Annotated in this window: 49 protein-coding genes and 4 pseudogenes (1 of these 53 cut by a window edge); 21 read left to right on the top strand and 32 right to left on the bottom strand. The window is 71.0% G+C overall.

Features of this window, described 5'->3' with window-relative positions:
* Positions 1-446: the 5' portion of a hypothetical protein gene (locus tag ACFYTE_RS28490; protein ID WP_388716240.1), read on the bottom strand. It extends 280 nt beyond the left edge of the window; the window shows 446 of its 726 coding nt (coding positions 1-446); it begins with the start codon at positions 444-446; the stop codon falls past the left edge of the window.
* Between the two features lie 1,023 nt (positions 447-1,469).
* On the opposite strand from ACFYTE_RS28490, the gene ACFYTE_RS28485 reads away from it, so the two are divergent.
* From ACFYTE_RS28485 to ACFYTE_RS28450, 8 genes are all read left to right on the top strand, one after another.
* Complete coding sequence (locus tag ACFYTE_RS28485; protein WP_388716237.1) at positions 1,470-2,249, top strand: hypothetical protein; 780 nt, start codon at positions 1,470-1,472, stop codon at positions 2,247-2,249.
* A gap of 39 nt (positions 2,250-2,288) precedes the next feature.
* The gene (locus ACFYTE_RS28480) at positions 2,289-2,942 is read left to right on the top strand and encodes a hypothetical protein (protein ID WP_388716235.1); all 654 of its coding nucleotides are present in this window, start codon (positions 2,289-2,291) and stop codon (positions 2,940-2,942) included.
* Positions 2,939-3,979, top strand: coding sequence for a hypothetical protein (locus ACFYTE_RS28475; protein ID WP_388716232.1), 1,041 nt, complete (start codon positions 2,939-2,941; stop codon positions 3,977-3,979). Before ACFYTE_RS28480 ends, ACFYTE_RS28475 begins: the two co-directional genes overlap by 4 nt.
* Before the next feature lie 228 nt (positions 3,980-4,207).
* Complete coding sequence (locus tag ACFYTE_RS28470; RefSeq protein WP_388716229.1) at positions 4,208-4,519, top strand: hypothetical protein; 312 nt, start codon at positions 4,208-4,210, stop codon at positions 4,517-4,519.
* Positions 4,509-5,759: an enoyl-CoA hydratase/isomerase family protein gene (locus tag ACFYTE_RS28465; RefSeq protein WP_388716226.1), complete on the top strand. Its 1,251-nt coding sequence runs from the start codon at positions 4,509-4,511 to the stop codon at positions 5,757-5,759. The genes ACFYTE_RS28470 and ACFYTE_RS28465 overlap by 11 nt, the downstream gene beginning before the upstream one ends.
* A gap of 45 nt (positions 5,760-5,804) precedes the next feature.
* Entirely contained in the window at positions 5,805-6,716 is a 912-nt protein-coding gene (locus tag ACFYTE_RS28460) for a hypothetical protein (protein WP_388716223.1), read from the top strand.
* A gap of 38 nt (positions 6,717-6,754) precedes the next feature.
* Positions 6,755-7,498 carry a hypothetical protein gene (locus tag ACFYTE_RS28455; RefSeq protein ID WP_388716220.1) on the top strand — a complete coding sequence of 248 codons (744 nt, stop codon included), beginning with the start codon at positions 6,755-6,757 and terminating at the stop codon, positions 7,496-7,498.
* A gap of 117 nt (positions 7,499-7,615) precedes the next feature.
* Positions 7,616-8,002 carry a hypothetical protein gene (locus ACFYTE_RS28450; protein WP_388716218.1) on the top strand — a complete coding sequence of 129 codons (387 nt, stop codon included), beginning with the start codon at positions 7,616-7,618 and terminating at the stop codon, positions 8,000-8,002.
* 480 nt (positions 8,003-8,482) lie between these two features.
* On the opposite strand, the gene ACFYTE_RS28445 is transcribed toward ACFYTE_RS28450, so the two are convergent.
* Positions 8,483-8,785 carry a WXG100 family type VII secretion target gene (locus ACFYTE_RS28445; protein WP_388716216.1) on the bottom strand — a complete coding sequence of 101 codons (303 nt, stop codon included), beginning with the start codon at positions 8,783-8,785 and terminating at the stop codon, positions 8,483-8,485.
* Positions 8,786-9,142: 357 nt separating this feature from the next.
* On the opposite strand from ACFYTE_RS28445, the gene ACFYTE_RS28440 reads away from it, so the two are divergent.
* Positions 9,143-13,729 carry an FtsK/SpoIIIE domain-containing protein gene (locus tag ACFYTE_RS28440; protein WP_388716213.1) on the top strand — a complete coding sequence of 1,529 codons (4,587 nt, stop codon included), beginning with the start codon at positions 9,143-9,145 and terminating at the stop codon, positions 13,727-13,729.
* A 481-nt stretch (positions 13,730-14,210) separates the two neighbouring features.
* On the opposite strand, the gene ACFYTE_RS28435 is transcribed toward ACFYTE_RS28440, so the two are convergent.
* A complete protein-coding gene (locus ACFYTE_RS28435; protein WP_388716210.1) occupies positions 14,211-15,956 on the bottom strand; it encodes a serine/threonine-protein kinase in 1,746 nt (581 codons plus the stop codon).
* Between the two features lie 91 nt (positions 15,957-16,047).
* Positions 16,048-16,893, bottom strand: a complete 846-nt coding sequence (locus ACFYTE_RS28430; RefSeq protein ID WP_388716207.1) for a menaquinone biosynthetic enzyme MqnA/MqnD family protein — start codon at positions 16,891-16,893, stop codon at positions 16,048-16,050.
* A gap of 287 nt (positions 16,894-17,180) precedes the next feature.
* Between ACFYTE_RS28430 and ACFYTE_RS28425 the strand changes: the two genes are divergently transcribed.
* The gene (locus ACFYTE_RS28425; protein WP_003974443.1) at positions 17,181-17,384 is read left to right on the top strand and encodes a cold-shock protein; all 204 of its coding nucleotides are present in this window, start codon (positions 17,181-17,183) and stop codon (positions 17,382-17,384) included.
* Positions 17,385-17,704: 320 nt separating this feature from the next.
* Positions 17,705-18,162: pseudogene (locus ACFYTE_RS28420) on the top strand (AzlC family ABC transporter permease); the annotation flags it as partial.
* A gap of 397 nt (positions 18,163-18,559) precedes the next feature.
* Here the strand turns inward: ACFYTE_RS28420 and ACFYTE_RS28415 are convergent.
* Together ACFYTE_RS28415 and ACFYTE_RS28410 are read right to left on the bottom strand one after the other, a co-directional pair.
* Positions 18,560-20,467, bottom strand: a complete 1,908-nt coding sequence (locus ACFYTE_RS28415; RefSeq protein WP_388716498.1) for an AMP-dependent synthetase/ligase — start codon at positions 20,465-20,467, stop codon at positions 18,560-18,562.
* Between the two features lie 256 nt (positions 20,468-20,723).
* Positions 20,724-22,010 (bottom strand): acetyl-CoA C-acetyltransferase, encoded by a 1,287-nt coding sequence (locus tag ACFYTE_RS28410; RefSeq protein ID WP_388716495.1) that lies wholly within the window; start codon positions 22,008-22,010, stop codon positions 20,724-20,726.
* A 122-nt stretch (positions 22,011-22,132) separates the two neighbouring features.
* Here ACFYTE_RS28410 and ACFYTE_RS28405 point away from each other — a divergent pair, with 122 nt between their 5' ends.
* Together ACFYTE_RS28405 and ACFYTE_RS28400 are read left to right on the top strand one after the other, a co-directional pair.
* The gene (locus ACFYTE_RS28405; protein WP_388716204.1) at positions 22,133-23,434 is read left to right on the top strand and encodes a 3-oxoacyl-ACP reductase; all 1,302 of its coding nucleotides are present in this window, start codon (positions 22,133-22,135) and stop codon (positions 23,432-23,434) included.
* On the top strand, positions 23,434-24,273 hold the full coding sequence (locus tag ACFYTE_RS28400; RefSeq protein ID WP_388716201.1) for a MaoC family dehydratase: 840 nt from the start codon (positions 23,434-23,436) through the stop codon (positions 24,271-24,273). The genes ACFYTE_RS28405 and ACFYTE_RS28400 overlap by 1 nt, the downstream gene beginning before the upstream one ends.
* Here the strand turns inward: ACFYTE_RS28400 and ACFYTE_RS28395 are convergent.
* From ACFYTE_RS28395 to ACFYTE_RS28355, 9 genes are all read right to left on the bottom strand, one after another.
* Complete coding sequence (locus ACFYTE_RS28395; protein WP_388716198.1) at positions 24,261-24,971, bottom strand: TetR/AcrR family transcriptional regulator; 711 nt, start codon at positions 24,969-24,971, stop codon at positions 24,261-24,263. The two genes, ACFYTE_RS28400 and ACFYTE_RS28395, sit on opposite strands and share 13 nt — an antisense overlap.
* 38 nt (positions 24,972-25,009) lie before the next feature.
* The gene (locus ACFYTE_RS28390) at positions 25,010-25,309 is read right to left on the bottom strand and encodes a DUF4229 domain-containing protein (RefSeq protein WP_388716196.1); all 300 of its coding nucleotides are present in this window, start codon (positions 25,307-25,309) and stop codon (positions 25,010-25,012) included.
* A gap of 120 nt (positions 25,310-25,429) precedes the next feature.
* Positions 25,430-25,954 (bottom strand): GNAT family N-acetyltransferase, encoded by a 525-nt coding sequence (locus ACFYTE_RS28385; RefSeq protein WP_388716193.1) that lies wholly within the window; start codon positions 25,952-25,954, stop codon positions 25,430-25,432.
* A gap of 38 nt (positions 25,955-25,992) precedes the next feature.
* On the bottom strand, positions 25,993-26,652 hold the full coding sequence (locus ACFYTE_RS28380) for a UdgX family uracil-DNA binding protein (protein ID WP_388716190.1): 660 nt from the start codon (positions 26,650-26,652) through the stop codon (positions 25,993-25,995).
* Positions 26,653-26,942: 290 nt separating this feature from the next.
* Entirely contained in the window at positions 26,943-28,106 is a 1,164-nt protein-coding gene (gene mqnE, locus ACFYTE_RS28375) for an aminofutalosine synthase MqnE (RefSeq protein ID WP_388716186.1), read from the bottom strand.
* A gap of 48 nt (positions 28,107-28,154) precedes the next feature.
* Entirely contained in the window at positions 28,155-28,610 is a 456-nt protein-coding gene (locus ACFYTE_RS28370; RefSeq protein WP_351737298.1) for an Lrp/AsnC family transcriptional regulator, read from the bottom strand.
* 95 nt (positions 28,611-28,705) lie between these two features.
* A complete protein-coding gene (locus tag ACFYTE_RS28365) occupies positions 28,706-29,356 on the bottom strand; it encodes a UbiX family flavin prenyltransferase (protein WP_388716183.1) in 651 nt (216 codons plus the stop codon).
* A 102-nt stretch (positions 29,357-29,458) separates the two neighbouring features.
* A complete protein-coding gene (gene mqnP, locus ACFYTE_RS28360; protein ID WP_388716180.1) occupies positions 29,459-30,361 on the bottom strand; it encodes a menaquinone biosynthesis prenyltransferase MqnP in 903 nt (300 codons plus the stop codon).
* Between the two features lie 79 nt (positions 30,362-30,440).
* Positions 30,441-31,898: a menaquinone biosynthesis decarboxylase gene (locus ACFYTE_RS28355; RefSeq protein WP_388716177.1), complete on the bottom strand. Its 1,458-nt coding sequence runs from the start codon at positions 31,896-31,898 to the stop codon at positions 30,441-30,443.
* Positions 31,899-31,987: 89 nt separating this feature from the next.
* Here ACFYTE_RS28355 and ACFYTE_RS28350 point away from each other — a divergent pair, with 89 nt between their 5' ends.
* Positions 31,988-32,377 (top strand): PLD nuclease N-terminal domain-containing protein, encoded by a 390-nt coding sequence (locus ACFYTE_RS28350; protein WP_388716174.1) that lies wholly within the window; start codon positions 31,988-31,990, stop codon positions 32,375-32,377.
* A gap of 564 nt (positions 32,378-32,941) precedes the next feature.
* Here ACFYTE_RS28350 and ACFYTE_RS28345 read toward each other — a convergent pair.
* A complete protein-coding gene (locus ACFYTE_RS28345) occupies positions 32,942-33,709 on the bottom strand; it encodes a CDP-alcohol phosphatidyltransferase family protein (RefSeq protein WP_388716171.1) in 768 nt (255 codons plus the stop codon).
* A gap of 240 nt (positions 33,710-33,949) precedes the next feature.
* Here ACFYTE_RS28345 and ACFYTE_RS28340 point away from each other — a divergent pair.
* Together ACFYTE_RS28340 and ACFYTE_RS28335 are read left to right on the top strand one after the other, a co-directional pair.
* Positions 33,950-34,177: pseudogene (locus ACFYTE_RS28340) on the top strand (nucleoside deaminase); the annotation flags it as partial.
* A 6-nt stretch (positions 34,178-34,183) separates the two neighbouring features.
* Positions 34,184-34,451: pseudogene (locus ACFYTE_RS28335) on the top strand (isopenicillin N synthase family oxygenase); the annotation flags it as partial.
* Between the two features lie 62 nt (positions 34,452-34,513).
* Here the strand turns inward: ACFYTE_RS28335 and ACFYTE_RS28330 are convergent.
* The 8 genes from ACFYTE_RS28330 to hemL form a co-directional block, all read right to left on the bottom strand.
* Positions 34,514-34,918, bottom strand: a complete 405-nt coding sequence (locus ACFYTE_RS28330) for an SRPBCC domain-containing protein (RefSeq protein ID WP_388716169.1) — start codon at positions 34,916-34,918, stop codon at positions 34,514-34,516.
* 40 nt (positions 34,919-34,958) lie between these two features.
* Positions 34,959-36,059, bottom strand: coding sequence for a c-type cytochrome biogenesis protein CcsB (gene ccsB / locus ACFYTE_RS28325; RefSeq protein ID WP_388716166.1), 1,101 nt, complete (start codon positions 36,057-36,059; stop codon positions 34,959-34,961).
* Positions 36,056-37,786, bottom strand: a complete 1,731-nt coding sequence (locus tag ACFYTE_RS28320) for a cytochrome c biogenesis protein ResB (RefSeq protein WP_388716163.1) — start codon at positions 37,784-37,786, stop codon at positions 36,056-36,058. The genes ccsB and ACFYTE_RS28320 overlap by 4 nt, the downstream gene beginning before the upstream one ends.
* 3 nt (positions 37,787-37,789) lie before the next feature.
* Complete coding sequence (locus ACFYTE_RS28315; protein ID WP_388716160.1) at positions 37,790-38,563, bottom strand: cytochrome c biogenesis CcdA family protein; 774 nt, start codon at positions 38,561-38,563, stop codon at positions 37,790-37,792.
* Between the two features lies 1 nt (position 38,564).
* The gene (locus ACFYTE_RS28310) at positions 38,565-39,155 is read right to left on the bottom strand and encodes a TlpA family protein disulfide reductase (RefSeq protein ID WP_388716158.1); all 591 of its coding nucleotides are present in this window, start codon (positions 39,153-39,155) and stop codon (positions 38,565-38,567) included.
* Positions 39,156-39,221: 66 nt separating this feature from the next.
* Entirely contained in the window at positions 39,222-40,523 is a 1,302-nt protein-coding gene (locus tag ACFYTE_RS28305; RefSeq protein WP_388716157.1) for a hypothetical protein, read from the bottom strand.
* A gap of 942 nt (positions 40,524-41,465) precedes the next feature.
* Complete coding sequence (locus ACFYTE_RS28300; RefSeq protein WP_388716154.1) at positions 41,466-42,149, bottom strand: histidine phosphatase family protein; 684 nt, start codon at positions 42,147-42,149, stop codon at positions 41,466-41,468.
* Positions 42,146-43,477, bottom strand: coding sequence for a glutamate-1-semialdehyde 2,1-aminomutase (gene hemL, locus ACFYTE_RS28295; RefSeq protein ID WP_388716151.1), 1,332 nt, complete (start codon positions 43,475-43,477; stop codon positions 42,146-42,148). Before hemL ends, ACFYTE_RS28300 begins: the two co-directional genes overlap by 4 nt.
* Positions 43,478-44,036: 559 nt before the next feature.
* On the opposite strand from hemL, the gene ACFYTE_RS28290 reads away from it, so the two are divergent.
* On the top strand, positions 44,037-44,474 hold the full coding sequence (locus ACFYTE_RS28290; protein ID WP_003974483.1) for a hypothetical protein: 438 nt from the start codon (positions 44,037-44,039) through the stop codon (positions 44,472-44,474).
* A 120-nt stretch (positions 44,475-44,594) separates the two neighbouring features.
* Here the strand turns inward: ACFYTE_RS28290 and ACFYTE_RS28285 are convergent, their stop codons facing one another.
* Positions 44,595-45,425 carry a M55 family metallopeptidase gene (locus ACFYTE_RS28285; RefSeq protein ID WP_388716147.1) on the bottom strand — a complete coding sequence of 277 codons (831 nt, stop codon included), beginning with the start codon at positions 45,423-45,425 and terminating at the stop codon, positions 44,595-44,597.
* Between the two features lie 82 nt (positions 45,426-45,507).
* Here ACFYTE_RS28285 and ACFYTE_RS28280 point away from each other — a divergent pair, with 82 nt between their 5' ends.
* Together ACFYTE_RS28280 and ACFYTE_RS28275 are read left to right on the top strand one after the other, a co-directional pair.
* Positions 45,508-45,819, top strand: coding sequence for a hypothetical protein (locus tag ACFYTE_RS28280; RefSeq protein ID WP_388716144.1), 312 nt, complete (start codon positions 45,508-45,510; stop codon positions 45,817-45,819).
* A 110-nt stretch (positions 45,820-45,929) separates the two neighbouring features.
* The gene (locus ACFYTE_RS28275; protein WP_388716141.1) at positions 45,930-47,708 is read left to right on the top strand and encodes a phosphatidylglycerol lysyltransferase domain-containing protein; all 1,779 of its coding nucleotides are present in this window, start codon (positions 45,930-45,932) and stop codon (positions 47,706-47,708) included.
* Positions 47,709-48,127: 419 nt separating this feature from the next.
* Here the strand turns inward: ACFYTE_RS28275 and ACFYTE_RS28270 are convergent, their stop codons facing one another.
* The 4 genes from ACFYTE_RS28270 to ACFYTE_RS28255 form a co-directional block, all read right to left on the bottom strand.
* Entirely contained in the window at positions 48,128-49,606 is a 1,479-nt protein-coding gene (locus ACFYTE_RS28270) for an ATP-binding protein (protein ID WP_388716138.1), read from the bottom strand.
* Positions 49,607-50,347 carry a response regulator transcription factor gene (locus ACFYTE_RS28265; RefSeq protein WP_388716135.1) on the bottom strand — a complete coding sequence of 247 codons (741 nt, stop codon included), beginning with the start codon at positions 50,345-50,347 and terminating at the stop codon, positions 49,607-49,609.
* Positions 50,348-50,498: 151 nt separating this feature from the next.
* Positions 50,499-51,209 carry an FMN reductase gene (locus ACFYTE_RS28260; protein ID WP_388716133.1) on the bottom strand — a complete coding sequence of 237 codons (711 nt, stop codon included), beginning with the start codon at positions 51,207-51,209 and terminating at the stop codon, positions 50,499-50,501.
* Positions 51,206-52,291, bottom strand: a complete 1,086-nt coding sequence (locus ACFYTE_RS28255; RefSeq protein WP_388716130.1) for an LLM class flavin-dependent oxidoreductase — start codon at positions 52,289-52,291, stop codon at positions 51,206-51,208. Before ACFYTE_RS28255 ends, ACFYTE_RS28260 begins: the two co-directional genes overlap by 4 nt.
* 105 nt (positions 52,292-52,396) lie before the next feature.
* Between ACFYTE_RS28255 and ACFYTE_RS28250 the strand changes: the two genes are divergently transcribed.
* Positions 52,397-53,200, top strand: a complete 804-nt coding sequence (locus ACFYTE_RS28250; RefSeq protein WP_388716127.1) for a DUF6597 domain-containing transcriptional factor — start codon at positions 52,397-52,399, stop codon at positions 53,198-53,200.
* Positions 53,201-53,368: 168 nt separating this feature from the next.
* Positions 53,369-53,620 (top strand): hypothetical protein, encoded by a 252-nt coding sequence (locus ACFYTE_RS28245; RefSeq protein ID WP_388716124.1) that lies wholly within the window; start codon positions 53,369-53,371, stop codon positions 53,618-53,620.
* Positions 53,621-53,636: 16 nt separating this feature from the next.
* Here ACFYTE_RS28245 and ACFYTE_RS28240 read toward each other — a convergent pair whose 3' ends face one another.
* The 3 genes and pseudogenes from ACFYTE_RS28240 to ACFYTE_RS28230 form a co-directional block, all read right to left on the bottom strand.
* A complete protein-coding gene (locus ACFYTE_RS28240) occupies positions 53,637-55,253 on the bottom strand; it encodes a protein kinase (RefSeq protein ID WP_388716492.1) in 1,617 nt (538 codons plus the stop codon).
* Between the two features lie 81 nt (positions 55,254-55,334).
* The gene (locus ACFYTE_RS28235) at positions 55,335-55,526 is read right to left on the bottom strand and encodes a hypothetical protein (RefSeq protein ID WP_388716121.1); all 192 of its coding nucleotides are present in this window, start codon (positions 55,524-55,526) and stop codon (positions 55,335-55,337) included.
* Positions 55,527-55,535: 9 nt separating this feature from the next.
* A pseudogene (locus ACFYTE_RS28230) lies at positions 55,536-56,385 on the bottom strand (helix-turn-helix domain-containing protein).
* Between the last annotated feature and the right edge of the window lie 379 nt (positions 56,386-56,764).

The raw sequence follows: 56,764 nt of genomic DNA, 5'->3' as shown, positions 1-56,764 counted from the left end.
GCCGGGTACTGACCCTCCTTGAGGGCCAGGCCGACGATGGCCTTGCCGGACGCCGGGCCGCTATCCGCCGCGAACATCTCGCCGACCGCGACCACCCCGCCCGGGATGGTGCTCTTGGCCTTGAGCTTCTTCAGGCCGTCGACCTGTGCCCACGGGACGTAGTGGATGCCGCTGTCCTCGGCCACCATCACGGAGGTCACGTTGCGGCCGGTGACGGACCCGCCCGCCGGGATCTCCTGCGTGATCTTGACGACCTCGATCCGGTCCCCGGCGCGCAGCACGAGCGTCGTCGCGCCCAGCGCACCGAGCAGGATCAGCAGCACGGCGAGCGCGGCCAGCGCCGGTTTGCGCTCGCGAGGCGGGGTGGGCAGCCGGTCACCGACCGACGGCTGAGCCGGAGCGGCGGCACGATTCGCGCCCGCCCCCGTACGCTCCTGGATCTTCACGCAACCGCTCCCCGTACGCCCAAGAAATGTCTGCCAAGTTCCGTGCACAAGCGGACACTTCACCCCCGTACGCTCGCATGTGAGGTGCGAGACGCGCTGGACGCACCGCTCGACCTGGGTCGGATACCCAGCGCCAGAGTGAGTGTCAAGCGATCGCACCGTATCAGCCGCACATAAGCCCCTCAAGGCACGTTCCAGGTCCCCGACCGGGCCCGGTTGGTCGTTACGCTCTGCAACTTCGGGCGTATGGGGACCAGTTGAACCAAGGGGGGTTGCCGGGCCCGCCGCCTGTGCACCGGCGAACCCCCGCCGGACATGGTTCCCGCACGATTCGCTCACATGGATTCGGGGCGCCCATGCCACGATCCTCGCCGCCTCGGGTCCGCTCCCGGTGATCGCCGTGGCGGCGCCCGTGCGGGTACGGGACCGCTGGAAGCAGGAGTTGCGGCATCCGGCACTCGCCGGGTACCGCGAGGTGCTGGGTGTTGCCCCGGCGCACGGACTGGCGTCGGCGTCTGCGCGGGCCGGCTTGTCGTCGTATGCGCGGGCCGGCTTGAGGGCCGCCGCAAGGACTCGGCCGGGGCGTGGTCCCAGGAGGCGGTGGCGCCGATCCCGTCCGTCGTACGCGTCCGTGGAGCCGCAGGCGGCACGGCCGGCGGAGAGACCGTGCCGCACCCGGCCGAAGGCCCGTCGGCGGCCGGCCGGGGGAAGACCCGCGGCGGTAGGCGGGACCTCGTAGTTGCCGTCATGGTCGTACGACGACAACGGCCCTGCCCTGCCCCGCCCCGCCCCGAACGGGACCGCAAAGCCGTGACCGCTCCGCAAACACGCCGAATCGGCAACCGGCACGCCGTGCCGAACCCGCCGGACACGGGGCTGCACACGACCCGCCCCGGCCCGCCGTAAGACCTTCACAGTCCCCCGGCCGCCCCCGCACGTCCGGCCTGGCGAAACCACCTGCCGCACCGCTACCTTCATCGTCTTGACGCGAACCTTTCGATCCTGGGCCGCACGGGGGCAGGCATGGCTGACAGGACGCGGGCAGACCTGGACACCATCAGGGACTGCTCCGACTCGTTGTTCCGGATTCACCGCGAATTCAAGGAGCACGGAAGTCCGGCGGCCGCCGAATTCCGCTTCCGCGACGATCTCGGAGAAAACCCCGCGAAACACACCAAGACCGCGGCGGACACGTACGACGACGTCGACCGCAAGCCGGCCCAGACCCCTCCGCGACGCCCACACGAAGGCAGGGAAGCGACCCGCCCGCGCGACTGTGAGCCCCTGCACGTCGGCGCTCCCCTACCCGGAGCCCCGTACGAGGTCACCAGGCTCGGCAAAAAGCCGCGAGGCATGACCGGCACCATCAGGACGCTCGGCACCAAGGTCGTGGACGGTGGCGAATCCAAGGAGTACGCCGACGAACCGGGGGGCCGTTGCGGTGGGTGTGACGGAGTCACGCGTGCTTCCGCCCACGCCGAGATCCCCGCCGTCATCGGCAAGGTCCCGATATCGTTCCCGCCTTCTCAACCGACCTGTTTCCCATGGGGAGTCCCGGGTGAGACGCCGCTCCGTGCCCGCCACCCGCGCACTGTTCACGGCCGCGTAAAGCGACCTCAAGGACACGTTCCGGATGCCGACCTGGCCCTCTCCCTCTACTGCGGCGGCGGTGCCTCGGCCAACCCCCGCTTCTACGACACCAGAATCGAGGTTGACGACGCCACACTCCATGCCATTCCCGAAGTGCCGTTGTTCTCAGCGCAGTCCGTGCTGGCTGGCCCGAGAAGCTCACCGGTAGCGTGAGTGCCCTTGAATGAACTGCTGTCTCACGGGGAGTCCACTGTGAAGCGCCACACCGTGCCCATTGCCGTAGCGTGCGCCGCCACGGCAGCTCTTCTGCTCACGGCCTGCAGCGACGGGGGTGACAGTGCCAAGTCCAGCGACAAGATCGCGGGTGCCGACAACGGCAAGCCCACGCCGTCCGCATCGGCGAACGGGTCCGAGGAAGCCGTCCAGCGCCCTGCCGTGTCGCTGCCCCCGGATGTGAAGCACGTCTACGAGAGCTGGACCTCGTCCGACGCGGCCGAGGCCGCGGCGCTCGACGACGCCAAGCGGCGGATCGAGGCCACCGACGCCGCCATCACGGGCAAGGACGTGAACTCGAAGGCGATCCCGTTCTACTACACGGGTGACGCGCTTCTCGGTGCCGCCGACTGGATCAAGGGCTACACCGACGACGACTACACGATCACCGGCACGTCGCGCTACTACGACCCGAAGCTCACCAAGTTCGCCAAGGACTCCGTGGGCCTCACGTACTGCGTCGACGAGAGCAAGGCGTACGACAAGGACCGCAAGACCGGCAAGGTCGACAAGACCGCGGTCACCAGCAAGTCCTACGTCCTCTACAACACCCGCATGGACCGCAATGCGGACGGTGTCTGGCAGACCAGCAAGCTGGCGTCCGAGAGGGGTAACGCGAAGTGCACTCCGTGAACGCGAAAGCCACATGGCTCCTCGTGACGGCCACCGCCACCTCCCTGGCTCTGCTCCCCGCCACGGCGTTCGCCGACCGGCGTCACGGGGGCTCCTCCCAGGGCAGTTACGAGACCAGCGGCAGCCAGTCGGGCGGATCCCTGGAGTCGCGGATCACGTTCTCCGGCGCGGTCCGTGGCAGCGGCGGCACCTCGACGGGAGGCGTCACACCGGTCGGCAACTGGACGCCGCCCGCCTGCTGGTACGAGCCGATGGCCGCGGAGGATTTCGCCAAGCGGACCGAGGACGGCTACGACACGGTGGTGAACGACCCCGCCCAGCCCAACTACGCGAAGCGGGCGACGGGGGAGTTCCGGAACATGTACAAGGACGGCGAGTACAAGAACTACAACCTCGACAAGAAGGACGAGGGAAACTTCTGGGTAGTGGCCCAGGACGACTCCCGCCTGGACGAACTCGCCGCCTGGAACTGCAGCGAGCTTCCCTTCTGGGTCGAGAACGGCGAGACACCGCAGGTCGAGAACGCGGTCACACCGCAGATCCTCGCCGAACTCGCCTACAACCGCATACAGTTGCCGACCACCGAGGTGACGCTGGCGCCTGAGGGCACGACCAAGGTCAACCTCCCCACCTGGGCGTGGCTGGACAAGGCGAAGTTCAAAGAGGTGTCCGTCACCGCCGCGCTCAACGTGAACGGCGTCAACATGCAGGCCACCACGACCGCCCGACCGGTCTCCCTGAAGATCGAGCCCGGTACTTCCGACGCCACCACCTACCCGGCGTCCGGCGCGTGCGCGATCAACGGCGACGACTCGATCGGCGAACCGTACGCGAAGGGAAAGGCCGACCGGACGCCGCCCTGTGGTGTCACGTATCTGCGGTCCTCGGGCAACGGCACCTTCAATCTTCGGGCCACCGTCACATGGAAGATCACCTGGACGGGCACGGGCACCCCCGAACCGCAGGCTCTCCCCGACGGCACGTTCGGCAACGACCAGGCGGTCACGGTGCAGGAGATCCAGTCGGTCAACCGCTGACGCCCCACCGACCGGCCCGGCGACGCCACCGCCGCCGGGCCTGCGACGGGCCCGCCTCGGCGGAGCCAACCGGCCATGCTCGACGTGCTCTTCAGACCGTCGAGGTCTCTGCCCAGGAGCGGCTCGCTGGCGAACCCACGCAGCCCGTCGATACCGTCAAGACTCTCGACCACCATCCGCCTCACGGGAAGTCCCACTGTGCGGCCGTGACGGAGACCGGAACAGGACATGAGCGATCTGCGCCTCGAAGACACCGTCTTCGAACACCTGAAGAAGACCTTCTCCTCGATCAGCGACCGCATGGAGGACGCCCGCCGCGATCTGCGCAGCGCCGACGCCTCCGCCGTCGGCGAGAGCAAACTCATTGAGGACGTCCAGGATTTCGCCGACGACTGGGGCTACGGCATCAAGCAACTCGGCAAACACACGCACGGTGCGGTGAAGATGATCAACACCATCGGCGATACATTCGACAAGCTCGACCAGGAACTCGCCGAATCGCTCAAGGTGAAGAAGAAGGGCAAGCGACGTGACCGGTAAGCGGCCGGCCTTCCCGCACATCGGGTGGGACCCCACCCCGGGAGACGTGACGGACACCCGGGAACTCGCCAAGCGGCTCGGCGGCCTGGCCGGCGAGCTGGGTACGGCGGTGCGCGAGCTGGAGCGGATAGAGTGCGGCGCCTGGAAGGGCAAGACCGCGATCGCGTTCACCGAGTACATCGGCGAGGACGTCACTCCGCTCATCCGCAAGAGTCACGAATCCTTCGACAAGGCCTCGCGTGCGCTGCACCGGTGGACGGGCGAACTCCAGGAATTCCAGGACGAAGCGGATCGGCTGGAGAAGCTGGCCGGGGAGAAGCTCAGCGCCCAGGACAAGGCCAAGGCGGAGGCCGGCAGCGAGGGCAGCGACGAACTCGGCGAGGCCTCCAGCGCCGTCAACGAGGTCATCAACAAGGTCCACGACCTTGAGGAACGGTACAAGCGGGCCGCGCGCGAGATAGGCAAGGAACTCGACAAGGCCGCGGACATCGCCCCGGATGAGCCCGGTTTCTGGGACAAGCTGGGCAAGGGCATAGCGGACGCCTGGAACGCCACCGGCGACTGGCTCAAGGAGCACGCCGACCTCATCAAGATGGTGGGCGACGTACTCAGCAACGTGACCGCAGTACTGGGCCTGCTGGCCATCGCCACGCTCCCGTTCCCGCCCCTCGCGGCCATCTTCGGCACGGCCGCGCTCATCGGCAGCGGCCTGTCCCTGGCAGCCCACGGCATCGCCATGGCCGCGGGAGCGGACGTGAGTTGGCTGACTCTGGGCACCGACGCGCTCGGGCTGCTGCCGGGCATCGGGATGTTCGGCAAGGGGATCAAGGTTGCCGGTGCGACGGCCAGGGGGGCCAGGGCCGCGGCGACGGCGAAGGCTGGCCTGCTGGGCAAGGGGTTCCAGGCCACGGAGCTTGGTCAATCACGCATCCTGATGTCCATGGGCGCGGCGTCGAAAGACCTCGACGGGGGCCTCGGTCTGGCCGGCTTGGTGAAGATCGGTGGAAAGTCTGAGTTCGTCTACGAGGTCTCACACGCGGGTAGCGGGTTGGCATCGCGCATGGGCGGCCTGGTCAGTGCCGGCTACCACGAAGGGCAATGGCTCGGCACAAAGGGGATCAACACCCTCACGAAGTGGAACGTGGACCCGATAAGCGACATGGGCCGGGTCATCGACGGCAGCCTCAAGATCGCCCCCAAGGCCATCACCAACATCAAGGATGCCGTGTCCGGCGATTAGCCCGACGACGGCCAGCGGGGCAGAGCACAGGGAGTGCGTACCGACATGAACATCTGGCAGCCCGAACCGGGGGAAATGCTTCTGGGTCGCGCTCCCGTCACCTTCGCGACGGGCGCCGCGATGCGCGTCAGGGGTATGCGCTGGTTCCGTGACACCGAGCGCAACGACATTCAACACGAGTTGCCGGGCTGGCCCGAAGGCCCCTCCTTCACGGCACGTTCGACGGGCAGCACGGTCGGCTTGAAGACTCTCAAGGGTGCCGCCATAGTGGTCGGCGCGACCTTCATGGCCGTTCTCAGCGCTGCGGGCGGCAATATCGCCACTGCCTCGGGCGACTCGGGCTCCGACAGGCCGGACGAACCGGCCAACGAGGTCGAGGACTTCCCGGTCATGTGGGCCGCACCGGGCACCATCGCCCGCACCCTGCCCTGGCAACTGGACCCGGGGCGCGCCGACCAGAAGCACCGGCGCACGCACGCGATCGTCACCGACCGCCGACTCGTCATCGTCAGTCTGCCCTATGACAAGAAGAACTACGAGGCAATCGATGACGAGGTTCTGTGGCAGTGCCCGCGCACCGACATCAGCGGCATCGAACTCAAGGATTTCAAGGACGGCAGCGACTTCAAAGTCACCTTCGTAGACGGCTCTTGGTGCAGGATTCGAACCTTCGGGCGCAGAAAGCTGACGCGATACCTGGAGCACACCCCCAACCTGCTCCCCCTCGATTCCCTCACCCCTCAACAGCGGGCGACAGTCCTGGAATTCGCCGCGAAAGTCAAGATGCCGGATTCCGTCTCCCCCATCGTCACCCGCAATACGTGCGGCCACTACAACGTCGACATTCTGCTGCCGCGTCGGTTCACCTCCGCTTTCGGAGCCTCGGAGGAGAGTCTGGTCATGGACGACGAGGGCCAGGAAGTCGATCCCAGGGAATATCACCCCGAAGACCTCTGAAACCACCGGCACTTCACACCCGAAACGGCCACACTTCCATGCGCCCCTCAGCCGAGCCCACCGGCCCCCTTCAGCCACTCCTCACGCCGACGGAGCCCCCACCGGTCTGGTTCCTGGCCCCTGAGGGTTTCTTCGCGCTGCCCCTCGCCGACAGCCCCGAGGAACGTGCGGCTCGCGCGCGCTCCTTCGTGCGGGAGCTCTACTCCCGTGGGGACGAGACGGTCTGGGGTCCCGCCGCTCCGTACTACACGGCGATTGCCGAACTCATGCAGGGCACCGGGGTCTCCTACGCCGCGATGGGTCTGTTCTCCACGGCGAAGGAGGAGGAACACACTCCTGAGGGTGACATCGCCCGGCACGATCCCTCTGACGGCGTGGCCCAGTGCGCCTTCACCTTGGCCGCGATCCCCACGGACCAGGCCGACACGGACACCGATGTCGTAGCTCAGGGAATTCTCGCGGCCCTTTCCGCGGACCCGTACAACGAGGTCGAATGGCTCGATCTCCCGTGCGGTCCTGCGGTGTCATGCGCCACCTGGCGTGAGCTGAAACTCAATCCCGCGGTGACGGCGAGCGGCGAGGCGACGGATCTCGTCACCGCCCGGATTCAGGTCCACGTGCCGTTCCCGACCGGCCCGTTCACGGCCGTCTTCACGCTCTTCACGGCTTTCGTGGATCAGTGGGCCCAGTTCGTCGACATGATGGGAGCCATTCTTCAGACGGTCTCCTTCACCGCCCTGTCGAACGACGACCCGCTCGTCACGGCCGCTGAGGGCATCTGAGCGACCTCCAGAAGCGGAAGGTCATGCAGCGCGGGACACTGCGCGTCCGCGGCACGGACGGGTCCGTACTCGACCTGCACGGCGTACCCGCTGGGCGGGCTCGGTGCGGTACTCGCCGTGCCGTTCATGCCCCTCCTCATGCTGCTGACCCTGTTGTCCAACGTGGAGGAAGCGGTCAAGCGGGCCCTCGCCGGCAAGGAGGAGAAGGAACGGCTGCGGGTCAAGAACGCGGATGACCGGCGCCGGGACGCCGCCATCGCCGAGCAGGGGCTCGACCGGGTCTTCGACGGGAACTGGCACGGCTCGGCGGGCAGTTCCTCCTGCGTTGGTATGGCCACTCCACCCACCACCAGCGGCCGGTCCTCGCGACCCGAGACGGGATCGTCCTGGCGGCCCCACCGCGGCACGTCACCGTGGGGAGGGAGAAGCAATCTCCACCTACCTGCTCCGGCAGCCGCTCCCCGACCGCTGACGGGTCCCGGCGCCGGGGGTCCCGGTCGCTGACCGGCGCCGGCGGTTCCGGTCACTGACCGGCCCCGGCCGCCCCAGAGACCCAGCGCCCCGGCGCCCCCGCTGCCCCGGCACCCCAGAGACCCGGCGCCCCCGCTACCCCAGAGACCCAGCGCCCCAGAGACCCAGCAGCCCAGCGACCCAGCGACCCGCTGCCCCAGAAACCCAGCGCCCTGGCCGCCCCATCGACCCGGCAGCCCAGCGGCCCGGCAGCCCGGCGACCCCCGGGCACCGACACCCACCCGGCGCGCTCGGCAACCGCCGGCGCACCGGGCAGGCATCCCCTCCGACGGGCTCCCGGTCACCCTCGCCCTACCGGACTCCAGGCCACCTTCGCTCACCGGCCCTCGACCGCCGACGCCCTACCTGTTCCAGGCCCGCCCTCGCCCACCGGCCCCAGGCGCCCTCGCCCACCGGCCCCAGGCGCCTTCGCCCACCGGCCCCAGGCCGCCGTCGCCACCGGCCGCCGACGCCCTACCGGCTCTTGGCCGCCTTCGCCAGTTCCTCGTCGATCTGCTCGAACTTGTCGGCCGCGTTGGTCAGGTAGTCACCCATGCCGTCCAGACCGTCGAGTGTGTCCTTGGTGCCGCGGGTGAACTCTTCGAAGTTCTCGTCGAACGCCTTCGAGGAACTCTTGGTAACGTAGCCGGACTCGACCAGGTTGGCGATGTACTTGCGCAGGCCGTCGAGCTTTTCCTGGAGCCTTTCCTTCTCCTTCACGACATGCTTGGCTGCGTCGCGCATGTCCTGGTATGTGACGTCAAGGTCCTTGGCCATGAGACCGCTCCTCTTCACCATGCCGCAGGGCCAACCCCCGTGGCTCCCTGTGCGCGGACGCGACGGGTGGGCCGCGTGGTTGCACCCATGTGATCGTCCGCTCTTGCGGCAGCAGCTTACGGGGGTGAACTGACGTGCCACATCCCCGAATCCGGAACAGGAACGGTGAACAGGACGTCGTGAGCGCGTGCACAGCGCGTTGCCATCGGAAAGGGCATCCGGAAGCGCACAGGACGTGCACCGGACGTGCACCGGACCCCGCCTCCCCATTGCCCTGTCCCGGCGCCGAGCGGATATCGTCGCTTCCACTGTGACCTGCGGGAGGGAGCGGTCACGGGGGGCTTGGGGAGGACGAGCGTGCGCCTGACTCTGACCGTCGTCGACCCGTTCGGCGGGGGCTCCGCCGATGTCGTACTCGATGCCGACCCCGAGTCCAGCGTCGGGGACATCGCCCAGGAGCTGGCCAAGCACGTCGGCGTCGGCGGTGCGCAGGTCATTCCGATCGGGCAGCACCAGGCGGCCCCGTCGGGCGGCGCGCCCCTCGTGTACGTGGACGGGTACGCCGTCGATCCGAGTGCCACCGTCGTCGGTTCGCCGCTGCGCGAGGGCGCCGTCGTCAGTCTCCAGGACCCGGCCGGCTGTCTGCCGGGCGAGCCCACGGGGCTGGTCGAGCTGCGGGTCGTGGGCGGGCCGGCCGCCGGTCATGTGCACCGGCTCGGCGTCGGCCGCTACGACATCGGCAGCGGCCCGGCCGCGTATCTGCGCATCGACGATCCCGAACTCGACGCCCGCGCCCTCACCTTGTCAGTTGCAACCGATGGCACCTGCCAAGTCACCGTGCACGCCGAGACGGACGACAAGGGCGACAAGGGCGACAAGGACACAGTCACCCTCGACGGGACGACGATCTCCGAGGCCGACGGCGGCGCCTGGCCCCTCGGCGCGCAGATCGCCGTCGGCAACACCCTTCTCGAACTCGGCCGTTACAGCCCGCCCAACGCGGCCCTGAAGTGGTCGGACGACGGTGTCGGGCTCGACTACAACCGGCCGCCCCGGCTGCGCCCGCCCGAGCGGCAGACCAAGTTCCGGCTGCCGTCGCCGCCACGCGAGTACGAGGCCCGGCCGCTGCCCTGGCTGATGGCGCTGACCCCGCTGGTCGGCGCGGTGGTGGCCGTGCTCATCTTCCAGCGCTGGTACTACCTGATCATGGCGGGCCTCAGCCCCATTCTGCTGTTCGCCAACTACTTCATGGACAAGAAGCACGGGCGCAAGTCCCATGCGAAGCAGGTCAAGGAGTACAAGGAGCAGAAGGAGCGGATCGAGAAGGACGCGCAGGACGCGCTCGTCGCGGAGCGGCAGGACCGGCGGGGCGCCGTGCCCGACCCGGCCGCCGTCCTCTCCCTGGGCACCGGCCCGCGCACCCGGCTGTGGGAGCGGCGGCGCACCGACCGTGACCATCTGCTGGTGCGGGTCGGAACGGGTCGGCTGCCCTCCGAGGTGGTGCTCGACGACCCGGAGCAGGACGAGCACCGCCGCCAGGTCACCTGGACCATCGAGGACGCGCCGGTGGCGCTCTCGCTGCGTTCCCTCGGCGTGCTCGGCATGGCGGGGCCGGGTGACTCCGCCCGCGCCCTCGGACGGTGGGCGGTCGCCCAGACCGCCGCGCTGCACAGCCCGATGGACGTCCAGTTCTACGTCCTGAGCGAGAACAGCGCGCAGAGCAGCTGGGACTGGGTGCGCTGGCTGCCGCACGCCCGGCCGACCGGCGGGCAGGACGCCAACGTCCTCATCGGCACCGACGCCGAGACGGTCGGCGCCCGTATCGGCGAGCTGACCCAGATCCTCGACGCCCGCAAGAAGGCCGCCGAGCAGAACCGCGGGCAGCGCACCGACTTCTCCGACCCGGACATCGTGGTCGTCTGGGACGGCTCGCGGCAGCTGCGGTCCCTGCCGGGCGTCGTACGGCTGCTGCGCGAGGGCCCCGCGGTGTCCATCTACGCACTGTGCCTGGACGCCGAGGAACGATTCCTGCCGGGCGAGTGCCAGGCGTTCGTGGTCGCCGAGCCCAAGGCACAGGAGTACGACAGCCCGGCGCGGCAGGCGGTGCAGCAGCAGGCGCCCGGCGGCTTCCCGTCCTTCCACGCCTGGCACGCCACGAGCGACCAGGAGAGCGAACCGGCCCAGCAGACAAGGGAGTTGCGGCTGCGGGTCGAGGAGGCGGACGCCGAGCGCATCAAGGACGTACGGCCCGACTTCGTCTCCGCCCCCTGGTGCCTGCGCCTGGCCCGCTCGCTGTCCCCGCTACGCGACATCAGCGGCGAGACCGAGGACTCGGCGCTGCCCGCCGCGAGCCGGCTGCTGGACGTGCTGCAACTGGAGCCGCCGACCGGTGACGCGATCACCGCCCGCTGGCGGATGGGCGGGCAGTCGACGCTCGCGGTCATCGGCGAGTCCTACGACGGCCCGTTCGGCATCGACATGCGCAAGGACGGCCCGCACGGGCTGATCGCCGGTACCACCGGTTCCGGCAAGTCCGAGCTGCTGCAGACCATCGTCGCCTCGCTTGCCGTGGCCAACACGCCGGAGAACATGACGTTCGTCCTCGTCGACTACAAGGGCGGCTCGGCGTTCAAGGACTGTGTGAAGCTGCCGCACACCGTCGGCATGGTCACCGACCTCGACGCCCATCTCGTCGAGCGCGCCCTGGAATCGCTGGGCGCCGAACTGAAGCGGCGCGAGCACATCCTGGCCGCCGCCGACGCCAAGGACATCGAGGACTACCAGGATCTGGTGCGCCGCGACCCCTCGCACCCGCCGGTGCCCCGGCTCCTCATCGTCATCGACGAGTTCGCCTCGATGGTGCGCGACCTGCCCGACTTCGTGACCGGCCTGGTCAACATCGCGCAGCGGGGACGTTCGCTCGGCATCCATCTGCTGCTGGCCACGCAGCGGCCGAGCGGTGTGGTCTCCCCCGAGATCCGCGCCAACACCAACCTGCGGATCGCGCTGCGCGTGACCGACGGCGGCGAGTCCAGCGACGTCATCGACTCGCCGGAGGCCGGGCACATCTCCAAGAACACGCCGGGCCGGGCGTACGTCCGTCTCGGGCACGCGTCCCTGGTGCCGTTCCAGTCGGGCCGGGTCGGTGGACGCCGGCCCGGTGCCGCGGACCCCACCGCCCTCGCGCCCTGGGTGGGCGAACTGGCCTGGGCGGACCTGGGACGGGCCGCGCTGGTGAAACCGAAGGCCGAGGCACGCGAGGACGAGGAGATCACCGATCTGAAGGTGCTGGTCGACGCGGTCCGCGACGCCAACACCGCGCTGGGCATTCCCGCGCAGCACAGCCCGTGGCTGCCCGCGCTCGCCGAGACGCTGCTGCTGGACGACGTCGAGACGCCGGTCGCGGCGCTCGCTCCCGGTCGGCTGCCGCCCGCGCCGTACGGTGTGGAGGATCTGCCCGCCGACCAGGCGCGCCGCCCGGTGGTCGTGGACTTCGCCGCCTTCGGCCATCTGATGATCGGCGGCGCGCCGCGCAGCGGCCGGTCCCAGGTGCTGCGCACCATCGCGGGCTCCCTCGCCCGCACCCACTCCTGCGCCGACGTCCATCTGTACGGCATCGACTGCGGCAACGGCGCCCTCAACGCGCTGACCCGGCTGCCGCACTGCGGGGCGGTCGTCGGCCGCAACCAGACCGAGCGGGTGGTCCGGCTCGTCAACCGGCTCAAGGTCGAACTCTCCCACCGTCAGGACCTGTTGGCGGACAAGGGCTTCGCCGACATCGGCGAGCAGCGGGCCGCGGCGTCCGAGGACCAGCGGCTGCCGCACATCGTCGTACTCCTCGACCGCTGGGAGGGCTGGGTGCCCACGCTCGGCGAGATCGACCACGGTTCGCTGACCGACGAGTTGACGACGATGATGCGGGAGGGTGCGAGCGTCGGCATCCATCTGGTGCTGACCGGTGACCGCACGCTGCTCGTGGGGCGGATCGCGACGCTCACCGAGGACAAGTACGGTCTGCGGCTCGCCGACCGCAGCGACTTCTCCATGCTCGGCATCCCCGCCCGCAAGGTGCCCGAGGAGATCCCGCCGGGGCGCGCGTTCCGCAACGAGTCAGGTACGGAGACGCAGTTCGCGCTGCTCGCCGCGGACACGACGGGGCGGGGGCAGGCGGCGGCGATCGCGGCGATCGGCGAGGCGGCGGCGGTCCGGGACGCGGGCGTGCCGCGCTCGCGCCGGCCGTTCCGGGTGGACAGCCTGCCGAGCCGGATCTCCTTCGAGGACGCGTGGGAGATGCGCGACCCGGAGGGCTCTCGTTCGCGGCTATGGGCACTCGCGGGCATCGGCGGTGACGAGATCGTCGGCTTCGGTCCCGATCTCGCGGACGGGGTCCCGGCGTTCGTGGTCGCTGGACCGGCGAAGTCCGGCCGCTCCACGGTGCTGATGAACTTCGCCCACTCCTTTCTCGACCAGGGCATACGTCTGGTCGTCGCGGCCCCGCGCCAGTCGCCGCTGCGGCAACTCGACGGCAGGGACGGGGTGTTGAAGGTCTTCACCGGCGATGACATCGACGAGGACGAGTTCGAGGAGGTCATCGACTCGGCGTCCCCGGAGGAGCCGATCGTGGTGCTCGTCGACGACGGGGAGATCCTTGAGGACTGCGACGCCGAGTCCCATATGAAGCGCATCGTCTCCCGCGGCGCGGAGCGCGGCCTCGCCCTCGTCATCGCCGGTGACGAGGAGGACGTGTGCAGCGGCTTCTCGGGCTGGCAGGTCGACGCGAAGAAGGCCCGGCGCGGTGTCCTGCTGTCTCCCCAGGAGTCCTCCAGCGGCGACCTCATCGGCGTACGCCTCTCCCGCAGCCTGGTGGGCGGCCAGATCACCCCCGGCAAGGGCATGCTCCACCTGGGCGACGGCGAACTACGCACGGTGGTGATCCCGGGCTGACCCCCACACAGCCCTGCGGCACGGCCCCGAAATGCTCCAGGCAGCGGGCCCTGGACATGCGGCCGGATTGCCGTCCGCCGTGGGGGGGGCCGGGGCCCGAGAGGGATCGAGGCGCCGGCAGGCGGGGACCGGTGGGAGCCGGCCCCGACCAGGGCCAGCGGCCGACCGCACCCCCCACCCGCCTGCCGGCCACGGCGCACCCGCGACGGCGACCCGACCCACCAGGACGGCACCCGTCCACAACTCCCCGGACGGAGCGACTAGTCGGTCCTGGACATGCGGGCGGTCGGGTTGCCGTCCGCCGTGGACGGCCGGGGCCAGAGAAGGATCGAGGCACCGGAGTGCAGGGACCGGTGGGAGCCGGCCCCGACCAGGGGCCAGCGGCCACCCCGCAACCGCCCCCGGCCTCGGCGGAACCCGCGACGGCAACCGAGCCCGCCAGGACGGTCCGCCACCCGCCCACAACCTCCCCGCTGAACGGCTAGTCGGTCCTGGACATGCGGGCGGTCGGGTTGCCCTCTGGCTTGCTGTCCGATGTGTAGGTGAGGTCGTCGCCCTCCGGGGTGAGCCGGATCGTGTGCGGGGCGGGGTTGCAGCCGTCGTGGTTGTCCTTGGCCCCGACCGACGTGGCGACGAGTGCCGTCCTGGTCACCTTCTTCAGGGTGAGCACGTCCGTGCAGACGCCGCCGAGCTGGTCGGTCTGGCGCAGGCGGCCCAACTCCTCGCCCACGTCCGCCTGCCCCACGGTGAGCCGGAAGGTGCCGATGGGCAACTGGCCGTCGAGGGCGGTGGCCTGGCCCTGCCAGGTGCCGAGATAGCGCGCGGGGACGTCGGACCCGGAACCGGTCGGCAACTCGTCGGTGGCGCTCGAACTGGGCGATGCCGCCGGCGGCTTGGTGCTGCCCCCGGCGCTGTCGTGGGCGCCGTCGTCGCCGATGAGCGGGCGCAGCAGGAAGCCCAGCCCGACGGTGACCGCTGCGAGCGCCCCGGCGACGGCGAGCGCCACCGTGCAGCTCATACGGCGCCCCCGGCCGCCCTCGCCCGGAGCGGAAGTGGCCGCCATGGTGACGGAGACCCTGCCCGGCCGCTGCTCCCCGGGCACCGCGTCCCGCGGCCCCGGAATCCCGCCGCCCCCGAGCCCGGCACCGCCCGCAGCGGCGGCGTCGACGCCCCCGACCGCGACGCCGGGCCCTGCCCCGCTACCGGCCCCCGCTCCGGTTCCGCTCGCCCCTGGCATCACCGGCGGCGGTCCGAACTCCCCCGCCGGCACCACCGCCCTGCCGGTCACCGCCGGGCTGCTGAACCCTACCGGGCCCGACGGCGCCGGATCCGTCGTCTCCAGGCCGAGGAGCCGCACCGCGTCCCGGCTGACCTGTTCCACCAGCGGTCCCGGCAGCCAGCCGCCCGCCACCAGGCGCGCGGCACCCTCGGGGGCGAGCCGGGCGGCCACCGCGCCGGGGGCCGGCCGCGCGCCCGGTTCCTTCGCCAGGCATGCCTCGGCCACCTCCCGCAGTTCGCCCTGCAGCGCGCCGAGTTCGGGCTCCTCGTGGACGACCTTGTAAAGCAGCGCGGCCGAGGAGTCCCCGGGGAAGGGCGGTTCGCCGGTCGCCGCGTACGCCAGCAGCGCGCCCAGGGAGAAGACGTCCGCGGCCCCCGTGACGCCCTTGCCCAGGATCTGCTCGGGGGACATGTAGCCGGGCGAGCCGATCGAGACGCCGGACGAGGTCAGGGATGCCGTGCCGTCGGTGGCTCGGGCGATCCCGAAGTCGATCAGCAGCGGGCCGTCGAGGGTGAGCAGGACGTTGGACGGTTTGACGTCGCGGTGCACGAGGCCCAGCTCGTGCACGGCGGCGAGCGCCTCGGCGAGGCCCGCGCCGAGCGCCCGTACGGAGTGCGGGGGCAGCGGCCCGTGGGTGGCGACGGCCGCCGCCAGGGAGGGTCCGGCCGCATACCCGGTGGCGACCCAGGGCACCGGGGCGTCGGGGTCGGCGTCCAGGACCGGCGCGGTCCAGGCGCCGCCCACCCGCCGCGCGGCCTCGACCTCGCGCCGGAACCGCGCCCGGAACTCCTCGTCGAGCGCGAAGTGCGGATGCACGATCTTCACGGCGACCGTGCGGCCGCCGGCGCTGCGCCCCAGATAGACCCGGCCCATCCCGCCGGAGCCGAGCCGGCCGAGGAGCCGGTAGGGCCCCACGGCGGTGGGCTCATCGGCCGCGAGCGGCTGCATCGGCGTCCCCCCTCTTCCCCGTCACGCCTCGGTCAGCAGGGTAGTGCCGCGGACCCGTACCGCGGAGTGCGCCGGGGGCACGGCCGCGGGTCTATGCCAGCAGTTCCACCTTCACGTCCGCGGGGAAGCCGGTCGTCGGGCCGACCCGGCGGGCGAACTCGGCGACCGCCTCCAGCTGCGGGGCGCCGAAGCGGAAGTCGAGGGTCGTGAAGTACCGCTCCAGGACCTCCTCGTCGAAGGCTTCCCAGCGGGCCGCCTGCTCGGCGACCTTGGCGACCTCCTCCAGGGAGAGGTTGCGGGAGGACAGGAACGCCTCGTGCACCTGACGGGTGATCACCGGCTCGCGCTCCAGGTAGTCGCGGCGGGCCGCCCAGACCGCGAAGACGAACGGCAGGCCCGTCCACTCCTTCCACAGCGTGCCCAGGTCGTGCACGGCGAGCCCGAAGCGCGGGCCGTCGAGGAGGTTGGCCCGCAGTGCGGCGTCCCCGATGAGCACGGCCGCGTCCGCCTCCTGCATCATCAGGCTGAGGTCGGGCGGGCAGCTGTAGTAGTCGGGCCGTACGCCGTACCGCTCGGCGAGCAGCAGCTGGGCCAGGCGGACGGAGGTGCGGGAGGTCGAGCCGAGGGCGACCCGGGCGCCGTCGAGCCGGTCGAGCGGGACCTGCGAGACGATCACACAGGACATCACGGGGCCGTCGCAGCCGACGGCGATGTCCGGGAAGGCGACCAGGTCGTCGGCGTTCTTGAGGAACTCGACCAGGGTGATGGGCCCGATGTCGAGGTCACCCCGCACCAGCCGCTCGCTGAGTTTTTCCGGGGTGTCCTTGGTCAGCTCGAAGTCGAGGAGGGTGCCGGTTCTCGCGAGCCCCCAGTAGAGGGGCAGGCAGTTCAGGAACTGGATGTGGCCGACGCGCGGCCGGGTGCGAGAATTGTCCACATCGCGAGACTAGACCTCATGGGGTACGGTGCGGACAACCGCCCCCTACGTCAACCGGCCTAGTGGTGTTCAAACTTCCGAGTGACGTGATCTTGACCCCTATTGCTTCCGGCTGCCCGCGTGCTAGGCTCGCCGCAAGTTGCAGTTTGGTTTCCCTTGCAGTACAGAGCCTGCGGAGCATGTAACCGCGGGCTCTCGTCGTTTTCAGACATATGCACTTGTGCGGCACTGTTTCACACTTGCAGGTTCTGGAGCAGGGCAACCCTTTGTGAGCCCAAGGAGGGCTTATGGCTACCGGAACCGTGAAGTGGTTCAACGCCGAAAAGGGCTTTGGCTTCATCGCCCAAGAAGGCGGCGGCCCCGACGTCTTCGTTCACTACTCCGCGATCAACGCTCAGGGTTTCCGTTCCCTCGAAGAGAACCAGCAGGTGAGCTTCGACGTGACCCAGGGTCCGAAGGGCCCGCAGGCGGAGAACGTCACCCCCGTCTGAGCAGCGATCCGATCGCACCCTGAGAGAAGTACCCAAGGAGCCCCGCGCCTTTCGGCGACGGGGCTCCTGCCCTTTCCCGCCCTCGGCGGCCGACCGCCGGCCGTCGCCATGCGTACTGCATGATCAGTACGAAGGTCGTCCCGGGCGCCAGGACCTCGTAGACGTGCGGCACGTCTCCCGGGTACGTCAGGTAGTCCCCGGCGCCTTCGGCCCCGCACCCGCGCGAATCACCCGGACGGTGGACGCGGGCGGCTCGACCAGCGTGCCGAACGGCATGCCAGCGCCACGCCCAGCGTTCATGAACGCACGGTCCGTGTTCATCCTTCGGCGCCGTGTCCAAGACCGGTGGGCTCCCCCGCTGGGTGCCGGTGGCGATGTCGCTGCCGGTGTACGCGGGCTCGGCCCAGTTCAGCGCGGTCGGAGTGCTGCTCGGCGCCCGTCTGGTCACCGACGGGAGCGTCGCCTTCGCCCTCGCCCAGCGGGATCCGGCGCGGCGCCGGGCGGCGTTCTGGATCTCCGGGCTCGGCCTGTTCGCCGCCTGGAACGCGGGCGCGCTGATCGGTGCGCTCGGGGACACGGCGACGTACGGCCTGGACGCCGCCTTCCCCGCCGTCCTCGTCGCCCTGGCGCCGCCCGCCCTGCGCACGGACCGTTCCGTACGTCGCTCGGCGCGGCGCTGGCCCTCGCAGTGACGCTCGTGGTGCCGGTCGGGGTGTCCGTGGTGCCGGCGCTGGGCTGGCTGGTGCTGCACCGGCGGGGCGGGGAGGCCGCCCGATGACCGCGCCGCTCGCCGTACCCCGGGGCGGCGAACGCCACGACGCCCCGGGCGGCGAGCCAACGCCGAGGCGGCAGCCCAGGCGAAGGGACCCGGCACAACCGACGCCGCCAGCCGCACGGCCGGCTGACCGGCGAGGACGTGCCCCGTAGGGCCGCTCCGGGCGAAGACGGCCGCGGGCGTCGATACGATCAGGGGCCGGGAGTCGGCGAACGCCGCGACGCCACGGGCGGTGGGCGAAGCCGAGGTGGCAGCGGAGGCGGAGGGTCTCGGCACAACCCGCGCGTGGACCACCCGGCTGCCTGACCCGGCAAGGGCATGTCCCCAGGCCCGCCCCCGGGTGAAGACAGCTGCGGACGCGAGGCGATCAGGGCCCGGGGTCGGTCGGTTCGTGGGGTGGTTATCCCGTGTACAGGCCCTCCACCGCCTCGGTGAAGTCCCGCATGATCTGGGCGCGGCGCAGCTTCATCGAGGGGGTGAGGTGGCCCGCCTGCTCGGTGAAGTCCGTAGGGAGGATGGTGAACCTCTTGATGGACTCGGGGCGGGACACCAGCCGGTTCGCCTCGTCCACCGCGCGTTGCAGGATCGCGGTCAGGTCCGGGTCGTCCACGAGGAGTTCCGGCGGCACCGGGTGCTTGCCGTTCATCTGCCGCCAGTGGGTGATGCCGTCGAGGTCGAGGGTGATGAGCGCGCTGACGTAGGGGCGGCCGTCGCCGACCAGCATGACCTGGGAGATCAGGGGGTGCGAGCGCAGCCAGTTCTCCAGCGGTGCGGGCGCCACCGACTTGCCGCCCGCGGTGATCAGCAGTTCCTTCTTGCGGCCGGTGATCGTCAGATAGCCCTCGTCGTCCAGTTGCCCGATGTCACCCGTCGCGAGCCAGCCGTCCCGGGTCGCCGGGACCACCCCGCCGGCCTGCGGGTCCCAGTAGCCGCGCAGCACGTGCTCGCCCGCGACCAGGATCTCCCCGTCCGCGGCGATGCGGATCCGTGTGCCCGGCATGGGCCAGCCGACCGTCCCCAGACGGGGCTTGAGCGGCGGGGTCACGGTGGAGGCGGCGGTCGTCTCGGTCAGCCCGTAGCCCTCGAAGATCTCGATGCCGGCGCCGGCGTAGAAGGCGGCCAGGGGACGGCCGAGCGGGGAGCCGCCGCAGATCGCGTACCGGACCCGGCCGCCCATGGCGTTGCGGATGCGCCGGTAGACGAGGGGGTCGTAGAAGGCGCGGGCTGTGCGCAGGGCACGGCTCGGACCGTTGCCGGTGCCGGTCTGCCGGGCCTCCAGTGCCTCGCCGTAGCGCCTGGCGACGCTCGCGGCCCGGTCGAAGGAGGAGGCCCGGCCGCCCTTCTCCGCCTTGGCGCGCGCGGTGTTGAAGACCTTCTCCAGCATGTACGGGATGGTCAGCAGGCAGGTCGGCCGGAAGGCCGCGAGGTCCGGCAGCAGGTGTTCCGGTTTGAGGCTCGGCGCGTGGCCCAGCCGCACCCGCGCCCGGATGCAGGCGATCGCCACCATGCGGCCGAAGACGTGGGACATCGGCAGGAACAGCAGGACGGACGCCTCTTCGGAGGTCTTCGCCTTGAAGATCGGGTAGAGCAGTTCGATGGCGTTGTCCACCTCGGCGAAGAAGTTGCCGTGGGAGAGCGCGCAGCCCTTGGGGCGGCCGGTGGTGCCGGAGGTGTAGACGAGGGTGGCGAGGGTGTCCGGGCCGAGCATGCCCCGGCGGACCGCGACCTCGGCCTCCGGTACCTGGGCGTCGCCGAGTTCCGCGAGCCGTTCAAGGTGGTCCTTCTCGATCACCCACAGGTGGCGCAGATCGGGCACCCGGTCGAGTTCGGGTCCGAGGGCGGCGGCCTGGCCCGCGGTCTCCGTGACCAGGGCCACGGCACCGGAGTCCTGGAGGATCCAGCGGGTCTGGAAGACGGAGGAGGTGGGGTAGACGGGGACCGTGACCAGTCCGGCGGCCCAGGCGGCGAAGTCGAGAAGGGTCCACTCGTAGCGGGTGCGGGCCATGACGGCGATCCGGTCGCCCGGTGCCAGCCCTTCCGCGAGCAGCCCCTTGGCCAGCGCGAGCACCTGTTCGGCGAAGGCCGCCGCCGTCACGTCCGTCCAATCGCCGTCCGCCGCCCGGCGGCTGAGGATGACGGCCGCGGGGTCCGCCGCCGCGTTGTCGAAGGGCAGGTCGGCGAGTGAACCGTGGCGCATCGGCGGGGCGAACGGCGGGACGGACACCTCGCGCACGGCGCCGTCCAGCCGGCGGGTCTCGGGCTCGACGAGGATCGGCGCGCCGTCGTAGTCGGTGGCGGAGACCGTCATGCCGGAGGAGACGGGAACGTTCGGGTACGGGGTGGGCACGGGGCGGCTCCTCGGGCGTGCAGCGGTGCACTGCTTGCTGCATGACGTACGTGCCTCGCACACCGAGGCGTTCACCGTCGGCGGGCCGAACGGCCGCATATGAGGGGTTACCGACGGTTAGCTGATCATCGTACGGCCCGGCTGTGGCGGCATGGTGCGGTTTCGGGGCGGGTCCGGAGCCGGGGCTGTGCAACCTCGGAGGTTATGTGAGGGGCCCTCATGTTCGCTCCAGGACCGCCGTGACACCCTGGCCGCCCGCGGCGCACACCGAGATCAGCCCGCGGGCCGGTCCCTCCCGTTCCGACAGCAGCTTGGCCAGCGTCGCCACGATGCGGGCGCCGGTCGCCGCGAAGGGGTGGCCGGTGGCCAGGGAGGATCCCGCCGCGTTCAGCCGGGCCCGGTCCACCGGCGCCGGCCCCCGCTTCTCCCAGGCCGCGAGCGTCGCCAGCACCTGCGAGGCGAACGCCTCGTGGATCTCCACGAGCGCGAAGTCCGCCAGGCCCAGGCCGGCCCGCTCCAGCATGCGCGGCACGGCGTGCGCGGGCGCCATCAGCAGGCCGTCCGCACCGCCCGCCACGTCGCCGTGGACGAAGTCCACGGCCGCCGTCTCGTACGCCGTCAGATAGGCCAGCGGCTCAAGGCCCCGCTGCCGCGCCCACTCCTCGGAGGCCAGCAGGACCAGGGCCGCGCCGTCGGTCAGCGGTGTCGAGTTGCCCGCGGTCATGGTCGGCTCGGGGTCGGCGAGCCCGAACACCGGCTTCAGGGCGGCCAGTTGCTCGACCGTGCAGCCGGGGCGCAGGTTCTGGTCGCGGGTCAGGCCCCGGAAGGGGACCACCAGGTCCTGGAAGAAGCCCCGTTCGTAGGCCGCAGCGAGCCGCTGGTGACTGCTCGCGGCGAGTTCGTCCTGTGCCTCGCGGCCGATCCCCCAGGCGCGGGCCGTCACGGCCGCGTGCTCGCCCATCGACAGGCCGGTACGGGGCTCGGCGTTGCGCGGAATGTCGGGGACGAGGTGTCCGGGCCGCAGCTTCGCGAGTGCCTTCAGCCGGCCGCCGGCCGTCTTCGCCCGCCGGGTCTCCAACAGGATGCGGCGCAGCTGGTCGTTGACGCCAAGCGGCGCATCGCTCGCGGTGTCCGCGCCACCGGCCACGGCCGCCTCCGTCTGGCCGAGGGCGATCTTGTTGGCGGCGGCGATGACGACCTGGAGGCCGGTGCCGCAGGCCTGCTGGATGTCGTAGGCCGGGGTGCGGGCGTCCAGTCCCGAGCCGAGGACCGTCTCACGGGCGAGGTTGACATCCCGGCTGTGCTTGAGGACCGCGCCCGCCACGAACTCGCCGACCGCGCCGGGGCCGTCGAGCCCGTACCGCCCGACCAGGCCGTCCAGGGCGGCGGTGAGCATCTCCTGGTTCGAGGCGGTGGCGTAGGGGCCGTCGGCGCGGGCGAACGGGACGCGACTGCCGCCGATCACCGCGACCCGGCGGGCCCGCGGCGGCTCAAGGGGACTCATCTCGATCTGCTCCTCCACCCCGACGGGCTCACCTCGACTTACCTCCGGTAACCTTACTCCAGAGTAAGTCACCCGAGTACCGCGCCCAGTGGCATCGCACCGAACCCGTGGGAGTTGCAGACATGGCCGACCGCTATCTGAGCTTCACCGGCACCGCGCCCGGCCGCTTCCTGACCCGCCGGCTCGGGCTGCCCCAGCCGACGGCGCTGCGCCGCTTCTCGCCCCGGTCCCCGGCACTCGACGGCGGCCTGCTGCACCTCACGGCCGGTACCTCCGCCCTCGGCCTCGCCCCCGTCCTGGCCCGCACCGGGCTCGCCGCCGACGACGCGCGGCCCGCCGCGGTCGTCCTCGACGCCACCGGGGTGCGGGACGTCGACGCGCTCGCCGGCGTGCACGCCGCCCTGCACCCCGTCGTACGGTCCGTCGCCGACAGCGGCCGGGTGCTGCTGCTGGGCGCCCCGCCGGACCCGGCCGACCACCACCAGTACGCCGCCCAGCAGGCCCTGGAGGGCTTCACCCGGTCCCTGGGCAAGGAGATCGGCCGCGGCCGGACCGTCAACCTGCTGCGGCTCGGCGACGCGGCCGCCGCCGAGTCCACCCTCCGCTTCCTGCTCTCCCCCAGGTCCGCCTACGTCAGCGGCCAGGTGATCCACGTCGGCACGGGCGCGGTGGACGGGCCCGACGACTGGGACCGGCCGCTGGCCGGGCGCACCGCCCTGGTCACCGGCGCCGCCCGCGGGATCGGCGAGGCGGTCGCCGAGACGCTGGCCAGGGACGGGGCACACGTCGTCGTGCTGGACGTGCCCGCCGCCGAGGCAGACGCCCGCCTGGTCGCCGAGCGGATCGGCGGCAGGGCGCTGGCGCTGGACATCACCGCCGCGGACGCCGGCGAGCGGATCGCCGCCGCGCTCCCCGACGGCCTGGACGTGCTCGTGCACAACGCGGGCATCACCCGGGACCGGCGGCTGGTCAACATGCCCGCCGAGCGGTGGAGTCCGGTGCTGGAGGTCAACCTGGGCAGCGTGCTGCGCACGACGGACGCGCTGCTCGCGGGCGGCACCCTGCGGGCCGGCGGGCGCATCGTGGCCACCGCCTCCATCGCCGGGCTCGCGGGCAACGCGGGCCAGACGAACTACGGCGCGGCCAAGGCGGGGATCGTGGGACTGGTGCGCTCCCTCGCCCCGCGGGCCCTGGCCGAGCACGGGGTCACCGTCAACGCGGTGGCACCCGGGTTCATCGAGACGAGGATGACCGCCGCGGTCCCGCTGCTCATCAGGGAAGCGGGGCGGCGCATGAACGCGCTCGCCCAGGGCGGGCTGCCCGCCGATGTCGCCGAGACCACGGCCTGGCTCGCCCATCCGGCCTCCGGCGCGGTCAACGGGCAGGTCGTGCGGGTCTGCGGCCAGAGCCTGCTGGGGGCGTGATGTCCGTCGTCCTCGCGCAGCCGCCCGCGCTCGCCCCCCTGCTGGCCCGGGGCGCCCTGCTGTCGCCCTTCAAACGGCCCCGCCCGGACGCGGACTTCCCCCGCGACCGGCTCGTGCTGCCTGCCCTGCGCGTCGACCTCGCGCACCTGGCGGCCTACGAGCGGGTGTGCGGCTTCCCGGCCGTCGACGACGCCCTGCCCCTGAGCTATCCGCATGTGCTGGGCTTCCCGCTGGCCATGCGGCTGATGAGCGACCGGGCCTTTCCGCTGCCGCTGCTCGGGCTCGTCCACACGTCGGTCGAACTGACCCGGCACCGGGCGCTGCCGGCCACCGGCGAGTACGAACTCGCCGTCCGTGTCGAGGGGTTGGCGCCGCACCGGCGCGGCACACAGGCGTCCGTGGCCACCGAGCTGAGGGCGAGGGCCGGCGGCGAGATCGGGTGGGAGTCGCGGAGCACCTATCTGGCGCGGCACCGGACCTCCGGCACCGCCGGGGCCGAGCGGCCGGAGCACGGGCCGCTGCCCCTACGCGCGCGGTGGCAGCTGGCCGGGGACGTCGGCCGCCGCTACGGCGCGGCCTCCGGCGACCGCAACCCCATCCACCTTCACCCGCTCACCGCCCGCCTGTTCGGCTTCCCACGGGCCATCGCGCACGGCATGTGGACGGTGGCCCGCTGCCTCGCCGCGCACGGGACCCCGGAGGCGGTCCGGGTGCGGGCGGAGTTCCGGGCGCCCGTACTGCTGCCGGGGACGGTCATGTACGCGGCCGACGGCGGGCGGTTCGAACTGCGCGGCGCGGACGGCCGGATCCATCTGACCGGCGCCGTCTACCCGGGCTGAGCCACCGGCTCGCCGGGTCCACCGTGCTGCTCTTCGGGCTCGTCGTGCTCTTCGGGCTCTTCGGGCGGCGTCCAGGGGCGGTCGGCCATGAGGTTGGCCAGGCCCGCCCACGCGAAGTTCATCAGGGTCGCCGCCGCCTGCCGGGCGGTGACACCCGAGGTCGCGTTGGCCCAGGTGGCCAGCGACTCGGCCGCGCCCACCAGGGCCTCGGCGAGCCCGGCGACCTCGTGCTCGGGCAGATCCGGGTTGCGGTGTGCCTCCCGGGCCGCGACCGCGATCAGCCGCGTCACGAACGCGACGATCTCCTCGCGCATCGCCGTGACCTCGGCCGCGAAGACCGCGCCATGGGTACGGGCCTGGAGGTGCAGCACGGACCAGGCGTCCGGATGCTCGCCGGTGTGCGCGAAGAACGCCCGCAGCCCGTCCCAGAGCTGACGGTCGACCGGCAGCCCGGGCCGCACCCCGGAACGCACCGCGTCCGTCAGCGCCTTGGCCTCACGCCGGATGCACGCCGTGAACAGGTCTTCCTTCGAGTTCAGGTACAGATACACCAACGGCTTGGACACGCCCGCCAGTTCGGCGATCTCGTCCATCGACGCGGCCGTGTACCCGCGCCGGCCGAAGATCCGTACGGCGGCGTCGAGCATCTGCTGCTCCCGGACCGCCCGCGGCATCCGCTTGGTCTTCACGGCACCCATGGGGCCAGACTAGTTGGCCCCGGGCGCCCGATGGGTGATCAGGACGGCTGGCCCTGGGCGCGGGCGGTGTCGTCGGCCACGTCCTCCTGGCGGCGGTTCGCCTCCAGGTTGGCCTTCGCCCGGTCGACCTTGCGCACGATCTGGACGGAGGCGCGTTCCCGCTCCCGGCGCAGCACGACGAAGCTGACCGGCGCCGAGATCACCATCGCGAGCAGCAGCACCCACAGGAAGTTGGAGTCGCCGAAGCCGCGCGGGAAGACACCGGAGTAGACAAGGCCCCAGACGACGAGGAGGCAGCCCGCGAAGATACCGAGGCGCATCAGCGTGTAGCGGAGCATCTCAATCCACTCTTCCGTTTCTGGCGGTCCCCCGCTCGACGGAGCCGGGGAAGGTCGGAACACCCCAAAGGGCATCATCCAGTGAAGCACGCCCGCCGTCCGATCGTGGCGGCGGGTGTGTCACGCGAGCGGCAGCAGCATCGTGATGTCGTCGCGGTCGTCCCCGTCGGTGACGCGGATCGCGCCTGGCACCCGGCCGACCTCCTTGTAGCCGCAGCCGCCGTAGAACCGTTCCAGACCGAGGCCGCCGCGGCAGGTCAGCCGGATCGCGGTGATGCCGTCGAAGCCACGGGCGGCGTCCGCGGCGGCGGCCAGCAGGTCGCGGCCGTAGCCGCGCCCCTGGTGCCTCGGGTGCACCATCACCGTGTACAGCCAGATCCAGTGCCGCATCAGCTGGTGCGTGTTGAAGGTGAGGAACGCCGTCGCGGCGACCTCGCCGGCGGTGTCGTGCCCGACGAGCAGCCGGGCGCGGCCCTCGGACATCGCCACGAGGTGCTTGACCAGCTCCGGGCGTATCTCCTCGCGCGACACCGGCGGCACGAAGCCCACGGCGCCACCGGCGTTGGAGACCTCGGTCCACAGATCGACGACGCCGTTACGCAGGGCCGGGGTGAGGACGGGATCGAGCGTGAACGTAAGGGGCATGCCGCCATGGTATCCATTACCGGATGGCGATCGTGCGGCTATCCCGCGAGCACGCGAGCGGCCACCTCCAGGTCCGCGACGAGCCCCGCGTACGCCTTGTCCCGGTCCGGCTCGTCCGCCCGCAGCACGGACGACGGATGCACCGTCGGCACCAGCCGCCGCGGCCGCCCGTGCACCTGCCGTTCCAGCAGCGTCCCGCGCACCTCGCCGACCCGGAAGGACGAGCCCAGCAGCGCCTTGCCCGCCGTCGCGCCCAGGACCACGATCAGCTCGGGTTCCACGACCGCCAGTTCGGCCGCGAGCCACGGGGCGCACGCCGCCGTCTCGCGCAGGCTCGGCGCCTTGTGGATACGGCGTTTGCGGGGCTCGGCCCGGGTGAACTTGAAGTGTTTGACCGCGTTCGTGACGTACGTCTCACCGGGGTCGATGCCCGCCTCCGCCAGCGCCCGGTCGAGCAGCCTTCCGGCCGGGCCCACGAACGGTTTGCCCTGCCGGTCCTCCTGGTCGCCGGGCTGCTCGCCGACGAGCATCACGCGCGCGTCCGCGTTGCCGGCGCCGAAGACCGTCTGCGTCGCGTCCCGGTGCAGCGGGCAGCCGCGACAGCCGGCCGCCGCCCTGCGCAGCGCGGCGAGTCCGCCCCGGTCCGGCACGAAGGGCTCCGCCGTGAAGGCGTCCTCGGGGGCTTGCGTCTTAGCCACGTGCGCCGGGTACCCGGAGTCTGACGCGGCTAACAACGGGGGTGGTCGAGGCCGGCGGCCGGCTGCGGAACGCACGGTGGCTGGGCGCGCAGTTCCCCGCGCCCCCCTGGGCGGGGCCCTGGACGACCGCCGCCCGCGCACCGCCCGTCGCACGCAGCCGTGCCAAACCCACGCCGGCTGCGGCGACTCCCGACACAGCGGGCCCGGCGCGGAGCGCGTCGTGGCTGGGCGCGCAGTTCCCCGCGCCCCCTGAGCGGAGCCCCTGGGCGCCTGCAGTCCGTCATGCCTCTTCAGACCCGCATCGGCTGCGGGGACTCCCGGCGTAGTGGGTTCGGGCCGTCGTACTCTCGGATGATCTCGTAGCGCGTGTTGCGCTCCACCGGGCGGAAACCGGCGTCGCGGATGAGGTCCAGCAGGTCCTCGCGGGTCAGCTTGTTCGGCGTGCCGAAGTCGTCCGCGTCATGGGTGATCTTGTACTCGACGACCGAGCCGTCCATGTCGTCGGCGCCGTGCTGGAGCGCGAGTTGGGCCGTGCGCACCCCGTGCATCACCCAGAACACCTTGACGTGCGGCACGTTGTCGAACAGCAGCCGGGAGACCGCGAACGTCTTCAGCACCTCCGCGCCGGTCGCCATCTGCGTCCGGGCCTGGAGCCGGTTGCGGACCTTGCCGTCCTTCATGTCGACGAAGTCATGCTGGTAGCGCAGCGGGATGAAGACCTGGAAACCGCCGGTCTCGTCCTGGAGTTCACGCAGCCGCAGCACATGGTCGACCCGGTGCCGGGGCTCCTCGATGTGGCCGTAGAGCATGGTGCACGGGGTCTTCAGCCCCTTCTCGTGCGCCAGCCGGTGGATGCGCGACCAGTCCTCCCAGTGGGTGCGGTGGTCGACGATGTGCTGCCGCACCTCCCAGTCGAAGATCTCCGCGCCGCCGCCGGTCAGCGACTCCAGACCGGCATCGATCAGCTCGTCGAGGATCTCGGAGGCGCCGAGCCCGGAGATGGTCTCGAAGTGGTGGATCTCCGTCGCCGTGAAGGCCTTCAGGGAGACGTCCGGCAGCGCCGCCTTCAACTCCCGCAGCGAACGCGGGTAGTAGCGCCACGGCAGGTTGGGGTGCAGGCCGTTGACGATGTGCAGCTCGGTGAGGTTGTCCGCCTCCATCGCCTTGGCCAGCTTGACGGCCTCCTCGATGCGCATCGTGTACGCGTCCTTCTCGCCCGGCTTGCGCTGGAAGGAGCAGTAGGCGCAGGACGCGGTGCACACGTTCGTCATGTTGAGGTGCCGGTTGACGTTGAAGTGCACGACGTCGCCGTTCTTGCGGGTGCGCACCTCGTGGGCGAGACCGCCCAGCCACGCCAGGTCGTCCGACTCGTACAGCGCGATGCCGTCCTCGCGGGTGAGGCGGACGCCCGCCCGCACCTTCTCCTCCAGCTCGCGCTTGAGCCCGACGTCCATGTCTTTGACCTCTCTCTCGAAGACTCCGCCCACCGTACGCCCCAACGGCTACACCTCCTCGGGCAGCTCACCCACCCGGTTCTCCCACTTGGTGGACAGCACGATGGTGGTACGGGTGCGTGAGACGCCCTTGGTCCCCGACAGCCGGCGGATGATCCGCTCCAGGCCGTCCACGTCCGTCGCCCGCACCTTGAGCATGAACGAGTCGTCGCCGGCGATGAACCAGCAGTCCTCGATCTCGGGCAGGTCCTTCAGCCTGCGGGCCACGTCCTCGTGGTCGGCCGCGTCCGACAGGGAGATGCCGATCAGGGCCGTGACGCCGAGACCGAGGGAGGCCGCGTCCACGGTGGCCCGGTAACCGGTGATGACACCGGCCGCCTCCAACCGGTTGATGCGGTCGGTGACGCTCGGGCCCGACAGGCCGACGAGGCGCCCCAGTTCCGCGTAGGAGGCCCGGCCGTTCTCTCTCAGGGCCTGGATGAGCTGCCTGTCCACCGCGTCCATGCGATCGAAGCCTTCCGCTGAGGAGATCCGCTGTGGGATCTGCAGAGTTCCTGGAGTTTTCCGAAGGGGTGAGCGCTGCCTGCGCCGTCTGATGCTCACTCGGACGGGGCGCCACCGCCGAGTTCGCCCGCCCAGCGGCGGTAGAGCCGGTGCGGCACGCCCGCCGCGTCGAGGACCCGGCCGGCCACGAAGTCCACCAGGTCCTGGATGTGGGTGGCCCCCGCGTAGAAGGCCGGCGAGGCGGGCACCACGAGCGCGCCCGCGTCGTCCAGGGCGACCAGATGGCGCAGCGTCTGGCCGTTCAGCGGGGTCTCGCGTACGGCCACGACCAGGGGGCGGCGCTCCTTGAGGGTCACGCTCGCCGCCCGCTGGAGCAGGTCCTTGGACAGCCCGAGCGCCACACCGGCCACACAGGCGGTGGAGGCGGGGACGATCAGCATGCCCTTGGTCCGGTACGACCCCGAGGACGGCCCGGCGGCCAGGTCCCCCGCGTTCCAGTACCGCACCCGCTCGATGTCCACGTCGAACGTCCCGGGCTTGCCGTCGGCTCCGCGCGACAGCCATTCCCGCAGGTCCTGCTGCCAGTGGCCGTCCCGGAAGGCGATCTGGGTCTCGTCGAGCAGCGTGAGTCGCGAGGCCCGGGACACGACGAGGTCGACCCGCTCCCCCGCGGCCAGCAGCGCCCGCAGCACGGCGGCCGCATACGGGGTTCCGGAAGCTCCGGACACCCCCACGATCCAAGGCACGCGCTGCGTTTCTCCTGCGTTCACACCTTGAGCGTACCGGCGCGCCCAACCCACTTCAGGCCGGGGCGACCGCCTCGCGTCGACGGGACCGTACTCAGACGGTCAGACGGTCAGGCCGCGGACGAGTAGGTCGAGGAGCGCGCACACGAACAGGGCGATGCCGATGAACCCGTTGACGCTGAAGAACGCCCGGTTGAGGCGGGACAGGTCGTGCGGGCGCACGATCGTGTGCTCGTAGCCGAACGCGCCGGCCACGATCAGCAGCCCCAGCCAGAAGAAGGCGCCCGCGTCCGTGGCGATCGCGTACCAGGCGAACAGGGCCGTCGTGATCGTGTGGCAGGCCCGCGCGCCCCAGATCGCCGCCGGGATGCCGAACCGGGCCGGCACCGACATGACACCGATCGCACGGTCGGTCTCCACGTCCTGGCAGGCGTAGATCAGGTCGAAGCCACCGATCCAGATGCCGACCGCGAGCCCGAGGATGACCGCGTTCCAGGACCACTCGCCGCTGATCGCGAGCCAGCCGCCCACCGGACCCATCGCCTGGGCCAGACCCAGGATGGCCTGCGGGAAGTTCGTGAACCGCTTGCCGTACGGGTAGACCACCATCGGGATCACCGCGATGGGGGCGAGGGCCAGGCACAGCGGGTTCAGCAGGGCCGCCGAGCCGAGGAAGACCACCAACGCGATCAGCGCGCCGGTCCAGGCGTGCCGCACGGACATCGCGCCGGTCACCAGCTCGCGGTGCGCGGTGCGCGGGTTCCGCGCGTCGATCTCGCGGTCGATGATCCGGTTGACGGCCATCGCGAAGGTGCGCAGGCCCACCATGCAGACGGTGACCAGCAGCAGCCGGCCCCAGTGGATGTTCCGGTCCCACGCGTACATCGCCGTCAGCGACGCGATGTACGCGAAGGGCAGCGCGAAGACGGAGTGCTCGATCATCACCAGACGCAGGAACGCCCTGGTGCGTCCCGGCTGCGGAATCGCCGCGGAAGCGCTGCTCACCGGCCGTACTCCGGATCACCCTCGCGGCGGCGGGGAAGCCCCGTCCCCGCGCTGCCGCACACCACCATGTCGGTGCCCTTCACAGTCCGTACTCCTTCCAGCGGCGGTCCACCAGGGTCGCCGTATCGGGGTCCGACAGGACCATGTCCGGCCAGCCCCCGTCCCTCGTGTAACCCTCCTCGGGCCACTTCCGCGTCGCGTCGATGCCCGCCTTGCCGCCCCAGAACTGCTGGTAGGAGGCGTGGTCGAGGTGGTCGACGGGGCCCTCCACGACGGTCAGGTCGCGGGCGTAGTCCGTGTTGCCGAGGGCCCGCCAGGCGACCTCGTGCAGATCGTGCACGTCGCAGTCCGCGTCGACGACCACGATCAGCTTCGTCAGGGACATCATGTGCGCGCCCCACACCGCGTGCATCACCTTCTGGGCGTGCTTCGGATACTTCTTGTCGATCGACACGATCGCGCAGTTGTGGAAGCCGCCCGCCTCGGGCAGGTGGTAGTCCACGATGTCCGGCACGATGATCTTCAGCAGCGGCAGGAAGAAGCGCTCGGTCGCCCGGCCGAGGGGCCCGTCCTCCGTCGGGGGGCGGCCCACGACGATCGACTGGAGCAGTGGCCGCCTGCGCATCGTGACGCAGTCGATGGTGAGCGCCGGGAAGGGCTCCTGGGGTGTGTAGAAACCGGTGTGGTCGCCGAAGGGGCCCTCCGGCAGCATCTCGCCGGGCTCCAGCCATCCCTCCAGGACGACCTCCGCGCCCGCCGGCACCTGCAACGGCACGGTCTTGCAGTCGACCATCTCGATCCGTTTGCCGGCGATGAACCCGGCGAAGAGGTACTCGTCGATGTCACCGGGCAGCGGGGCGGTGGACGCGTAGGTCACGGCGGGCGGACAGCCGAAGGCGATGGCGACCGGCAGCCGTTCGCCCCTGCGGGCGGCCACCTGGTAGTGGTTCCGGCTGTCCTTGTGGATCTGCCAGTGCATGCCGATGGTGCGCCGGTCGTGGCGCTGGAGGCGGTACAGGCCGAGGTTGCGGATCCCGGTCTCCGGCTCCTTGGTGTGGGTGAGCCCCAGATTGAAGAAGGAACCGCCGTCCTTGGGCCAGGTGAACAGCGCGGGCAGCGCGTGCAGGTCGACGTCGTCGCCGTGCAGGACGACCTCCTGCACGGGTGCGTTGTCCGACTTGACCTTCTTCGGCGGTACGTGGGTCATCGCGCCCAGCTTCCCGAAGGCCTCGCGCACGCCGACGAAGCCGTGCGGCAGCTCGGGGCGGAGCAGTCCGCCGATCCTGTCGGAGATGTCGCCGTACGACTTCAGGCCCAGGGACTTCAGCAGCCGCCGGTCGGTGCCGAAGACGTTCATGGCCAGCGGCATGCTCGCTCCGCGCACGTTCTCGAAGAGCAGGGCCGGGCCGCCGGACTTCTGCACCCGGTCGACGATCTCCCCGACCTCCAGATGGGGATCGACCTCGGCCTTGATGCGCTTGAGGTCGCCCTCGCGCTCCAGAGCCCTGAGCAAGGAGCGAAGATCGTCGTAAGCCATGGGGTCCAGTATCCCCGAGCGGCTACCCTGGCCCCGTCACGGGGGGCCGGTGCGGAACCCCTCCATCGTTTTCAGAGGACTTCCTTCACATGCTCAGGCTGCTGATGTACCTCGTGCCGCTGGCACTGACGATCTTCGCGCTGATCGATTGCCTGAACACGCCCGAGGACGAGGCGCGGCACCTTCCCAAGATCGCCTGGGTCTTCATCATCCTGCTCTTCTGGATCGTCGGCCCGATCGTCTGGCTGGCCGCTGGCAAGGTCCGCCAGCCGCCCGTGAGCGGCCGCACCCCGTCCGAGTGGCACCGCAACCACCGGTTCGAGCAGGTCGCTCCGGACGACAACCCCGAGTTCCTGAAGTCCCTCTCGGAGGAGAACAAGCGGGACGAGCAGCTCCTGAAGAACTGGGAGGCCGACCTGCGCCGCCGCGAGGAGGAACTCCGCCGCAAGGAGAACGGCGAGGAGCCCCAGGGCAACTGACCGGACACCGGCACGCCGGTCCCCGACGGATCGCCGCGGCGCCGTCAACGGGGGCACGCCGCGGTATGCGAACGGCGCTTGCGTCGCCGGGATGAACTCCCTTACGGCAACGGCCGGGTGAACCACACCCGGCGTCCGCTGCTGACGCACCGGGGTGCCGACGGCGGGGCGGGGCCGTGGACGTTCCGGCGTGCTCGCCCTCTTGGGAGTGGCGCTGCGGGCGAGGCGCCGGGGCCCTCTCCGGACCGCCCCGAAAGCCGCACACCGGAGAACTCACGGCACTACTCGCCGTCCACACGTCCGCCCTCCCCGCCCGCGAGGACACCGACCCGCTCGCGCCGGCGCCGAGGACCGTGCGCGCCCTGCACGCGTACGCGACGTCCGTCCGATCCGCACCCTGCGCCACCCTCACCAGGTCCCAGATCCCGCCCGGTCCTCGACCAACTGCACGGCCGGACGCTCAGGCTCCCCCGGAGGGGGCTCGCGGCTTCGGCCCGGCTGCGCGCGTACCGACTCGGCTGTCTCAATGGGCCCGGCAGTCGACAGGCCGGACCCCCGGCGGGCTCAGCGCAGGCGGGAGGACGACAGGATGGACAGGAGGTGGGCCGGGACCATCACCCAGGTGATCACGGCCAGCACGCCGAGCGCCCAGCGCGTGGGGTCGATCCCGCCGGTCACGGCGTCCGCGACGGCCGCGGCCAGCAGCACCAGCGACGCCTCGATGCCGTTCGTCACCCGGTGGATCTTGAACGCCGCCGCCAGCCGCCGCACGGTGGCCACGCCCTGGGAGCGGGGCCGGGTCGACTCGTCGTCGGCGACGCCGAGCCCGCGGCGGGCACGTGCCACGTCCACCAGGTCGGTGGACGCCTTCAGCAGGACGACGCCGAGCGCCGTGGCGATCCCGACCGACAGCCAGCCGCCGAAGCCGTTCTCGGCGGCCCGGAACCCGGCGCCCGCCAGCAGCGCGGCGTCCGCAAGGTAGGCGCCCAGCCGGTCGACGTAGATGCCGGTGGCGCTGTTCTGTCCCTTCCAGCGGGCGACCTCGCCGTCCACGCAGTCGAAGAGCAGGAAGAACTGCATCAGGATCACCGCCAGCACGGCCCCGGCCAGGCCGGGTATCAGCAGCGCGGCGCCCGCCGCGACCCCGCAGCCGACCATGGTCCAGGTCAGCTGGTCCGGCGTGATGCGCGTGCGCACCAGCTGGCGGGTGAACCGCAGCGAGACCCGCCGCATGTACAGCCGCCCGGCCCAGTGCTCGCCGTTGCGGCTCGCCAGCTTGGCCTGCGGCTGGCAGACCTCTCGCAGCTCCTCCAGAACCGGAGCAGCAACCATGACCGTTCCTCCCACCCGGGGCCCAACTGCCGCTCGTGCGGCGGCGATCGGGCCAGCGTACAGAGTGCGTTTCCGTACGCTTCACCGAGGCGACCCCGGGAGGTCGGGCCTCGGTAACCCCGGTCCGCAGCCCGATGGCACCTCCGGCCCACAGCCGGGCGAAATGCCGGTACCGGCGGGCCCCCGGCGGGTAGTTTCCGCGCGCCGGCCCGGAGTTGGCGCCGAATGAAGAGTGGACGCATGGCCCACACGAAGCACCCACACCGGGAACGAACCCACGCCCGGCAGGCCACCGCCGTCGCCGAGGCCCGCGCCGGGCTCGCCGAGGGCGGCATCCCGATCGGCGCCGCCCCCTACGGCCCCTGCGGCACCCTCCTCGGCCGCGGCCACAACCCCCGCGTCCAGGACGACGACCCGTCGATGCACGCGGAGACGGCCGCCTTCCGCGCAGGTGTACACGGACGAAGCCGGGCGGACGCCCTCTGTGATCCCGCCGCGGTCACCATCGACATCGGTGATCTGATGGCCCGGTGGACCGGCGACCGGTGGCGGTCGGGGCGGCACCGGGTGCTGCCGCCGCCCGCGGACGCGTCGGTCCAGGAGCTGATGTCGCTCGTCCGCTTCGGTGGGTGCGCCCCGGGCATGCTGGTGGAGTCGGTGCCCGCGCCCGTGGGATGGCGGGCGTACCCGCGGGGCGACTCGCATGTATCTGCGGGAGAAGCTCGGCTCGATCACGGTCGAGGGAGCGGAACCGCACGCCGGATCGGACCGCGGGCGCGCGCCGTTCCGGGCGGGCTGCCCGCGCTAGGGGGCCGACTCCACGCGCTCGATCAATCGTTCGAGACGGGCCCGCCAGCGCGCCTCCGACTCCCCCTCGCCCCGGAACTCGTGGGTGAAGCGGAGCACGGTCCCGCCGGACTCGCCACGCTCCAGGTGGAACCTGAGCCGGCCGCCGCGCTCCAGCGTGTACTCCGCAACCCGGTCCACATCCCATGCGGTCACCCGCCCGGTCCCCAGCTCACGCAGGGCGACCACGCCGCCGAGCCGGGGTTCGAGGACGTCGGCGGCGGTGAGCCAGCCCGCGAGGCCGTCGGGTGTGGTCAGCGCGGGCCAGACCGCCTCCATGGGCCTCGGCAGGCGCACCAGGAAGTGGAGCAGGTGCGCGTTCCCGCGGGTCCGGCTGCCGGCCTGTTCGATGGATCCGGACATGCCACCAGCCTGGACCGGAGCGGAGCGTTCCGCACCCGGGTCAGACGCCCGCGTACGAGTGCTTGCCGCTCACGAAGATGTTCACGCCGTAGTAGTTGAACAGCCAGCAGCCGAACGCGATCAGCGCGAGGTAGGCGGCCTTGCGGCCCTTCCAGCCGGCGGTGGCGCGGGCGTGCAGATAGCCGGCGTAGGCGACCCAGGTGATGAAGGACCAGGTCTCCTTGGGGTCCCAGTTCCAGTAGCGGCCCCAGGCGTCGCCCGCCCAGATCGCGCCCGCGATGATCGTGAACGTCCACAGCGGGAAGACGGCCGCGTTGACCCGGTAGGCGAACTTGTCGAGCGAGGAGGAGGCGGGCAGCCGCTCCAGCACCGAGGTGGCGAACTTGCCGGGCCGGCCGCCGCTCTGGAGCTTGGTCTCGTAGGAGTCCTTGAACAGATAGAGGATCGTGGCGACCGCGCCGACGTAGAACACCGCACCGCAGAAGATCGCGGTGGAGACGTGGATGTACAGCCAGTACGAGTGCAGGGCGGGAACCAACTGGTCGCTGGCGGTGTACAAGACAGTGACAGCGAGGCCGAGGTCGAGGAGGACCGTGGTGGTGAGGAACAGCCCCAGCCAGCGGACGTTCTTCTTCAGCGCCAGCAGCGTGAGGTACACGCCGACGGCGACCGTGGAGAAGGTGATGTTGAACTCGTACATGTTGCCCCACGGCGCCCGCTCCACGGAGGCCGCGCGGGCGATGACCCCGCCCAGTTCCACCAGGAAGGCGAGCACGGTGAGCGAGACGGCGATACGCCCGTAGAGGTCACCCTGTTGGTCACCGCCGTGAGCGCCGGGGCCGTCCGGCACGTCCCGGGCACCGGCCGCCGCCCGGACGACGACCTTGGGCCGCTCCAGCACGGTGGTACCGCCGGCGCTCTTCACGGTGACGGCGGGTGCGGCCGCCTTCTTCGGTACGCCGGCGGTCAGCGCGGCGGCCGTACGGCCGACCTTGCTGCGGCTGCCGAGCAGCCATTCCGCGATGTACGCGAAGAAGGCCAGCGTGTAGACGGCCATCGACGAATAGATCAGGGTGTTGCTGACGCTCGCGAGATGTTCGTTGGTCGCGGCGGCGAGATCGATTGCGGCGGCGGAGGTCACTGCTTCTCAGCCCCTTCGGCGGGTACGGCTGGGGAGTCGGCGGATGGTGAGGTTTCGTCGTCGGGGTCGGGCGCCCCGGGCGCGTGATCGTAGAGGGCACCGGCGAGGTCGCCCAGTTCCTCGGGGACCTTGGCGGACTCGCTGCGGCCGAGGCCGGCCATCTCCACCACGGTGACGCCGTCGGGGCCGGGCACGGCGCGCACCCAGACGCGGCGGCGCTGGATGAACAGGGACGCGGCGAGGCCGAGGATCGCGGCGATGGCCGCGCCGAGCGCCCAGCCGGCGCCTCTTTCCTGGACGATCTCGAAGCCGGCCCACTCCTTGATCTCCTTGTTGAAGGTGATCGAGCCGGCGCCGCCCGGGAGCGTCATGGTCTGCCCCGGCGTGAGCTGCTTCTTCAGCAGCTTGCCCTGGGAGTCCTTGAACTCCTTCATATGGCTCTTGTCGAGCTGGTACACGCTCTGCGGCAGCCCGGAGTCGACGCCCAGGTCGCCGTGGTAGGCGTTCAGCGCCAGCATCGGGCTGAACAGCGCCGGGAACTGGGAGAGCATCGTGCTGCCCTTGCCGCCGTAGGTCGGCAGGAAGAAAGCCTGGAAGCCGAGTTGTTCGCTGACGCCCTGGGGGTTCTTGTAGCCGTCCATGACCTTGACCACACCGGAGGAGGTGACGTTGCCGTCCAGCGGCAGAAGGGGGACCGCGTCATCGAAGACGACCTTGCCGTTGCCGTCGCGGACGGTGATGACCGGCGCATAGCCGTGGCTGACGAGGTAGACCTTGGCGCCGTCGATCTCCAGCGGCTTGTTGACCTTGACGGTCGCCGGGGTCTCCTTGCCGTAGGCGCCCTTGCTGTAGGTGATCTTGGCCTGGTAGGTGCGGGGGGTGCCGCGGTTCGGGCCGGTCAGCTCGTATGTGCCCTTGAAGTCCTTCAGGTCGAAGCTGAACGGCACCAGGTCGTCGTTGGTGAACAGGCTGCCGGACTTGAAGTCGTCGTACTGCAGGATCGAGTTGGCGAACCCGTCGCCCTCGACGACCAGCTTGGTGCCGTCCGACTTGTACAACTGGCCCGAGGCGAAGGCGACCAGCATCACGATCAGCGCGATATGGAAGGCCAGGTTGCCCACTTCACGGAGGTAGCCCTTCTCGGCGGCGATCGCGTCCCCGGCGAGATGGGCGCGGAAGCGGCGCTTCTTCAGCAGCGCGAGCGCGACCCGGCGGACCTCCTCGGGCTCGGCCGTCGTGCGCCAGGTGGTGTAGGCGGGCAGCCGGGTCAGCCGCTTGGGCGCGCCCGGCGGACGGCTGCGCAACTGGCCCACGAACTGCCAGGTGCGGGGCACGATGCAGCCGATGAGGGAGACGAACAGCAGGATGTAGATCGCGGAGAACCACACCGAGCTGTAGACGTGGAACAGGCCGAGCTTGTCGTAGATCGGCGCGAGCGTCGAGTGGGCCTTGCGGAAGTCGTCGACCTTGGTGACGTCGATGCCGGTCTGCGGGATCAGCGAGCCGGGGATCGCGGCGAGCGACAGCAGCAGGAGCAGCAGCAGCGCGACCCGCATGGAGGTGAGCTGCCGCCAGAACCAGCGGGCCCAGCCGATGACGCCGAGCGCGGGCATGCTCACCGGCTCTTCGCGCGGGGCGGTGGACAGTCGGGAGCCGGCGTCCCCGAGTCCCTGCTCCTCGGTTGCGTCCGGGGAGTTGCCGGGCCCGGTCTTCGAAGTCGTGCTCATCGATCAGATCCCCACAGTGAAGCCGTTGGACCAGGTCTGCATCTCCTGCACCAGACTGTCCCAGGCGCCGGTCAGCAGGAGGACACCGGTGACGATCATCATGGTGCCGCCGATGCGCATCACCCAGACATAGTGGCGCTTGACCCAGCCGAAGGCACCGAGGGCCTTGCGGAAGGCCAGGGCGGCGAGCACGAACGGCACGCCGAGCCCGACGCAGTAGGCGACCGTCAGCAGGGCGCCACGGCCGGCGCTGGCCTGGTTCATGGCGAGTCCCTGCACGGAGGCCAGCGTCGGGCCGATGCAGGGCGTCCAGCCGATCCCGAACAGCGCGCCGAGCAGCGGCGCCCCGATCAGTCCCGCGCTCGGCCGCTGGTGGAAGCGGAACTCACGCTGGGTGAGCCATGGCATCAGCCCCATGAAGAACACACCCATGACGACCATGAGCACGCCCAGCACCTTGGTCAGGACGTCCTGGTGGTCCAGCAGGGTCGAACCGAAGTAGCCGAACAGGGCGCCACCGGAGACGAACACGACGGTGAAGCCGAGGACGAACAGGGAGGCGCCCGTGACCATCCGCCCGCGCCGGGCATCCGCCAGATCGGTGCCGGCGACGCCGGTGACATAGGAGAGATAGCCGGGGACGAGCGGCAGGACACACGGGGAGAAGAAGGAGACGAGACCGCCGACGACCGCGATCGGCAGCGCGATGAGCAGGGCGCCACTGAAGACGGTCTCGTTATGGCCCGTCTGCTCGGCGAGCGTCAGAAGTGCACTCACGTCACTTCTCCGCGAGGACCGGCTTGATCATCTTGACCAGGTTCTCCTCGCTGAGTGCCTGCAGGGCACGCGCGGCGATCTTCCCGTCCCGGTCGATGACGAGCGTGGAGGGGATCAGCTGCGGATTGAGGGTGCCCTTCTTGAACCGGAGCATGAGCTTGCCCGTCGGGTCGTACAGGCTGGGGTAGGTGATCCCCTGCTCCTTCTCGAAGGCGAGTGCGGAGGTGGTGCTGCCGTCCCGGGTGTTGATGCCGACGAACTGGACGCCCTTGCCGGTGTACTCCTTGGAGACCTTGGCGAAGTACTTGCCCTCGGCGCGGCACGGACCGCACCACGAACCCCACACGTTGACGACGACGACATCGCCCTTGTAGTCGGCGATGTCGAGCGTCTTGCCGTCGACCGTCTTCCCGGACAGGTCGGGCGCCGTGTCCCGCGAGCCCTTCGCGACCGTGTCGATGCCGTTGTTCCCGGTGATGAAGTTGGTGTTGCCGCCGCCCCCGGAAATACCGCCGGAGCCGCACGCGGACAGGGTCAGGGCCGCCGCGGCGGCCACGGCGCTGAACAGGACGGCGCGGCTGCGGGTACTCATGTGAAAAGTTTCGCATGCCCGTTCCGGGGATCTTGCGCACCCCCCTTGCGGGCGGAAACCCCCATTTCAGGCGGCGTTCGCGGGGGTCTCGGCACCCTCGGAGAGGAACGTCTTCCACCCATCGGTCGGGCGCTGTCCGACGTCCAGCGTGCGGAGCCTGTCGAGCGTCTCCGGGCGCTGCGCGTCGAGCCAGTCGACGAACTGCCGGAAGGAGACCAGCCGCACGTCGGCGCCCTTGTCCTTCTCCCGCGCGATGTGCTCGAACGCTTCCTGGACGGCGTCCATGTAGATGCCGCCGTTCCACTGCTCGAAGTGGTTGCCTATGAAGAAGGGTGCCCTATTTGTCTCGTACGCCCGGTTGAATCCCGTTATGTAAGCCTGTGCCGACTGCCGTCGCCAGCCCGGGTAGTTGTACGCGGGCGCCTTGGTCGAGTTGACCGACTGGTTGGCGAGCATGTTGTAGTCCATGGACAGGACCTCGAAGGAACGCCCGGGGAACGGTATCTGCTGCAACGGCAGGTCCCACACGCCGAGCTTCTTGCGGGGCCACACCTGGCGGCCGCCGGGCGAGGAGGCGTCATAGCGCCAGCCCAGCTCGCGGGCGGTCGGCAGCAGGTTGTCCTGACCGAGCAGGCACGGCGTACGGCCGCCGACGAGTTCCTTGTCGTAGTCGAAGGGCAGCGCGGGCAGATCACTCCAGCCGCTGTTGGTCCGCCACTGCTTCACGAACGACGTGGCCTGCTCGATCTCGCTGCGCCACTGCCCCGGGGTCCAGTTGCCGACGGTGCCGTACCCGGAGCAGAAGTGGCCGTTGAAGTGGGTGCCGATCTCGTGGCCCTCCAGCCAGGCACGGCGGATGTTCGTCAGCGTGGCCCTGATGTGCTCGTCGGTGAGGTAGCCGATGTCGGAGGCGCCGCGCCGGTTGTTCGGCGGGTCGTACAGGCGCTTCTTCGACTCGGGCAGCAGATACAGCCCGGAGAGGAAGAAGGTCATGCTCGCGCCGTGCTCCTTGGCCAGGTCGAGGAAGCGCGGGAAGAGGCCGTTGCCGACCTCGCCCGCCCCGTCCCAGGAGAAGACCACGAACTGGGGCGGCACCTGGCCGGGCTCCAGTGGTTCGGGCGGGCCGGGCTGGTGCGGCTGCTTGCCCGTGAAGGACGTGGAGCCGTCGCCGATGGGCCGCGCGGCCGGGGCATCGGCCTTGCCGCTCCCGTGCGCCCTGTCGCTGCCGCGCCGGTCCTCCCCGCCCCCACCGGAACCGGACGCGTGCCCTCCGCCGTCATGAGACTTGAGAGTGCCGCATCCCGCGAGTCCGGCGGCCGTGGCGCCCACGCCGAGGCCGAGTACTCCCCTCCGGGAGAAGGTGCGCATGAATTCCCCGATTCGTCACGTCCTGCTGCTGGTCACCCCGTCAGAGGGCACGACGAACGAGGAGGTTCCAATCATTCACCCATATTTACCTACCAACCCCCCAAACGTGCCGCACACCACATCACGGAGACGAGCGCCGTGGAGGGGCGCCGTGGTGGCAGCACCTTGAACGTGCGCGGCGGGCGAGCACCGCGGGGCCACCTTGGACAAGAGCCGAGGGGACACCTTGGGCGAGCGCAGTGCGCGGGGCCGCCCGCCAAGGCGGCGCCGCGCGTCCAGTCGGGCCCGCGCGTCAGTCGGGCCCGGGTGCCCAAACGGAGCCGGGTGCTCAGACGGAGCCGGGTGCCGGGTCGGAGCCAGGTGCCGTGTGCGGAGCCCTGCGCAGAGGACGAAGTGGAACCGGGTGCCGAGGGCGGAGGCCCCACACCGAGGGCCGAACCACGCACCCGGGCGGGACCGGATGCCGGGTCGGAGCGAGGTGCCGGAGCAGAACCGGGAGCCGTGGGCGGAGCCGGACACCGAAACGGAGCCACGCGCCGAGGGCGTAACCCCGCGCCGGTGGCCGAACCGCGCGGCGGGGCGGAGCCGGGCGCCGGGCGGCTTCGCCCTCACGCGACGCCCGTGCCGAGGTCCGCGGCGCGCCGGCAGGCTTCTCGCCTGCGGTTCAGGCTCCGCAGGCGCGGCGGCACACAGACTCCGCAGCCCCGCGGGCCTGTCCACCCAGGCGCGTAGACACTCAGGCCCCACAGCCCGCAGGGGCGTCAAGGCTCAGGCCTCCACAGCCCGCAGGCGCGGCGACGCCCGGGCCCCACAGCCCGCAGGCGCGGCGGCGCTCCCGCTGTGTAGGGGCCTCTCCGCTCAGGCGCCGCAGAGCCCGGTGGGACTGGCGGCGCTGACGTTTGCGAGACCACGGGGCCTGTCGCCGCTGAGGCCCCGCAGGGTTCAGGCTCCGTAGGCCTTGCCCTGTCCCTTCCTCGGCTTGGCGCCGGCGCGCAGGTGGGGCGGGACGAGGTCGCGGGCGGGCTCGGTGTAGCCGACCGAGACGATCCGGTCGCCCTGGTAGGTGAAGGTCGTCAGCGAGGCGAGCGTGCACTGCCGCTTGCGCGGGTCGTGCCACAGCCGCCGCCCTTCGACGTACGACCGCACGATCCAGATCGGCAGCTGATGGCTGACCAGCACCGCCTCGTGCCCGCGCGCCCGGTCCCGGGCCGCGTCCAGCGCGCCCTTCATCCGGACCACCTGGTCGATGTACGGCTCACCCCAGGACGGCCTGAACGGGTTGACGAGGTGCTTCCAGTTGCCCGGCTTGCGCAGCGCCCCGTCGCCCACCCCGAACGTCTTGCCCTGGAAGGCGTTCGCGGCCTCGATGAGCCGTTCGTCGGTGTCGAGGCCCAGCCCGTGCGCCTTGGCGACCGGGGTCGCGGTCTCCTGCGCCCGCTCCAGCGGAGAGGCCGCGACGTACGTCACATCGCGGGACGAGAGGTGCTCGGCGACCCGGTCGGCCATCCGCCGCCCGAGGTCGGACAGGTGGTAGCCGGGCATCCGCCCGTAGAGGACCCCGTCCGGGTTGGCGACCTCGCCGTGCCGCATCAGATGGACGACCGTGATGTCCTTGCCGGTGCTCATGCGGTGGCCTCCGCGGCAGCTCGGGCCGCCGCCGGAAGGGCGTCGGCGATCTTCTGGACGGCCCGCTCGTCGTGGGCCGTGGACACGAACCAGGACTCGAAGGACGACGGCGGCAGATAGACGCCGTTCGCCAGCAGCGAGTGGAAGAAGGCGGTGAAGCGGAAGGACTCCTGCCGCTTGGCGTCCTCGTAGTCGCGCACCCGCCGGTCGGTGAAGAACACGGAGAACATGTTGGCGGCGGTCTGCACCTGGTGCGCGACGCCTTCCTTGGTCAGCGCCTCGCTGACGAGGGAGCGGATCTGCGCGGAGACGGCGTCGACCGTCTCGTACGCGGCGTCGTCCAGCAGCCGCAGCTGGGCGAGGCCCGCGGCGGTGGCGACCGGATTGCCGGAGAGCGTGCCCGCCTGGTAGACCGGCCCGGCCGGGGCGAGATGGGCCATGACGTCCGCGCGACCGCCGAAGGCCGCCGCCGGGAACCCGCCGCCCATCACCTTGCCGAAGGTCATCAGGTCCGGCTTGACGCCCTCGATCCCGTACCAGCCGCTCCTGCTGGTACGGAAACCGGTCATGACCTCGTCGGAGATGAACAGGGCGCCGTTCTTGGCGCACGCGTCCTTCAGTCCCTGGTTGAAGCCGGGCTCGGGCGGCACGACGCCCATGTTGCCGGGCGAGGCCTCGGTGATCACACAGGCGATCTCGCCGGGGTGCCGGTGGAAGGCCTCCTGCACGGCCTCCAGGTCGTTGTACGGCAGCACGATGGTGTCGCCGGCCTGGGCGCCGGTGACCCCAGGGGTGTCGGGCAGCGCGAAGGTGGCGACGCCCGACCCGGCGGCGGCGAGCAGCGAGTCGACGTGGCCGTGGTAGCAGCCGGCGAACTTGATCACCTTGGACCGCTGGGTGAACCCGCGCGCGAGCCGGATCGCCGACATGGTCGCCTCGGTCCCGCTGGACACCAGCCGCACCTGCTCGACCGGCTCGACCCGGGCGACGATCTCCTCGGCGAGGGCCACCTCGCCCTCCCCCGGCGTACCGAAGGACGTGCCGCGCGCGACGGCCTCCTGGACGGCGGCGATCACCTCGGGGTGCGAGTGCCCGAGGATCATCGGGCCCCAGGAGCACACGAGGTCGACGTACTCCCGCCCGTCGGCGTCGGTCAGATAGGGGCCGGATCCGGACACCATGAACCGGGGCGTGCCGCCCACGGCGCGGAAGGCGCGCACCGGCGAGTTCACGCCGCCCGGGGTGACGGCGGACGCGCGGTCGAACAGTGCCTGCGAGACGGGCGCTTCATAGGGGTAGGGCGCACCTGAAGGGGACGATTCACTCATGACCTGCGACTTCTCCGACCTCTCCGACCTTCTCCGACCTTCTCCGAGGTTCTCGGCGATTCTCGGACTCCGGGTTGCGTAATGACCTCCTCAGGGTAGGCCGCCGCCGTCCCGGCTCTCGCAAACACGTGGTCCGACGCCCGCCATCTGCGAGACTGTGGCCCGAGACGACCTGATACACAGAGCGAAACCACAGAAGGACACCAGTTCATACGGCACACGGTGATCAGCAGCCAGGATCCTGCGGACTGATGTTTCAACGCACGTTTCGGCGGGCGGCCGTGGGGGAGGTCACTGACACGATGATCGGGTTGCGCGGCGGGGGCCACGCGTCCTAGAAAAGCAGTCGGGTGGAGATATGCATCGCGGTGGCGGACTGGGCGAGGGGACTGATGATCTGGGTCCTCGACGAGCCCGGCGGGGAAGGCACCGGCGCGACGCGGAGGAGACGACCGAAGCACGTCAGGCACAGGGTGTACCGGGAGAGCCCGAGCGGCCCGACCGGCGGACCGACCGCCGGGTCGACCGCCTCCGGGCGGGGAACAGAAATGGTGGTCGGGTGGGGGTGACGTACAAATACTTCGGCGCGCCCGACGGCGCGACCGCGGCCCGTGTCCCGATCTCGATGCGTCCCGAGGAACTCGGCGGCGACGAGCTGGGCATGAACGGCATGTTCACCAAGATCAAGCCGGAGACGATGGCCGCGATGGTGCTGACCGGCATCGAGGGCGTGCCCCTGCACAAGGTGCCGCCGCTCGAACTGGTGGTCCTGCACCCCGACTACGCGGTGGTCAAGCTGCCGATGACGGTGGTCGACCCGCTCCGCGGCATCGGCGAGGAAGCGGTGGGCGCGGCGGCGTTCATCTGGTCCACGGTCCCGGACCGCGGCGGCCCGCGGGACGCGTTCAACGTGTACCAACTCCTGCACGAATGGCAGGACTTCAGCCATCGCCTGCACGAGGCGGGCCATCAGCCGTACTGCCTGGTGTGGCCCTGAACCACCGCTCTGTTCCACGGCGGGCCACACCTGCCACGCCTGCCTGACCGCGGCTGCCCCCGCGAAATCCCTTTCACAGGGCGTGTGTTCGCCTTGGCGGTGCGCCGCGGGCGACTCGGTTCAGCAGTACGGTGGTTGGTTGGTCATGGATGATGCCACCCGCATCCAGATGCCGAACTGGCGGTACAGGGCGGGCAGTTGGCCACGGGTCTGGACGGTGCGGCTGTCGGTGGTGGTGACTCCGGGGATGCCCGGCAGGGTGGCGGCCACCGAGGACGACTGCCAGCGGACCGTGAGGGTGACGTCGTCCGTGGCGGCGGGCGGGCGCGGCGGCGCGGGCGCGAGCGCCGCGGCGACCGTGTCCTCGATCGCCTGCCGTGCCTCCGCCGCGGGGCGCAGTTCCGCCGAGAAGCGGTCGTGCGCATACTTCACGGGGACCGTGGCGATCCGCTCGTCCCACGCCGTGGCCTCCGCGCAGGCCGCGTCGTCCCCGGTGAGAACGGCCACGGGAACACCGAGGGCCGCCGCGGTGGCCTGGGCCAGGCCGATCTCGCCCACGGGGCTGCCGTCCAGCCAGATGTCCTCGATCTCGTGTCCCATGAAGCTGTGGCTCAGTACGCCGAGGGCGCCCGCCCGGGAGTGGTAGCCGACGCAGATCATCGCGTCGTGCGCGGCGGTGAGCCCTTCCAGCATGCCCATCTGCTTCGGCCTGCCCCGGACCAGCCGGGCCGCCGGGTGCAGCGACTCGGGCAGCAGATTGCGCATGGGGCCGTGGGCATCGTTGACCAGGACGTCGGTGGCGCCGGCCGCGAGGGCGCCCCGTACGGCGGCGTTGACGTCCTCGGCCATCATCGACCGGCCGCGTTCGTAGTCCCGGCCGCCGGGCTGGACGTCGTCGCGGTCGACGAGCCCGGTGATGCCTTCCATGTCGGCGCTCAGATAGATCCGCACGGAGCCAAGCCTAGGCCCGAACGACCCTACGTGATGTAGGTTCCCAGCTGTCCAAGGGCCGTACGACTCGTTCCACGGGGGCATGATGCAGGGCACGAACGCGGACATGAACGCGGACATGAACGCACAGGGGGCACCGAGTCCCGGGGCGGGCGTGCGGGCGACAGGCGGTCTTGTGCCCACCGTCGCCGTGCTCGTCGTGAGCCTCGCCATCGCCGCCGTGGGGGTGTACGAGCTGTGCGGCTTCGGGCTGCACAGCCTGGAACGACGGCCGCACCTGTTCAGCGACGGGCTGGCCACCGCGGGCGTGATCGTCGCCGTGGTGGCGGCCGGAGCGGCGGTGGGCAACCTGGCCTGGCATCTGACGGCGGCGCGCCGCGGTACGGACACATAGACGCACGGCGGCGGTACGGCGGATTCTGACGCACCGCTCACCCGCCTCTTACCCTACGAACTGTAGGGTCGAGGGCGCCCCGCCCCCCGTCCCCAAGGTGTCCGGTCACCATGTCCGCACAGCAGTCGACGCTGACTCCCCCGCTCCCCGTTCGGCCGGGCCGCCACCGGATCGCCGTGCCCGCCCGGCTGCGGGCGCGGGCCGCCGGAGCGACCGTCTGGTACCTGCGGCTGCTCGCCGTGCTCAACATCGTCGCGGTCGTCTCGCTGCCGTTCCGCGAGGAGGTGCACGAGCACAACGCGGGCGAGTTCTTCACGCCGTACCTGGCCACCGCGGGCCTGGTCTCGGCGGCGCTCGCGCTGTTCCTCGCGGTGGTGATGCGCCGCCGCAAGCGCGCGGCCTGGGTCTTCAACCTGCTCCTGGCCGGGCCCCTGTGCTGCCTCTACGCGTTCGCGCTCACCACCGACGCCTACGGCAGGCACCTGTTCAACTGGCTCTCCGCCGCGCTCACCGGCCTGTTCGTGGCCGCGCTGCTGGCCGGCCGGCGCGAGTTCGACGCCGTCGGCGACCGCTCGAACCCGCGGCTCGCGCTGGCCGTCGGCGCGGGCGGCATCCTGGTCAGCGGCACCCTCGGCACGCTGCTGGTGAGCGCGACCAACACCCGGCCCGGAGCGGGCCTCCAGGACCGGATCGCGTACACGCTGCTGCGCGGCGTCAGCGTCGGCCCGCTCGCCGACCGGATCGACTCGGTGAACGCGCCCCGCTGGGTCGACGTCATCGTCAACACCCTGATCGCCGCGACGTTCCTGCTCGTCCTGTACGCCTGCTTCCGCGCCCCGCGCGGGCAGGCGCTGCTCGGCGCGCGGGACGAGGAGCGGCTGCGGGCGCTGCTGGAACGACACGGCGAACGCGACTCCCTCGGCTACTTCGCGCTGCGCCGGGACAAGTCGGCCCTCTTCTCCCCGAGCGGCAAGGCGGCCGTCACCTATCGCGTGGTGGGCGGCGTGAGCCTGGCCTCCGGGGACCCGATCGGCGATCCGGAGGCCTGGCCCGGCGCCATCGACGCCTGGCTCGCCGAGGCGCGCCGGCACGCCTGGACGCCCGCGGTGATGGGCGCGAGCGAGGAGGCCGGCACGGTCTACGCCCGGCACGGCCTCGACGCCCTGGAGCTGGGCGACGAGGCCGTCGTGGAACTGGCCGACTTCACGCTGGAGGGGCGGGCGATGCGCGTCGTCCGGCAGGCGCACAACCGGGTCCGGCGGGCCGGGTACACGGTGCGGGTGCGCCGCCACGCGGACATCCCCGAGTCCGAGATGGCGCTGCTGGTCGACCGCGCCGACCACTGGCGCGACGGCGCCACCGAGCGCGGCTTCTCGATGGCGCTCGGCCGTCTCGGCGACCTTGCCGACGGGCGCTGCGTGATGCTGGAGTGCCGGGACGCGGCCGGGGAACCGCGGGCCCTGCTCAGTTTCGTCCCCTGGGGCGAGCACGGCCTGTCCCTGGACCTGATGCGCCGGGACCGGGCGTGCGAGAACGGGCTGATGGAGTACATGGTCGTGGAACTGCTGCTGTGCGCTGAGGAGTTGGGTGTGCGGCGGGTGTCGCTGAACTTCGCGATGTTCCGTTCCGTCTTCGAACGGGGCTCCCGGCTGGGCGCGGGCCCGGTGCTGCGGCTGTGGCGGTCGGTGCTCACGTTCTTCTCGCGCTGGTGGCAGATCGAGTCCCTGTACCGGGCGAACGCCAAGTACCGGCCCGTGTGGGAGCCCCGGTTCCTGCTGTTCGCCAAGAGCAGCGACATCCCGCGCATCGGGCTGGCCAGCGCCCGCGCGGAGGGCTTCCTCACCCGACCGTCCCTACCCCGCCGCGAACGCCCGCCCACAGCCCCCTGAACCCCACGACACCACCACCGCCCCGCCCCGCAGGACCCCTCGCTCACCCGAACCGCACGCCATCCGCCCCGCCCGCCGGTACGTCCCCCACCCCGGCGCCGACGGCCACCCGGCCACGGGGCCGCCTCGCCCCGCCATCCCGGCCCGAGCCACCCGCAGCCCCGCGTGAACCAGGCCCCACCTCCGGCACGGGCCCGCGCTCGCCCGGACCGTGCCCCACCCGGCCCGGCCACCCGTGCGTCCCTTACCTCGGCGCCGACGCCCACCCGCCGTACGTCCCGCACCCCGGGGACCGGCCGGTGCGGTCACCGATTCACGGCCGCCGCGCCGAACAGGCGCCCGCGCATTCCGGAAGATCCGCGCGCCCGGTCCCGGGATGCCGTCGTCTGGGTGTTGCTCGGGGCCGGACGAGGTGTCCGTCATGTGTGGTCATGTGTGTCCCCCGTGAGCCCCCCGCCCACCGTGAACCCGATCACCGAGCCGCCGCCCTCCCGGCGCAGGGCGAACGGCGCGCCGCCGTGTGCCATGGCCACCTCCCGCACGATGGACAGGCCGAGACCGGAGCCGGGCAGGGAGCGGGCGTCGGCGGCGCGGTAGAAGCGGTCGAAGATGCGGATCAGGTCGCCGTCGGCGATGCCGGGCCCGCGGTCGAGGACCTCGACGCGGACCGGTCCGGCGGTTCCGGCACCCGCACGGGCGAGGCCGTGGCCCCTCAAAAGCGCCGGGCCGGTGACCCGGACCTCGATGGGCGATCCGCTGTCCCGGTCGAACTTGGTGGCGTTCTCGACCAGGTTGGAGATCGCGCGCTGGAGCATGGCGGGCCGCCCATGCGTGCCGGTGTCCCCGGCGGCCCGCAGCACGATGTCCCGGCCGGTGCGGCGGCGCGCGAGGCCCACCACGTCCTCGGCGATGTCCGCGAGGTCGACCCGCTGCGGCGGCTCGGTGTCGGACTGCCCGGCGGCCAGGTCGACGAGTTCGTTGACGAGGTCGGTCAACTCACGGGCCTCCTGGGTGAGATCGGCGACGAGTTCGTCGCGGGTGGCGGGCGGCAGCTCGTCGATGCGGCGCAGCAGGGAGATGTTGGTCCGCAGGGAGGTGAGCGGGGTGCGCAGTTCGTGGCCCGCGTCCTGGACCAGCCGGCGCTGGTCCTCCTCCGACTGGGCGAGGCGCCCCAGCATGCGGTCGAACGCCCGGCCCAGGCGCCCCACTTCGTCGAGACCGGCGACGGGCACCTCGATGCCCAGCCGGCGGGTGCGGGCGACGTCCTCGGCGGCGGTGGTGAGCAGGACCAGGCGCCGGGTGATGCGGCGGGCCAGCCACCAGCCGAACAGTCCGGCGGCGACCACGACCGCGGCCATCAGGATCAGCGTGCGCTGCTGGAGCGCCCGCAGCAGGTCCTCGGTGTCGCTGAACTCCTGCGCGACCTGTACCGCGCCCCGTCCGTCGCCGAGCGCGACGGTGGCGATCCGGAACAGGTCCTCGCCGACCCGGACGTCCGTGTACTGGACGGTCTTCCCGGCCTCCTTGGCGGTGGCGACCGCCCGGTCCTTGGCGGTGACGGGCAGGCCGGGGCTGCCGTGGTCGGCGATCTGCCCCTGGGCGCCGAGTACTTGGACGTCGGTGCGGCTGGGCCGTACCACGTCGTGTCCGGGCCGGGTGGAGCTGAAGTCGCCGGGGACCATCTCCTGCTGCCGCACCTCGGCCTGCACATCCTGCACGACCTGGGTGAACACGGACTGCTGGTCCACCCGGACCAGCCGGGCCGCGGCACCGTAGGACAGGATGCCGACGAGGATCGTGACGGCGGCGGTGACGGCCGCGAAGGACAGGGCGAAGGTGGTGCGCAACGAGACCAGCTTGTGCCTGCGCACGGCCGGCAGCCGCCGCAGGCGGCCCACTCAGTCCTCCCGCAGCACGTAACCCACGCCCCGCACGGTGTGGATCAGCTGCGGTGCGCCGGGCTCGTCGAGCTTGCGGCGCAGGTAGCCGACGTAGACGGCGAGGTTCTTGGAACCGGGTCCGAAGTCATAGCCCCAGATGCGGTCGTAGATGGTGGAGTGGTCGAGCACGATGCCGGCGTTGCGGACCAGCAGCTCCAGCAGCTCGAACTCGGTGCGGGTCAGCTCCAGCTCCCGCTTGCCGCGCCAGGCCCGGCGCGCCTGGAGGTCCATGCGCAGCCCGGCGGCCTCCACCTGGCGGTCGTTGACCTGGGTGTCGCGGACCGGTTCGGTGCCGCCGCCGTTCCCGCCGCCGTTGCCGCCCGCGGTGACCGAGGTGGTGCGGCGCAGCAGGGCGCGCAGCCGGGCGAAGACCTCCTCGACGTCGAACGGCTTGACGACGTAGTCGTCGGCGCCGGCGTCGAGGCCGGCGATCCGGTCGGCGGTCTCGACCAGCGCGGTGAGCATCAGGATCGGGGTGCGGTCGCCCTCGGCGCGCAGCACCCGGCACACCTGGAGCCCGTCGATGCCCGGCATCATCACGTCGAGGAGGAGGACGTCCGGCGGCGTGCGGTGGGCGTGCGCCAGCGCCTCCACCCCGTCGGCGACCGCCGTCACCTCATAGCCCTCCAGGGTCAGGGCACGCTCCAGGGCGTGACGGATGGCGCGGTCGTCTTCGGCGAGCAGCACAGTCTGGGGCACGCCCCCAGTCTGCCAAGGCCACCGCCGGTTCGACCGTGTCGAACGGGCCTACGACCACCCTTTTTACCTGGCTCTCACCGTCCCGGACGCAACCGGAGGCCGGGGCCCACCGTCTTCTCACCGTCGGCCGTGACATGCCGCCGAACGGCCGTCAGGCGGCGCCGAGCCGCGCCAACTGCTCCTCGAAGGGCACCACTCGCGCTGCGTCCGCGGCATCCGCCACCCGGCTCCCGACGCCCGCGCCCCTCGCGACGCCCGCCTCGCTCCCGGTGGCCGGCCGGCTGTCGGCGCCCGCCTCGCTCCCCGCGCCCGTCTCCTTCCCGGCACCCGCCTCGGCCCCGCCGCTCGCCGTCAGGCCGGTCATCAGCGCGGCCAGCTCCGCCGCCGCCCGGTCGATCCGCTCCGCAAGCCCCTGCGCGCCCCAGTCCTCCGAGGCGGCGTACACGGCGGTGGGTACGACCACCGCCCTGAGGTAGGCGAAGAGCGGGCGCAGGGCGTGCTCCAGGACCAGGGAGTGCCGGGCCGTACCGCCGGTCGCGGCGATCAGCACCGGCTTGCCGGCCAGCGCGTCCTTGTCGAGCACGTCGAAGAAGGACTTGAACAGGCCGCTGTATGAGGCCGTGAACACCGGGGTGACGACGATCAGCCCGTCCGCCCGTGCGACCGCGTCCAGCGCGCCGGACAGGGCACGGGCCGGGAAGCCGTTGGTGAGGTTGTGCGCGATCTCCACGGCGAGTTCGCGCACCTCGACGACCTGGACGTCGGCCGGGGCGTGCCGGCCGGTGGCCGCGGCCAGCCGGTCGGCGAGCAGCCGGGTGGAGGACGGGACGCTCAGTCCCGCCGAGACGACGACGAGCTTCATGCGACGGCCACCTCCTGGGCGGCGAGCAGGGACGCGTGGGTGGGGGCTTCGGGCACGTCGGCCGGGCGGCCCTTGGCGAACTCCTCGCGCAGCACCGGTACGACCTCCTCGCCGAGCAGGTCGAGCTGTTCGAGCACCGTCTTCAGCGGCAGTCCGGCGTGGTCCATCAGGAACAGCTGGCGCTGGTAGTCGCCGGCGTACTCGCGGAAGGACAGCGTCTTCTCGATGACCTGCTGCGGGGAGCCGACGGTCAGCGGGGTCTGGTCGGTGAAGTCCTCCAGGGAGGGGCCGTGCCCGTAGACCGGCGCGTTGTCGAAGTAGGGGCGGAACTCGCGCACCGCGTCCTGCGAGTTCTTCCGCATGAACACCTGGCCGCCGAGCCCGACGATCGCCTGCTCGGGCGTGCCGTGCCCGTAGTGCGCGTACCGGGTCCGGTACAGCTCGACCATCCGCTTGGTGTGGTCGGCCGGCCAGAAGATGTTGTTGTGGAAGAAGCCGTCGCCGTAGTAGGCGGCCTGCTCGGCGATCTCCGGGGAGCGGATGGAGCCGTGCCAGACGAACGGCGGCACGCCGTCCAGCGGGCGGGGTGTGGCGGTGAAGCCCTGGAGCGAGGAGCGGAACTTGCCCTCCCAGTTCACCACGTCCTCGCGCCACAGCCGGTGCAGCAGGGCGTAGTTCTCGATGGTCAGGTTGATGCCCTCGCGGATGTCCTGGCCGAACCAGGGGTAGACCGGTCCGGTGTTGCCGCGGCCCATCATCAGGTCGACCCGGCCGTCGGCCAGGTGCTGGAGCATCGCGAAGTCCTCCGCGATCTTCACCGGGTCGTTGGTGGTGATCAGGGTGGTGGACGTGGACAGGATCAGCCGCTCGGTGCGCGCGGCGATGTAGCCGAGCATCGTGGTCGGCGAGGACGGCACGAACGGCGGGTTGTGGTGCTCGCCGGTCGCGAAGACGTCAAGGCCGACCTCCTCGGCCTTCAGCGCGATGGCGACCATGGCCTTGATGCGCTCGCGCTCGGTCGGCGTACGGCCCGTAGTGGGGTCCGCCGTGACGTCGCCGACGCTGAAGATCCCGAACTGCATGGTCGCTCATCCTCCAAGTTGTTGACGGTTCAACTATGCCCGTCCAACGGTGGGCCGCCACTCCCTATTCCGCCGCTTGTCGGTGCCCCGTCCTACGATCGCAGCATGGCCGCCGCACGCCGTGACACCCGGGGCATCGTCGATGCCGCGGACCTCTTCGCGCACGTGGACTTCCGCCGCCGGGAGCCCGCCGTACCGCTGCGCCCGTACCTGGAGCACTACTGGCTGATCGACTGGGACCTCGGCCGGCCGTACGCCTCGCACGTCGTCCCGCACCCCTCGGTGAACATCGTCTTCCAGCGCTTGTCCGGTCAGGAGCCGTTCGCGGAGGTCGCCGGCGTCGGGCTCGGGCTGTTCACCCAGAAACTCCAGGGACGGGGCCGGGTCTGCGGGATCCAGTTCCGGCCCGGCGGCTTCCGGCCCTTCGCGCCGGACCGCCCGGTGGCCGAGTGGACGGGCCGCCGCGTCCGCTTCCCCGGCATCTGGCCGGACGCCGACGTGCGGGCCGTACTCGGCCCGGACGACGAGGACGTACGCGTCGCCGCCCTGGACGCGTTCCTGCTCTCCCTCGGCCCCCGGCCCGATCCGCAGGCCGACCTCGCGACGGCCCTGGTGGACCGCATCCGCACGGACCGCTCGATCCGCCGCGTCACGGACTTCGCCCGCACGGAGGGCCTGTCCGTACGGCTGCTGCAACGGCTCTTCGCCGGGTACGTCGGGGTCGGACCGAAGTGGGTCATCCTGCGCTACCGCATCCACGAGGCGCTGGAGCGCGCCGAGACCGGGCACGCGGTGGACTGGGCGGCCCTGGCCGCCGACCTCGGGTACGCGGACCAGGCCCACCTGATCCGCGACTTCACCGCCACGGTAGGAGTACCTCCGGCGGCCTACGCGGCGGGCGCCCGCTGACGGATTGCCCGAAGACGGGGGCGCCCTTGCATCGTGGCCCGTTCATGCAGGGGATCGCCGAGCACTTCGGGCGCCAGCGGCCTCGGCCACGTAGAGGATTTCGATCCTGCCATAAGCGGCTGGGGGGTGGATTACTGTCTGCGAAGCGCGGTGTCCAACCATCGAGCCGTGGCCAGTTGCCCGGCCGGCTTGGTGGGCAGTCTGCCGGTGATCAGCAGGCGAGGGTTGCTCGTGCCACGGGCCGCAGCCCTGTTCCGGCCGACGGGGCCGGGAGCCCTTTCGGAGATGTGGGCGGATGCCGAATGGGACGATCGGCCGGTGACCGGCCAGTGGACAGCTCACTGGTTCCTCGCGGATGGCCGCAGCCTGTGGGATCTGGCACAGCGCATCCACAGCGAAGAAGGCGAGGACGGGGCATGACGGTACCGGTGGGACATCAATGGGGGCCTGATCCCCGCGGGCGGTGCAGCCGGGCGAGGAGGTCGGCGATTTCGCGGGTCTCTTCGTGGTCTTCGCCGAGGAGGACGCACATGTCCTCATGGAGGGCGTCGAGGACACCCTCGGCCTCGCTGCGGCGGCCCTCGGAGAAGAGGAGGACGCCGATGCTGCGGCGCAGGTCGAGAGCGGTCTCGGAGGCGTCTCCAGCCGTGTCGGACACGACCTCCAGGACTTCCTGGAACTCCCGCAGGGCAAGGGTGGCCTGGCCGAGGTTGGCCCGGCAGTGGGCGGCATGCCGACGGCACTCCAGCGCGTTGTCGCTGGACGGTCCCGTCGTACGGGCGTAGACGGTGGCCAGCGCGTCGAACTCCGGTAAGGCGCGCCGGAAGTCCTCGCCGGCCATGAGGACCGCCGCGCGCTGCCGCCGCAGGCCGAGCACCCGGGGGTTGTGCGCGCCGAGAGTGGTGGCCGCCGTGGCGATCGCCGCCTTGAGGACGTCCGCGGCCTGGGCGAACCGCCCGATCTCGGCTAGGTCCGCGGACTGGGCGTAGGCCTCCCGGATCGCGTCCCGCAGTGCGGTGTCGACGCGCGCCGGGACCGGTACGGGGGCCACCGGCTCGGGTGAGGGCGCAGGCCCCGTGGTCCGCCGCAGCGGTGCATTCGGCTGCCGGTAGATCACCGTCGGGTCGGGAACCGCGGCAGGGGAGCCGCCGTCGGTGAAGACCACGGGGTCGGCCGCCGAACCCGGTTGCGGCAGGTACGGTGACAGCCGCTCGTACACCGCGTACGCGTCGGCCGGACGCTGCTCGGGCGCCTTGGCCAGCAGGTCGAGGGTCAGTGCCTCCAGGTCCACCGGCACCTCGGGCCGCAGGGTGCGCAACGGCGTCGGCGGCACGTCCATGTGCTGGTGCATGAGCTGGTAGTCGTTGTCGCCGCTGAAGACCGTCTCACCGGCGAGGAGTTCGTGCAGCACGCAGCCGAGCGCGTAGAGGTCGCTCAGCGGTGTGATCTGCGCGCAGTCGATCTGCTCGGGCGGCATGTAGCGGCTGGTACCGATCCGGCTGCCGGTGGCCGTGAGGCGGGTGACGTCCGTGCGCAGTAGCTTCGCGATGCCGAAGTCCAGCACCTTGACTGTCCCGTCACCGGCGAGCAGGACGTTGTCCGGCTTCAGATCGCGGTGCACGACCGGGATGGCGTGGGCGTACGACAGGACCGTGCAGATCTGTGCGGCGATCGACGCGGCCCAGCTCACCGGGAGCCGCACTGCCGCTCCGTCCTCCGCGCCCGTGAGCACTCTGCGCAGGGAGATCCCGCGCACGTACTCCATCACCAGGTACAGCCGGTCATACGACGCCTCGTCCAACACCGCGTCGAACACCTGCGGCACCCCGTGATGGCCGATGCGTGCGGTGACGCGCGCCTCGCGCTCGAAGCGGCGGGTGAACTCCTCTGCCTGCGTGGGCGATGCGACGACGTCGGGCCGGATGAGCTTGACCGCGATCTCCCGGTCGAGAACGGCGTCGTAACCGCGCCAGACCGTGCCCATGCCGCCGGACTCGATCTCCTCGATCAGCTCATAACGGCCCTGCTCGCCGATTCTCCGTGCCTGCGCCACGCTTGCGCCCCCGCGGTCCTGATGCCTCGTCACCTGACAGCCGTACACGGTACCGACTGGCGGCGTCGGGCGCTGGTGGTCCTACAGCAGGTGGTCTGCTTTGCCAGCCTTGATGTCGGTGATGAGGGTACGCAGGGCTTCGAGGGAGTCGGTGAGGTAGTGGTCTTCTTGGCCGTTGACGGCTATGTAGCCGTTGCCGTCGGCGTCGATGCCGAGACGGAAGCAGTTGTTGCCTTCGGCGCAGTAGGGGGTTTCCCACGTAATGAGAGGCATGAGGGCTCCTTAGAGTTCGCGGGCGACAGTGTGGATGAGTTCCCGGGATTCTTCGGGGCTCAGAGAGTGTGCATCCATCCAGTCGAGGTGGGCACGGAATTTGGCGAGTTGGGCGTCGGCATGGAGGAACTCGGGGCCGTGCGTGGAATCCAACTGGACTGTGTCGAGCTGCGGCACGGGGCCTTCGGCATACAGGAGGGCGTGCCCCGCTCCAGGGAAGCCGTCGCAGCTGACAGGGATGATCCGCAGAGTGATGTTGTCGCGCTCGGACATGACCTGTAGGTGGTCGAGTTGGGCCTGAGTGACTTTGCGTCCACCGAACTGCATACGGAGGGCCGCCTCGTGAATGTATCCGATGTACGGCAGTGAGATCGGCTCATCCAGAACCTGCTGTCGATCCATGCGGTGCTTCACGCGCAACTCGACCTCAAAACGGGACATGCACGGCAGTCCGGAATTGAACACCGCGCGGGCGTACTCCTCGGTGTGCAAGAGGCCAGGCAGGTGGACGATCTGCCCGGTGAGCAGGCGTTTGGTACCACTCAAGCTCGGCGATGTCGAGCAGTCCAGACGGCAAGGTACCGCGGTACTGCTCCCACCAGCCGGGTTCCGTTTCGTTGGCCATGGCCGCCAAGGCGTCGACGTAAATCTGGTCAGAGCAGTCGTAGTTGCTGGCCAGCGTCCGCACTCGCTCCGGGCTCGTGATCCGAGTGCCTGCTTCCATGTTGGAGATCTTCGCGCGGTCCAGGCCCAGCAGGCCAGCCGCGTACTGCGTGCTTGCACCTGCCGCGACGCGGAGTTTGCGCAGTTCAGCGCCAAGTCGCTGTCGGCGTTCTGTGGGTGCACTTCGCATCGACATGCTGTCTCCTCTCTGCCTGGCTCCGCCAGTCTGCCGCGCTTCTCACCCTTGGTCCCCCTCCGTCATGGCAAATTGCCATCGAAGTTGTGGCGCCGTGCCACAGGACCCGCTAGCGTTTACGGCCTCGGGGAACATCGGTACAGCGGTTGGCGCTGAGATTGATCATGGGCGGCTAGCACATCGGCTGAGGGCTCCGCTGAGGTTCGCGGAAAGGCCGCCGGGCGGGTGCCGGGGCTGGCTACGGTCCGCTAGTGCCGGTGGAGTTTCTGACTGATGAGCAGGCGGTTATCTGGATCCTTCACGCTCGGCAGCCACGCTGAACTGGTCTTTTGTGTGGATGACAGTGTCAGCTACGTCTCCTTAGAGTTGCTCAGATGTC

The organism is Streptomyces sp. NPDC004629, from assembly GCF_042873595.1.
Classification (GTDB): Bacteria; Actinomycetota; Actinomycetes; order Streptomycetales; family Streptomycetaceae; genus Streptomyces.
Note: the sequence above shows the minus strand (reverse complement) of the source record. Positions and strands in the feature narration are given on the sequence as shown.

What these genes read in the sequence shown, in the direction of transcription:
- ACFYTE_RS28275 (WP_388716141.1), top strand. Translation starts at nt 45,930, where the DNA reads ATGTCCGCACAGCAGTCGACGCTGACTCCCCCGCTCCCCGTTCGGCCG.
- ACFYTE_RS28455 (WP_388716220.1), top strand. Translation starts at nt 6,755, where the DNA reads ATGCGCCCCTCAGCCGAGCCCACCGGCCCCCTTCAGCCACTCCTCACG.
- ACFYTE_RS28470 (WP_388716229.1), top strand. Translation starts at nt 4,208, where the DNA reads ATGAGCGATCTGCGCCTCGAAGACACCGTCTTCGAACACCTGAAGAAG.
- ACFYTE_RS28405 (WP_388716204.1), top strand. Translation starts at nt 22,133, where the DNA reads ATGGCCGACCGCTATCTGAGCTTCACCGGCACCGCGCCCGGCCGCTTC.
- ACFYTE_RS28410 (WP_388716495.1), bottom strand. Translation starts at nt 22,010, where the DNA reads ATGAGTCCCCTTGAGCCGCCGCGGGCCCGCCGGGTCGCGGTGATCGGC.
- ACFYTE_RS28280 (WP_388716144.1), top strand. Translation starts at nt 45,508, where the DNA reads ATGATGCAGGGCACGAACGCGGACATGAACGCGGACATGAACGCACAG.
- ACFYTE_RS28395 (WP_388716198.1), bottom strand. Translation starts at nt 24,971, where the DNA reads ATGGGTGCCGTGAAGACCAAGCGGATGCCGCGGGCGGTCCGGGAGCAG.
- ACFYTE_RS28485 (WP_388716237.1), top strand. Translation starts at nt 1,470, where the DNA reads ATGGCTGACAGGACGCGGGCAGACCTGGACACCATCAGGGACTGCTCC.
- ACFYTE_RS28435 (WP_388716210.1), bottom strand. Translation starts at nt 15,956, where the DNA reads ATGCAGCCGCTCGCGGCCGATGAGCCCACCGCCGTGGGGCCCTACCGG.
- ACFYTE_RS28385 (WP_388716193.1), bottom strand. Translation starts at nt 25,954, where the DNA reads ATGCCCCTTACGTTCACGCTCGATCCCGTCCTCACCCCGGCCCTGCGT.
- mqnE (WP_388716186.1), bottom strand. Translation starts at nt 28,106, where the DNA reads ATGGACGTCGGGCTCAAGCGCGAGCTGGAGGAGAAGGTGCGGGCGGGC.
- ACFYTE_RS28425 (WP_003974443.1), top strand. Translation starts at nt 17,181, where the DNA reads ATGGCTACCGGAACCGTGAAGTGGTTCAACGCCGAAAAGGGCTTTGGC.
- ACFYTE_RS28350 (WP_388716174.1), top strand. Translation starts at nt 31,988, where the DNA reads ATGCTCAGGCTGCTGATGTACCTCGTGCCGCTGGCACTGACGATCTTC.
- ACFYTE_RS28390 (WP_388716196.1), bottom strand. Translation starts at nt 25,309, where the DNA reads ATGCTCCGCTACACGCTGATGCGCCTCGGTATCTTCGCGGGCTGCCTC.
- ACFYTE_RS28235 (WP_388716121.1), bottom strand. Translation starts at nt 55,526, where the DNA reads ATGCCTCTCATTACGTGGGAAACCCCCTACTGCGCCGAAGGCAACAAC.
- ACFYTE_RS28305 (WP_388716157.1), bottom strand. Translation starts at nt 40,523, where the DNA reads ATGCGCACCTTCTCCCGGAGGGGAGTACTCGGCCTCGGCGTGGGCGCC.
- ACFYTE_RS28370 (WP_351737298.1), bottom strand. Translation starts at nt 28,610, where the DNA reads ATGGACGCGGTGGACAGGCAGCTCATCCAGGCCCTGAGAGAGAACGGC.
- ACFYTE_RS28460 (WP_388716223.1), top strand. Translation starts at nt 5,805, where the DNA reads ATGAACATCTGGCAGCCCGAACCGGGGGAAATGCTTCTGGGTCGCGCT.
- ACFYTE_RS28345 (WP_388716171.1), bottom strand. Translation starts at nt 33,709, where the DNA reads ATGGTTGCTGCTCCGGTTCTGGAGGAGCTGCGAGAGGTCTGCCAGCCG.
- ACFYTE_RS28250 (WP_388716127.1), top strand. Translation starts at nt 52,397, where the DNA reads ATGGCCGCCGCACGCCGTGACACCCGGGGCATCGTCGATGCCGCGGAC.
- ACFYTE_RS28415 (WP_388716498.1), bottom strand. Translation starts at nt 20,467, where the DNA reads ATGACGGTCTCCGCCACCGACTACGACGGCGCGCCGATCCTCGTCGAG.
- ACFYTE_RS28330 (WP_388716169.1), bottom strand. Translation starts at nt 34,918, where the DNA reads ATGTCCGGATCCATCGAACAGGCCGGCAGCCGGACCCGCGGGAACGCG.
- ACFYTE_RS28445 (WP_388716216.1), bottom strand. Translation starts at nt 8,785, where the DNA reads ATGGCCAAGGACCTTGACGTCACATACCAGGACATGCGCGACGCAGCC.
- hemL (WP_388716151.1), bottom strand. Translation starts at nt 43,477, where the DNA reads ATGAGTGAATCGTCCCCTTCAGGTGCGCCCTACCCCTATGAAGCGCCC.
- ACFYTE_RS28300 (WP_388716154.1), bottom strand. Translation starts at nt 42,149, where the DNA reads ATGAGCACCGGCAAGGACATCACGGTCGTCCATCTGATGCGGCACGGC.
- ACFYTE_RS28400 (WP_388716201.1), top strand. Translation starts at nt 23,434, where the DNA reads ATGTCCGTCGTCCTCGCGCAGCCGCCCGCGCTCGCCCCCCTGCTGGCC.
- ACFYTE_RS28255 (WP_388716130.1), bottom strand. Translation starts at nt 52,291, where the DNA reads ATGCAGTTCGGGATCTTCAGCGTCGGCGACGTCACGGCGGACCCCACT.
- ACFYTE_RS28310 (WP_388716158.1), bottom strand. Translation starts at nt 39,155, where the DNA reads ATGAGTACCCGCAGCCGCGCCGTCCTGTTCAGCGCCGTGGCCGCCGCG.
- ACFYTE_RS28355 (WP_388716177.1), bottom strand. Translation starts at nt 31,898, where the DNA reads ATGGCTTACGACGATCTTCGCTCCTTGCTCAGGGCTCTGGAGCGCGAG.
- ACFYTE_RS28260 (WP_388716133.1), bottom strand. Translation starts at nt 51,209, where the DNA reads ATGAAGCTCGTCGTCGTCTCGGCGGGACTGAGCGTCCCGTCCTCCACC.
- ACFYTE_RS28320 (WP_388716163.1), bottom strand. Translation starts at nt 37,786, where the DNA reads ATGAGCACGACTTCGAAGACCGGGCCCGGCAACTCCCCGGACGCAACC.